The 57,671-nt window shown below is 35.5% G+C and carries 58 protein-coding genes, 1 tRNA gene, 1 pseudogene and 1 other annotated feature (1 of these 61 running past the window's edge); of the genes and pseudogenes, 26 read left to right on the top strand and 34 right to left on the bottom strand.

What is annotated here, in order from left to right; all coding sequences use genetic code 11:
* From ACFSTA_RS17060 to ACFSTA_RS17020, 9 genes are all read right to left on the bottom strand, one after another.
* Nucleotides 1-1,088: the 5' portion of a DUF2254 domain-containing protein gene (locus tag ACFSTA_RS17060; protein WP_377558037.1), read on the bottom strand. The gene continues 208 nt to the left of window position 1, outside the view; 1,088 of the gene's 1,296 nt are visible here — the first part of the coding sequence; its start codon is at nucleotides 1,086-1,088; its stop codon lies off the left edge, out of view.
* Nucleotides 1,089-1,228: 140 nt separating this feature from the next.
* Nucleotides 1,229-2,407: a peptidase gene (locus ACFSTA_RS17055; RefSeq protein WP_377558036.1), complete on the bottom strand. Its 1,179-nt coding sequence runs from the start codon at nucleotides 2,405-2,407 to the stop codon at nucleotides 1,229-1,231.
* Between the two features lie 156 nt (nucleotides 2,408-2,563).
* Nucleotides 2,564-3,712: an HD-GYP domain-containing protein gene (locus ACFSTA_RS17050; protein WP_377558035.1), complete on the bottom strand. Its 1,149-nt coding sequence runs from the start codon at nucleotides 3,710-3,712 to the stop codon at nucleotides 2,564-2,566.
* Between the two features lie 198 nt (nucleotides 3,713-3,910).
* Nucleotides 3,911-4,711 carry a pyrroline-5-carboxylate reductase gene (gene proC / locus ACFSTA_RS17045; RefSeq protein WP_377558034.1) on the bottom strand — a complete coding sequence of 267 codons (801 nt, stop codon included), beginning with the start codon at nucleotides 4,709-4,711 and terminating at the stop codon, nucleotides 3,911-3,913.
* Nucleotides 4,712-4,845: 134 nt separating this feature from the next.
* Entirely contained in the window at nucleotides 4,846-6,789 is a 1,944-nt protein-coding gene (locus tag ACFSTA_RS17040) for a TRAP transporter permease (RefSeq protein WP_377558033.1), read from the bottom strand.
* Nucleotides 6,790-6,848: 59 nt separating this feature from the next.
* Nucleotides 6,849-7,880 (bottom strand): TAXI family TRAP transporter solute-binding subunit, encoded by a 1,032-nt coding sequence (locus ACFSTA_RS17035; protein ID WP_377558032.1) that lies wholly within the window; start codon nucleotides 7,878-7,880, stop codon nucleotides 6,849-6,851.
* Complete coding sequence (gene nadC / locus ACFSTA_RS17030; RefSeq protein ID WP_377558031.1) at nucleotides 7,877-8,722, bottom strand: carboxylating nicotinate-nucleotide diphosphorylase; 846 nt, start codon at nucleotides 8,720-8,722, stop codon at nucleotides 7,877-7,879. Before nadC ends, ACFSTA_RS17035 begins: the two co-directional genes overlap by 4 nt.
* A 379-nt stretch (nucleotides 8,723-9,101) precedes the next feature.
* Nucleotides 9,102-9,614 carry a YkvA family protein gene (locus ACFSTA_RS17025; RefSeq protein ID WP_377558030.1) on the bottom strand — a complete coding sequence of 171 codons (513 nt, stop codon included), beginning with the start codon at nucleotides 9,612-9,614 and terminating at the stop codon, nucleotides 9,102-9,104.
* A 116-nt stretch (nucleotides 9,615-9,730) separates the two neighbouring features.
* Nucleotides 9,731-10,477, bottom strand: coding sequence for a ZIP family metal transporter (locus ACFSTA_RS17020; protein ID WP_377558029.1), 747 nt, complete (start codon nucleotides 10,475-10,477; stop codon nucleotides 9,731-9,733).
* Nucleotides 10,478-10,830: 353 nt separating this feature from the next.
* On the opposite strand from ACFSTA_RS17020, the gene ACFSTA_RS17015 reads away from it, so the two are divergent.
* The gene (locus tag ACFSTA_RS17015; protein WP_377558028.1) at nucleotides 10,831-10,971 is read left to right on the top strand and encodes a YpzI family protein; all 141 of its coding nucleotides are present in this window, start codon (nucleotides 10,831-10,833) and stop codon (nucleotides 10,969-10,971) included.
* Between the two features lie 4 nt (nucleotides 10,972-10,975).
* Complete coding sequence (locus tag ACFSTA_RS17010; RefSeq protein WP_377558027.1) at nucleotides 10,976-11,200, top strand: hypothetical protein; 225 nt, start codon at nucleotides 10,976-10,978, stop codon at nucleotides 11,198-11,200.
* Nucleotides 11,201-11,318: 118 nt separating this feature from the next.
* Here the strand turns inward: ACFSTA_RS17010 and ACFSTA_RS17005 are convergent, their stop codons facing one another.
* Nucleotides 11,319-12,116: a hypothetical protein gene (locus ACFSTA_RS17005; RefSeq protein ID WP_377558026.1), complete on the bottom strand. Its 798-nt coding sequence runs from the start codon at nucleotides 12,114-12,116 to the stop codon at nucleotides 11,319-11,321.
* 482 nt (nucleotides 12,117-12,598) lie between these two features.
* Here ACFSTA_RS17005 and ACFSTA_RS17000 point away from each other — a divergent pair, with 482 nt between their 5' ends.
* A complete protein-coding gene (locus ACFSTA_RS17000) occupies nucleotides 12,599-13,402 on the top strand; it encodes a LysM peptidoglycan-binding domain-containing protein (protein ID WP_377558025.1) in 804 nt (267 codons plus the stop codon).
* Between the two features lie 248 nt (nucleotides 13,403-13,650).
* Here the strand turns inward: ACFSTA_RS17000 and ACFSTA_RS16995 are convergent, their stop codons facing one another.
* The gene (locus tag ACFSTA_RS16995) at nucleotides 13,651-14,184 is read right to left on the bottom strand and encodes an ABC transporter permease (RefSeq protein WP_377558184.1); all 534 of its coding nucleotides are present in this window, start codon (nucleotides 14,182-14,184) and stop codon (nucleotides 13,651-13,653) included.
* A 554-nt stretch (nucleotides 14,185-14,738) separates the two neighbouring features.
* On the opposite strand from ACFSTA_RS16995, the gene ACFSTA_RS16990 reads away from it, so the two are divergent.
* Nucleotides 14,739-15,713 (top strand): phosphotransferase family protein, encoded by a 975-nt coding sequence (locus ACFSTA_RS16990; RefSeq protein ID WP_377558024.1) that lies wholly within the window; start codon nucleotides 14,739-14,741, stop codon nucleotides 15,711-15,713.
* Between the two features lie 462 nt (nucleotides 15,714-16,175).
* Here ACFSTA_RS16990 and ACFSTA_RS16985 read toward each other — a convergent pair.
* Together ACFSTA_RS16985 and ACFSTA_RS16980 are read right to left on the bottom strand one after the other, a co-directional pair.
* A tRNA-Val gene (locus ACFSTA_RS16985) sits at nucleotides 16,176-16,248 on the bottom strand.
* 211 nt (nucleotides 16,249-16,459) lie between these two features.
* Nucleotides 16,460-16,936 (bottom strand): hypothetical protein, encoded by a 477-nt coding sequence (locus tag ACFSTA_RS16980; protein ID WP_377558023.1) that lies wholly within the window; start codon nucleotides 16,934-16,936, stop codon nucleotides 16,460-16,462.
* Nucleotides 16,937-17,111: 175 nt separating this feature from the next.
* On the opposite strand from ACFSTA_RS16980, the gene ACFSTA_RS16975 reads away from it, so the two are divergent.
* On the top strand, nucleotides 17,112-18,242 hold the full coding sequence (locus ACFSTA_RS16975) for a CAP domain-containing protein (RefSeq protein ID WP_377558022.1): 1,131 nt from the start codon (nucleotides 17,112-17,114) through the stop codon (nucleotides 18,240-18,242).
* Between the two features lie 9 nt (nucleotides 18,243-18,251).
* Here the strand turns inward: ACFSTA_RS16975 and ACFSTA_RS16970 are convergent, their stop codons facing one another.
* A complete protein-coding gene (locus tag ACFSTA_RS16970) occupies nucleotides 18,252-19,721 on the bottom strand; it encodes a protein adenylyltransferase SelO (RefSeq protein ID WP_377558021.1) in 1,470 nt (489 codons plus the stop codon).
* 242 nt (nucleotides 19,722-19,963) lie between these two features.
* On the opposite strand from ACFSTA_RS16970, the gene ACFSTA_RS16965 reads away from it, so the two are divergent.
* A complete protein-coding gene (locus ACFSTA_RS16965) occupies nucleotides 19,964-20,830 on the top strand; it encodes an ABC transporter permease subunit (protein WP_377558020.1) in 867 nt (288 codons plus the stop codon).
* Entirely contained in the window at nucleotides 20,823-21,740 is a 918-nt protein-coding gene (locus tag ACFSTA_RS16960; protein WP_377558019.1) for an ABC transporter permease, read from the top strand. The genes ACFSTA_RS16965 and ACFSTA_RS16960 overlap by 8 nt, the downstream gene beginning before the upstream one ends.
* 124 nt (nucleotides 21,741-21,864) lie before the next feature.
* Here ACFSTA_RS16960 and ACFSTA_RS16955 read toward each other — a convergent pair.
* A pseudogene (locus tag ACFSTA_RS16955) lies at nucleotides 21,865-22,044 on the bottom strand (ATP-binding protein); the annotation flags it as partial.
* Nucleotides 22,045-22,333: 289 nt separating this feature from the next.
* On the opposite strand from ACFSTA_RS16955, the gene ACFSTA_RS16950 reads away from it, so the two are divergent.
* The 6 genes from ACFSTA_RS16950 (at nucleotide 22,334) to ACFSTA_RS16925 (ending at nucleotide 28,625) form a co-directional block, all read left to right on the top strand.
* The gene (locus tag ACFSTA_RS16950) at nucleotides 22,334-24,064 is read left to right on the top strand and encodes an ABC transporter ATP-binding protein (RefSeq protein WP_377558018.1); all 1,731 of its coding nucleotides are present in this window, start codon (nucleotides 22,334-22,336) and stop codon (nucleotides 24,062-24,064) included.
* The gene (locus ACFSTA_RS16945) at nucleotides 24,054-25,883 is read left to right on the top strand and encodes an ABC transporter ATP-binding protein (RefSeq protein ID WP_377558017.1); all 1,830 of its coding nucleotides are present in this window, start codon (nucleotides 24,054-24,056) and stop codon (nucleotides 25,881-25,883) included. Before ACFSTA_RS16950 ends, ACFSTA_RS16945 begins: the two co-directional genes overlap by 11 nt.
* Nucleotides 25,884-25,940: 57 nt before the next feature.
* A complete protein-coding gene (locus tag ACFSTA_RS16940) occupies nucleotides 25,941-26,666 on the top strand; it encodes an alpha/beta hydrolase (RefSeq protein ID WP_377558016.1) in 726 nt (241 codons plus the stop codon).
* A gap of 113 nt (nucleotides 26,667-26,779) precedes the next feature.
* Nucleotides 26,780-27,298: a YjcG family protein gene (locus tag ACFSTA_RS16935; protein WP_377558015.1), complete on the top strand. Its 519-nt coding sequence runs from the start codon at nucleotides 26,780-26,782 to the stop codon at nucleotides 27,296-27,298.
* On the top strand, nucleotides 27,295-27,720 hold the full coding sequence (locus ACFSTA_RS16930; protein WP_377558014.1) for a GNAT family N-acetyltransferase: 426 nt from the start codon (nucleotides 27,295-27,297) through the stop codon (nucleotides 27,718-27,720). Before ACFSTA_RS16935 ends, ACFSTA_RS16930 begins: the two co-directional genes overlap by 4 nt.
* Before the next feature lie 227 nt (nucleotides 27,721-27,947).
* On the top strand, nucleotides 27,948-28,625 hold the full coding sequence (locus ACFSTA_RS16925; RefSeq protein WP_377558013.1) for a DUF421 domain-containing protein: 678 nt from the start codon (nucleotides 27,948-27,950) through the stop codon (nucleotides 28,623-28,625).
* A 332-nt stretch (nucleotides 28,626-28,957) separates the two neighbouring features.
* Here the strand turns inward: ACFSTA_RS16925 and ACFSTA_RS16920 are convergent, their stop codons facing one another.
* The 3 genes from ACFSTA_RS16920 to ACFSTA_RS16910 form a co-directional block, all read right to left on the bottom strand.
* Complete coding sequence (locus tag ACFSTA_RS16920; protein ID WP_377558012.1) at nucleotides 28,958-29,215, bottom strand: hypothetical protein; 258 nt, start codon at nucleotides 29,213-29,215, stop codon at nucleotides 28,958-28,960.
* A gap of 95 nt (nucleotides 29,216-29,310) precedes the next feature.
* Nucleotides 29,311-29,514 (bottom strand): hypothetical protein, encoded by a 204-nt coding sequence (locus ACFSTA_RS16915; protein ID WP_377558011.1) that lies wholly within the window; start codon nucleotides 29,512-29,514, stop codon nucleotides 29,311-29,313.
* A gap of 83 nt (nucleotides 29,515-29,597) precedes the next feature.
* Nucleotides 29,598-29,855 carry a hypothetical protein gene (locus ACFSTA_RS16910; protein WP_377558010.1) on the bottom strand — a complete coding sequence of 86 codons (258 nt, stop codon included), beginning with the start codon at nucleotides 29,853-29,855 and terminating at the stop codon, nucleotides 29,598-29,600.
* A gap of 240 nt (nucleotides 29,856-30,095) precedes the next feature.
* Between ACFSTA_RS16910 and ACFSTA_RS16905 the strand changes: the two genes are divergently transcribed.
* Nucleotides 30,096-30,584, top strand: coding sequence for a CotY/CotZ family spore coat protein (locus ACFSTA_RS16905; protein ID WP_377558009.1), 489 nt, complete (start codon nucleotides 30,096-30,098; stop codon nucleotides 30,582-30,584).
* A gap of 53 nt (nucleotides 30,585-30,637) precedes the next feature.
* Here ACFSTA_RS16905 and ACFSTA_RS16900 read toward each other — a convergent pair whose 3' ends face one another.
* Nucleotides 30,638-31,162, bottom strand: coding sequence for a CotO family spore coat protein (locus ACFSTA_RS16900; protein ID WP_377558008.1), 525 nt, complete (start codon nucleotides 31,160-31,162; stop codon nucleotides 30,638-30,640).
* A 161-nt stretch (nucleotides 31,163-31,323) separates the two neighbouring features.
* Nucleotides 31,324-32,682, bottom strand: coding sequence for a magnesium transporter (gene mgtE / locus ACFSTA_RS16895; protein WP_377558007.1), 1,359 nt, complete (start codon nucleotides 32,680-32,682; stop codon nucleotides 31,324-31,326).
* Between the two features lie 176 nt (nucleotides 32,683-32,858).
* Here mgtE and ACFSTA_RS16890 point away from each other — a divergent pair, with 176 nt between their 5' ends.
* On the top strand, nucleotides 32,859-34,028 hold the full coding sequence (locus tag ACFSTA_RS16890; RefSeq protein ID WP_377558006.1) for an FtsW/RodA/SpoVE family cell cycle protein: 1,170 nt from the start codon (nucleotides 32,859-32,861) through the stop codon (nucleotides 34,026-34,028).
* A gap of 637 nt (nucleotides 34,029-34,665) precedes the next feature.
* Nucleotides 34,666-35,412 (top strand): bis(5'-nucleosyl)-tetraphosphatase PrpE, encoded by a 747-nt coding sequence (gene prpE, locus ACFSTA_RS16885; protein WP_377558183.1) that lies wholly within the window; start codon nucleotides 34,666-34,668, stop codon nucleotides 35,410-35,412.
* Here prpE and ACFSTA_RS16880 read toward each other — a convergent pair.
* The 3 genes from ACFSTA_RS16880 to ACFSTA_RS16870 are packed head-to-tail and all read right to left on the bottom strand — an operon-like array spanning nucleotide 35,409 to nucleotide 37,781.
* On the bottom strand, nucleotides 35,409-36,278 hold the full coding sequence (locus ACFSTA_RS16880) for an RluA family pseudouridine synthase (protein ID WP_377558005.1): 870 nt from the start codon (nucleotides 36,276-36,278) through the stop codon (nucleotides 35,409-35,411). The genes prpE and ACFSTA_RS16880 overlap by 4 nt on opposite strands.
* A 33-nt stretch (nucleotides 36,279-36,311) precedes the next feature.
* A complete protein-coding gene (locus tag ACFSTA_RS16875; RefSeq protein WP_377558004.1) occupies nucleotides 36,312-37,127 on the bottom strand; it encodes an NAD kinase in 816 nt (271 codons plus the stop codon).
* Nucleotides 37,128-37,172: 45 nt separating this feature from the next.
* Complete coding sequence (locus tag ACFSTA_RS16870; protein ID WP_377558003.1) at nucleotides 37,173-37,781, bottom strand: GTP pyrophosphokinase; 609 nt, start codon at nucleotides 37,779-37,781, stop codon at nucleotides 37,173-37,175.
* 140 nt (nucleotides 37,782-37,921) lie between these two features.
* Here ACFSTA_RS16870 and ACFSTA_RS16865 point away from each other — a divergent pair, with 140 nt between their 5' ends.
* The 3 genes from ACFSTA_RS16865 to ACFSTA_RS16855 all read left to right on the top strand — a co-directional run bounded on the left by ACFSTA_RS16865 (nucleotide 37,922) and on the right by ACFSTA_RS16855 (nucleotide 39,933).
* Nucleotides 37,922-38,491, top strand: a complete 570-nt coding sequence (locus ACFSTA_RS16865; RefSeq protein WP_377558002.1) for a CYTH domain-containing protein — start codon at nucleotides 37,922-37,924, stop codon at nucleotides 38,489-38,491.
* A gap of 156 nt (nucleotides 38,492-38,647) precedes the next feature.
* Nucleotides 38,648-39,031 (top strand): globin domain-containing protein, encoded by a 384-nt coding sequence (locus ACFSTA_RS16860; protein ID WP_377558001.1) that lies wholly within the window; start codon nucleotides 38,648-38,650, stop codon nucleotides 39,029-39,031.
* Nucleotides 39,032-39,045: 14 nt separating this feature from the next.
* Nucleotides 39,046-39,933, top strand: a complete 888-nt coding sequence (locus tag ACFSTA_RS16855; RefSeq protein WP_377558000.1) for a ClpXP adapter SpxH family protein — start codon at nucleotides 39,046-39,048, stop codon at nucleotides 39,931-39,933.
* A gap of 582 nt (nucleotides 39,934-40,515) precedes the next feature.
* Here the strand turns inward: ACFSTA_RS16855 and pepF are convergent.
* The 4 genes from pepF to spxA all read right to left on the bottom strand — a co-directional run bounded on the left by pepF (nucleotide 40,516) and on the right by spxA (nucleotide 45,207).
* Nucleotides 40,516-42,327 (bottom strand): oligoendopeptidase F, encoded by a 1,812-nt coding sequence (pepF, locus tag ACFSTA_RS16850; protein WP_377557999.1) that lies wholly within the window; start codon nucleotides 42,325-42,327, stop codon nucleotides 40,516-40,518.
* A 128-nt stretch (nucleotides 42,328-42,455) separates the two neighbouring features.
* Nucleotides 42,456-43,619, bottom strand: coding sequence for a competence protein CoiA (locus ACFSTA_RS16845; protein ID WP_377557998.1), 1,164 nt, complete (start codon nucleotides 43,617-43,619; stop codon nucleotides 42,456-42,458).
* 89 nt (nucleotides 43,620-43,708) lie between these two features.
* Entirely contained in the window at nucleotides 43,709-44,398 is a 690-nt protein-coding gene (gene mecA, locus ACFSTA_RS16840; RefSeq protein ID WP_377557997.1) for an adaptor protein MecA, read from the bottom strand.
* 413 nt (nucleotides 44,399-44,811) lie between these two features.
* A complete protein-coding gene (gene spxA, locus ACFSTA_RS16835) occupies nucleotides 44,812-45,207 on the bottom strand; it encodes a transcriptional regulator SpxA (protein ID WP_377557996.1) in 396 nt (131 codons plus the stop codon).
* 451 nt (nucleotides 45,208-45,658) lie between these two features.
* Between spxA and ACFSTA_RS16830 the strand changes: the two genes are divergently transcribed.
* Together ACFSTA_RS16830 and ACFSTA_RS16825 are read left to right on the top strand one after the other, a co-directional pair.
* Nucleotides 45,659-46,000 carry a P-II family nitrogen regulator gene (locus ACFSTA_RS16830; RefSeq protein WP_377557995.1) on the top strand — a complete coding sequence of 114 codons (342 nt, stop codon included), beginning with the start codon at nucleotides 45,659-45,661 and terminating at the stop codon, nucleotides 45,998-46,000.
* 39 nt (nucleotides 46,001-46,039) lie between these two features.
* On the top strand, nucleotides 46,040-47,407 hold the full coding sequence (locus ACFSTA_RS16825; RefSeq protein ID WP_377557994.1) for an ammonium transporter: 1,368 nt from the start codon (nucleotides 46,040-46,042) through the stop codon (nucleotides 47,405-47,407).
* 44 nt (nucleotides 47,408-47,451) lie between these two features.
* Here ACFSTA_RS16825 and ACFSTA_RS16820 read toward each other — a convergent pair whose 3' ends face one another.
* From ACFSTA_RS16820 to ACFSTA_RS16810, 3 genes are all read right to left on the bottom strand, one after another.
* On the bottom strand, nucleotides 47,452-48,048 hold the full coding sequence (locus ACFSTA_RS16820) for a GNAT family N-acetyltransferase (RefSeq protein WP_377557993.1): 597 nt from the start codon (nucleotides 48,046-48,048) through the stop codon (nucleotides 47,452-47,454).
* 191 nt (nucleotides 48,049-48,239) lie between these two features.
* Complete coding sequence (locus ACFSTA_RS16815) at nucleotides 48,240-49,466, bottom strand: putative glycoside hydrolase (RefSeq protein ID WP_377557992.1); 1,227 nt, start codon at nucleotides 49,464-49,466, stop codon at nucleotides 48,240-48,242.
* 206 nt (nucleotides 49,467-49,672) lie between these two features.
* Nucleotides 49,673-49,963, bottom strand: coding sequence for a HesB/YadR/YfhF family protein (locus ACFSTA_RS16810; protein WP_377557991.1), 291 nt, complete (start codon nucleotides 49,961-49,963; stop codon nucleotides 49,673-49,675).
* Between the two features lie 198 nt (nucleotides 49,964-50,161).
* Here ACFSTA_RS16810 and panB point away from each other — a divergent pair, with 198 nt between their 5' ends.
* From panB to panD, 3 genes are read left to right on the top strand one after another with little or no spacing between them, the layout of a single operon-like run.
* Entirely contained in the window at nucleotides 50,162-50,992 is an 831-nt protein-coding gene (gene panB, locus ACFSTA_RS16805) for a 3-methyl-2-oxobutanoate hydroxymethyltransferase (RefSeq protein ID WP_377557990.1), read from the top strand.
* A 13-nt stretch (nucleotides 50,993-51,005) separates the two neighbouring features.
* A complete protein-coding gene (panC, locus tag ACFSTA_RS16800; protein ID WP_377557989.1) occupies nucleotides 51,006-51,878 on the top strand; it encodes a pantoate--beta-alanine ligase in 873 nt (290 codons plus the stop codon).
* Between the two features lie 12 nt (nucleotides 51,879-51,890).
* The gene (gene panD / locus ACFSTA_RS16795) at nucleotides 51,891-52,280 is read left to right on the top strand and encodes an aspartate 1-decarboxylase (protein ID WP_377557988.1); all 390 of its coding nucleotides are present in this window, start codon (nucleotides 51,891-51,893) and stop codon (nucleotides 52,278-52,280) included.
* A gap of 54 nt (nucleotides 52,281-52,334) precedes the next feature.
* Here the strand turns inward: panD and ACFSTA_RS16790 are convergent, their stop codons facing one another.
* The 3 genes from ACFSTA_RS16790 to ACFSTA_RS16780 all read right to left on the bottom strand — a co-directional run bounded on the left by ACFSTA_RS16790 (nucleotide 52,335) and on the right by ACFSTA_RS16780 (nucleotide 54,716).
* Complete coding sequence (locus ACFSTA_RS16790) at nucleotides 52,335-53,276, bottom strand: ketopantoate reductase family protein (RefSeq protein ID WP_377557987.1); 942 nt, start codon at nucleotides 53,274-53,276, stop codon at nucleotides 52,335-52,337.
* 161 nt (nucleotides 53,277-53,437) lie between these two features.
* Nucleotides 53,438-54,466, bottom strand: a complete 1,029-nt coding sequence (gene splB, locus ACFSTA_RS16785; RefSeq protein WP_377557986.1) for a spore photoproduct lyase — start codon at nucleotides 54,464-54,466, stop codon at nucleotides 53,438-53,440.
* Nucleotides 54,459-54,716, bottom strand: coding sequence for a transcriptional regulator SplA domain-containing protein (locus ACFSTA_RS16780; RefSeq protein WP_377557985.1), 258 nt, complete (start codon nucleotides 54,714-54,716; stop codon nucleotides 54,459-54,461). The genes splB and ACFSTA_RS16780 overlap by 8 nt, the downstream gene beginning before the upstream one ends.
* A 325-nt stretch (nucleotides 54,717-55,041) precedes the next feature.
* Between ACFSTA_RS16780 and ACFSTA_RS16775 the strand changes: the two genes are divergently transcribed.
* Nucleotides 55,042-55,362, top strand: a complete 321-nt coding sequence (locus ACFSTA_RS16775; RefSeq protein ID WP_377557984.1) for a DUF378 domain-containing protein — start codon at nucleotides 55,042-55,044, stop codon at nucleotides 55,360-55,362.
* A gap of 535 nt (nucleotides 55,363-55,897) precedes the next feature.
* Nucleotides 55,898-56,087: a binding site (T-box leader), on the top strand.
* A 61-nt stretch (nucleotides 56,088-56,148) separates the two neighbouring features.
* A complete protein-coding gene (trpS, locus tag ACFSTA_RS16770) occupies nucleotides 56,149-57,147 on the top strand; it encodes a tryptophan--tRNA ligase (protein ID WP_377557983.1) in 999 nt (332 codons plus the stop codon).
* A gap of 101 nt (nucleotides 57,148-57,248) precedes the next feature.
* Here the strand turns inward: trpS and ACFSTA_RS16765 are convergent, their stop codons facing one another.
* A complete protein-coding gene (locus tag ACFSTA_RS16765; protein WP_377559081.1) occupies nucleotides 57,249-57,530 on the bottom strand; it encodes a hypothetical protein in 282 nt (93 codons plus the stop codon).
* Between the last annotated feature and the right edge of the window lie 141 nt (nucleotides 57,531-57,671).

Below are 57,671 nucleotides of genomic sequence, written 5' to 3'. Positions count from 1 at the left end.
CCGTAAAACAAAATCTGATAGAAGCTTTTATATAAATAATCTTCATATGATTTTGGTTGCTTCATTAAGCGTAGATCATTCTTATTATCTGTCAAAAAAGGAATCTCTCTAAATCCATTTCCTAAATCAGTCAATACGGAACCGATCCTGTTAATACAGTCGATTGCTGTATCCGGATCATTTATGGATGGTGACACCGCCTTCACTGCAATTTCAACCAATTTTTGAATGTTAAATTCTATATCCTCTAAATCAGTTCGCTCATTCCCAATAATGATAAACTTTTTCACACTATTAAAATCTTCTGAATGATAAACCGAATAAATACATAGAATTGGCAAATTCTTTGTCACATATGCACCAATTTGTTGCCTTAATTCAATAACGCAATCATTATCTTTAGCCCATTTCACCAAAGCATTCCATTCAATTTTTTGGATGTAACCAGCACTATCGGCAAGAAGATGATATTGTGACTGTTTCTTAATTCGTTTAATTTCAGCTTCATCCCAAAATGGAAACTCTCCAAAATCCTTTTTATCAAACCTATGTTTAATGACCCGTGAACTATCGAAATGTATAAATTCAATCAGGCTACTAACTTGCAGCCATTTTGCAGCATGATGAATAAAATAGATAAAAAAGGCTAAACAAACAATAGAGATGAACACCATTAAAATCGGACCGATAATTGTTTCATGCGTACCCATCAAGACAAGATTAATAAGTGCAAAAATAAAGCCAAAACAAAATACTCCCAGTACATGGTGAGTCATTTTACTTTGCATAAAATCCTGTAATGTCCTTGGTGAAAATTGGGAGGAGTACGTCGTTAGAACAACCATGATTACCGAAAAGCTAATGGTTGTCATCGTCAAAATAGCAGTTACGAGTGAAGTATATAATCCTCTTGCAATGTCATCACTTATTAGTAGAATGTCAGGTAATTGATTTTTCCGATCCGCCAACAACCATTCATCCAAGTAATGAAAAACAACTACTAAAATTAATGCGATAATACTATATAATGTTGGCGTAAACCAAAAGCTATCTCTGATTCTTAACATCCAAACTTTCGTCCGATCCACAACAAAACCACCCTTTATTACGGCTAGATAGATATCCTTATCAAAATGAATACGTATTTCAAAGTATCGGTTTTTACACAAGAGGTTATTCGCTTTCCATTAAAAAAAGCATACTAAACAAATTAGCATGCAACTTCTAATCAAATATCTCTTCGATTTTTCAACCAAGCATAAAGGAATAAACCAATCATAAGTACCGTTTGCCCTAAAAAGGCTATCGCATCCCAAAAATAAGGGTTTCCTACTGAATCAAATAAATGTGAAAACGTACGAGCATATGCATAGTAAGCTAGAGGCAAGAAATAAAATACGCATAACAAACAGGTAATTATCATTCCACTTACATAAAACAGACTATATAGACGAATGATATATTCTTCGCCTTTAAACACTTCTGTCGTAGCATCTTTTTTAATAAATGGTAACCATTTGCTTAAATAGTGCTTCCCATTCTCCATAAGATTGTAGCAACCTGTTACATTTTCGAGAATATAGTACATATCAGTTTTCATATAAAAACAACATTGATATACTGTTTTAATAAAAATATCAATGATTACAATTCCTAATATCCCCGTCAGGATTGAATTCCCACCCGAAAAAAATAGGATCAAACTAAATGCGATAAAGATCATCACTTGTTCAAATGCCATACCAGCAAAATAAAGGACATTTCGTTGCTTTGGCTTCAGCTTCCATACCGTGGACATGTCTGTTTCAAACACAACAAAAAATAGACGATGACCGACTTCTAATTTCGTAGGTAAATTATGCGAGCGTACAGCCAAAATATGACCAAATTCATGAATAAGTAGTAAACACAATGATACTGCCATATATGTAATCATATTTATCATCATCGAATCAAAAATAAATATATCTCGATAATTTGGAAACAGTTCAGGATGGAATAGCACAATTAATATATTTAAAAATAAAAGAACAAAATAGATCTTGTTCATGAATTTATTAAAAAATAATTTTCCTATGCGAGGTGAAATCCATGTAAATCCCTTTGGTGATTGCTTTTCCTTAGACCGAAGTACTGCTTCCCCGTTAATTTCTTTCACTAAGCCAAACTCCATTAACTGTTCGGCAAAAGAAATGATATCTACCTCTTCATCTGAGTACTTTATTGTGAGTTCTCGTTCCACTTCTCTTAACAATTTTCCACTATTGATCAACGATATTGCATCAATACAAATTTCGGGCATTTCATAAAACTCACCTGAAAAGGTGTCTTCTATGATGTAATTTTTTTTATCTTGTCGTATCGTTACCGGATAAAGAATTAGATGAGATTGTAGTGATAGATTCATGGATTACACTCCTTATAAAACGAGATAGGATGCTAGCTTACTAGCATCCTACAGTTTATCTAGGTGTTAAGAAACACCACCAGCAAGTTACTTTGTTTTTCTTTAGCTTACGAATTTTCATTTGATTTCACCTCCTTTAATCATATTCGCCTATACTTATTTGGAATAGTAATTTTTATGATATTTAATCCAAGTTGGGTATACTACTTTAAATACTTCAACCAAATTAGGATCAAATTGGCTTCCTTTCCCTTCTATGATACGCTTATGTGCTTCCTTAAAAGGTAACGCCGAACGATAAGATCGTGAAGAAGTAATTGCGTCAAATGCATCAGCTATTGCGGTAATTCGTGCTAGTAAAGGAGTATCCTCACCCTCTAATCCATCTGGATATCCCTTTCCATCCCATCGTTCGTGATGATGATAAATAACATCAATATTGTCCGCTATCCCATTAACCTCTTCAACAGCCTTTGCACCAATAACAGGATGTGTTTTTACTATTTCATACTCCTCAGCAGTCAATTTGCCTTGTTTAGTCAATATAGAATCTGGAATATTCATTTTTCCAATATCATGTAATAGACAGGCATAATAGAAGGATTGTAATTCATCATCGTTAAATTTCCCGGTTTCCTTTGCTAAGCTACTCGCATACTTTGCAACACGCTCACTATGTCCCCTGGTATAAGGGTCTTTAAGCTCCAATGTAGCAATAATACCTTTTACAATGCCCTCTAATTGTTCATCATACGAACTCTTAACCGCCTTCACATAATTAAGGAAACGATACAGCAGTATATAAGCGACAATACTTTGAACAACTATTATAAGAATAGGGAATAGTACAATAGAATCTTGTATAAATAATCCTACAATGGCAAACTTCGAGATCGTTCCAAAAGAAACCAAATAAAAGAATCTTTTATTAATAAATATTGGTGAAAATAATACCATGACTAATTCTACAAGATTTCCTGTACTGAAGGAATTATCACTCCCCCAATAGAACCATATATCAGTGATAACGTTCATCAGTGTATAGGTCAGAAATAATATGTATTTAATAGATTCTGGCTTGTCTTTTTTTATTATATAGATAAATATAGGTAAAAGCAGAATAATAACTGTATACTTCCAATAATCCAAGCTAGAGTTTTCCTCCGCATTAAACCACGGGAATTCAGGTAGTAAATAATAATAAGCTATATCATATATAAAGAAAATCGTATAAAATAGCCACAGAAATAGTATTGCAGCCCGCTTCTCCTCATATAATAAAGAATTTTGAAGAATTTTCTTCATGTTGTAATCCCTTTCTGTCCAACATTGCTATCTCTATGATAATAGGTTTTCATCCATATGTCGATATACTAGTTTACCAAAATCTTCTTTTTTCGACAAAAAAACCACTTACTTCCGTAAAGTGGTTAAAAATACTCTATTATTTAGTTCCTTCTTACGTTTCTAATCTTCAATTAATCGGTTCTCATTTATATGAGTCTATTTCTCCCCTAATTTTCTCATATTTGCTCGTACAGCTTGAATCACTGCAGAACGAAATCCGCTCTCTTCTAAGCTTGCTACCGATTGAATAGTAGTACCACCAGGCGAACAAACATCATCTTTTAATTTTCCTGGGTGAAGTCCTGTTTCTAACACCATTTTGGCAGAACCAAGCACCGATTGTGCAGCAATACGATATGCTTGCTCTCTTGGCATTCCATATAAAACAGCTGCATCAGCAAGAGCTTCTATATACATATACATAAAGGCAGGAGATGATCCTCCAACAGCACTCGCTGTATCCATTAATCTCTCGTCCAGAATTTCCGCTTTCCCAAAACTCTCAAATAATGCTTTAATTTCTTCCTTCTCTTCATCCGTTACAAACTGATTAAAGCTAATACTTGTCAAACCCTCGCCAACAAGCACAGGAGTATTTGGCATCGCTTTTACGATCTTTAATTTTTTCTGGAAACGTTCTTCATTTTGAACGATGGACTGTCCACCCGCAATAAGGATCACAATTGTATCATCTTTAATGGAGCCTTTTATCTCTTCAATAACGGATGGATACATGTCAGGGGTAACAGAAAGGAACACAATATCACAGTTTTGTGCTACATCCATATTGCTTTCAGCAATGCTAATCCCATAAGTTACTTTCAAATCATATAATTTTGGCATCGTACGATTAGATGCATATACATATTCCGGATCAGCAAACCCCGAATCTACAATTCCGCCTATAATTGCTTCTGCCATTTTCCCGCTTCCAATAAAACCTATTTTTCTATTCATGTAAAAATCCTTTCGGTGTGTAAATCACAATTATCAATTTTAATATAGTCGGGAATTTATAGCAAATGTCAGTTTAGCAAGAAATAACAGCGTCTACTTAGGAATGACTCCCCAATAAGAAACGTTTTAATGGATTATTTATGAGACATTTTCTGAGATACTCTTCTTGACATCCTTGGTATCCAAATTATCGATCGCTTTTGAAGAAATAAAACTAGCAAAACACCTGCTACTCCAACTCCATCTGATAACATACCTGGATACAAAGACATCATTCCACTTCCAATTAGCAAAATCCGTTCAAATATGGATGTTCTCGTTCGTAGCCATCCAATTAATCCAGCTGCCAGCACAATAACACCAATTACTGATGTGAAAAATGAAAGCAAGATTTGATCAAAAGAACCATTCATAAGTAATGCAGGTTCAAATACAAACATAAATGGAACAATAAAACCAACTAAACCTAATCGAATAGCCTCAAATCCTACTCGGTTCAGATTAACATCAGCTATCCCTGCCGCAGCAAATGCGGCCACAGCAACTGGAGGAGTAATTGCAGAAAAAATGGAAAAATACACGATAAACATATGAGCTGCCAAAACGGAAACACCCAACTCAATTAATGCAGGGGCAGCTAACATGGCGGTTAAAATATAGGCAGCAGCTACTGGCATCCCCATTCCTAAAATGATGCAAATAAGCATAACTAATAGCAACGTAGGAATAAGCATCCCTTCTGTAAAGCTTAGTACAATACTAGTTAACTTTCCTCCAAGTCCAGTGGACATTATACTAGCAATAACTAGCCCAGCCGCTGCACATGCGGTTGTAATCGGAATAGAAGATTTTGCACCTGCTACCATGGCATCAACAATCTCTCTGATCCCCATTCGCGTATTTTTACGAAACCAGCTAACTACAATGATGGAAAGAATTCCATAAAAACCAGTCCTTGAAGCACTATACCCTTGCATTAGAAAAAAGATTAAAACAAAAATGGGAATAACATAATACCATCCTTCTTTCCAAACTTCCTTTAAACGAGGGATATCCTCCTTAGCTGCACGTGGCAAATCTAAACGCAATGCTTCAAAGTGTACTAGCGTTAATAAGGACAAATAATACAGGATTCCTGGAATGATGGCAGCAATGACAATTGCACCATATGATAATTCGGTTACTGCTGCCATTAAGAAAGCGGATGATCCCATAATTGGAGGTAATATACTACCACCAGTTGAGGCAGCCGCTTCTACCGCAGCAGCAAAGGATGACTTATAACCAGTTTTTTTACTCACTGGAATCGTAAATGCTCCAGTTGTAACAACGTTCGCTGTCGGACTGCCTGAAATAGAGCCAAAAAACGCACTAGCAAGAACAGCTACTTTAGCTGCTCCACCTTTTGACCTGCCCGCAAGTGCCGTTGACAATTTAAAGAAAAACTCTCCTGCACCGACTTTTTGTAAAAAGACACCAAACAGAAGAAACATAAATACGAAGGAAGCTGCCACTGCTATCGGTGAACCCCAAAGACCATTATAGCTATAGGCTAATTCATCCAAAAATTCAATCGGTAATAATTCCCGATGATTCCATTGGCCATGCAGGAGATGCCCCCATAAAGCATAACTAACACCTACTATAATAATCATTATAATAGGAAATCCAATTGTCCTCCGTGCCGCCTCTATACTCAATAACACGAATACTAATCCAAAAAAGATATCTAGATAAGTCAATGAGTCTAAAATTGGTATTCGGGTAGCAATACGTTCTGCATGAAGCGTAAAATATATACCCGCTCCAAAAGCAAGAATAGTAAAAAAATAATCTATTATCGAAGGAACATGACTTGATAGCTTTTTCGAATAACCATATAGCAAAAAGGTAACTACCAAAATGAATGACACATGCACAGCCATTTGATTTATTGGATCTAATTTACCCCATACAACAGACCAAATTTGAAAAAGAGATAAAGAGAATGCTGCAACAGCAACAACTTTACTATGATTCCCTGATAAATCTCGTTTATTCCCTTCTTTAAACCAACTTGCTACTCTATTGATCTTCATGTCCCATCACTCCTTTAGAAATAACAATGCTGATATACTTTCCTATGATTGAGACAACCCTAATCCAATAATCCCATTTCCTTGAAAAATTTCTCAGCACCAGGGTGAAGGGGAACACTGCCAACATCTGTTATATTTTCATCTGTTAAGTTTTTAAATTCTTCATGGACGGATCCTAAGTAATCCAGGTTTTCATATATAGATTTCGTCACTTGATAAACTTCATCCACGGATACATCCTTATGCACTAGTAAAATTGATGGCGTATTGACAGTATCAATATCTTGTTCTAAAAAATTATAACTTCCCGCTCTAATTTTTCCCGCTTCCAAGCCTAACTTGTCTGACACCGTTTGAATAATTTCCTGATTCAGCGAAAAAAGTTTAAGGTCCATTGTGGTTGCAGCTTCAATAATATCACTTGAAGGTACTGACACCGCATCTCCAGTAGCATCCATTCGGTTATCAGCCATTAATTCAAATGTTTTTGTTCCACCTAAATGGTCAACAGAACCACCCCAGGAAATAATATCCTCATACGTAACGCCATATGCTTGTAATATATTCCTAGTTATAATCTCTCCTGCAGATCCTTTTTGGTCTACAGCCAATCGAAATGGAATCTGTTTTTCTATCATTTCATCCAATGAGTCATATGCTGCATCTGCCCTTACTATAAATTGATAGTAGTTAGCCGGAATCACGACACTTACAGCTCGAATATCCTCATAGGCTTGATCATATGGTTCTTCACCTTTATACGCAGCATAAGCTGTCATCGTATAACTTAATCCATAAGGGATTTTATTTGTCCCAACAGTAGGTGGGTTTTCTACGATTCCACCTGGTTCAACCGTAATAACTGCATGTTCATTTTCCCTGCGAATCGATTCTGCTATTCCTTCCGTAAACACTGACCACGCACCACCAGTACGTCCCCCAATGATGGTTGTTTGTAATGACGTATCATCTTTTGCTTTTGAATCATCATCAGATTCGCTACAAGCAACTAATCCTACTAATCCAATTGCGATGATAAGGATGAATAACACGTAGTGAATATCTTGTTGGATTCTATCTAGAACTCTCATTTTTTATTCCCCTCTTTAACTTGTAAACTAATATCAAGTGCTTTAACAGAATGTGTTAAAAAACCTAAAGAAATATAATTGACTCCTGTACCTGCATAAGTAGGTAAACTGTCGAGATCAATTCCCCCAGATGCCTCAGTAACAATAGAATCTGGGACAAGCTCCTGAAACTCCTTAATCTCTTCTGGACTACGATTGTCAAACATAATGACATCTGCACCTGCTTCAACTGCTTCTAAAACTTCTTCCTTTGTCTCCGTTTCCACTTCCACTTTTACCATATGTCCAATATTACTATGAATGTTTTGCACGGCTTTGGTTATGGATCCACAAAATGAAATATGATTATCCTTAATCATTACCCCATCATACAAGCCATGCCGATGGTTTTTCCCTCCACCTGTGACAACAGCATATTTATCTAGCATTCGTAATCCCGGTGCCGTTTTTCGGGTATCACAAATTTGAATCGATGGATCATTTAGTTGCTCCACGCATCGATTGGTCATTGTTGCAATCCCACTCATTCTTTGGATGATATTCAGTATCACTCGTTCCCCTGTGAGTAAATGAGCAATAGGACCAAAAACTTCTCCAATCACATCCCCAGAACTAATTCGGCTCCCATCAGTATAATGAACATTAATCTCTATTTGGGGGTCAAGTAAATGATAAGCCTCTTTAATTATTTCAACACCACAAAAAATACCGTCTTCTTTTGCAATCAATAATCCTTTTCCGACTTCATCAAGTGGAAAAATGGCGTTACTAGTTATATCTTGCTCGCCAATATCCTCTAGTAAAAAGGATTGTAGCATCTTCCGTAATTTTATTTGATTCATAGCTTTAACTCCTTATCATTGTTTTTCCAAAAACCATTTGTGAAATCATTCACATAAAACACCTACTTCGCCTACTTCTGATTATAAATTTATTATTAAGTAATTACATGTGTCTTTACACATATATTTACACAAGATGGTTATAATAGCAAGAGATTATTTTAAAAAATGGATGGAATATGTAGTATACCATGCTTAGATTATTGGTGAATTAAATAAAAAAATAAACAAGCCCAATTATACAAATTATAGAAACTTGTATAACAGGGCTTCTCCGTTATTAATAGCTCTCGTTTTTATTAGTATCTCTTTATACGAACCATTTAGGTTACTACCTAAATGGTACTTTACTTGTCCCAAGGTTGTATGGCTCTCTAAATCAAATTTTTATTTTTTCATCTATTTCAGAGGTATCGATATTTTCTCCAAACCAATCTTTCATCTTATCCTTTGCCTGCTTTTTGATACCCTCATCAATATGGATTGCTACTTGAAATAAGGCTGCAGTGATTACACCTAAATCATCAATATACCCTACACCTAAAGCAACATCTGGAATTAAGTCTATTGGAAGTATAAAGTAACCTAATGCACCTGCAATGGTAGCTTTCACTTTCAATGGTATTTCTGGCTTTTGCAATGTGAAGTACAGAATTAAAACAGCATATATCACTGATGAACCAGCTTTCTTCGCACTTTTATGTAATTTTTTCCATAATCTTTCATCAGAAAAATGCTGTTCATGCTGTCGAATAGTTGATTCTTCCATATTTTCAGCTTCTGTTTTTAATTCTTCTACATGTATTTCATCTATATTTAACTCTTCTACATTTACATCTTCTCGTACGAATTCGATATCACTTTGCCTCTTTTTTCGAAACTTTTTTAACAAACCGTACCCCCTCTATTATATTTGTAACTAATTATACAATATAAAGTAAAACTTCAATCAGCAGGGGTTTACTTGCTCGTTATATTCAGGTTAAAGTTACCGGCTCATCCACATCATTACAAATGATGCAAAAACAAAGATATAAATAAACCAATTGCGGTGATAAATCCGACAGTCGGCCCACCTTCTTTATAAGCCTCTGGCATCATGGTGGAGGCGACCATTGCTATTATTGCACCACCGGCAAATGCACTCATAATCGCTTTGATGCTATCAGATGCTGATTCAAGTAACGCTCCTCCCCAGGAACTCAATGCAGAGAAGAAGACAACTAAAGCCCATAGGAAAATTATCTTTTTCTTGGAATATCCACTCTTTTGTAATCCTACCGTACTTGATATTCCTTCTGGCAAATTACTAATAAAAATTGATATTACTAAAGCCAAACTTACGCTCCCGCCACTAAATAAACTCATTCCAATCATTGCTGATTCCGGTAATGTATCCATTACTGTGCCAATAAAAATACCTAATCCAGAACCTGATTTATCTTCTTTATTGGATGAATTGTCGTTACCACGCTCCGATCTTTTTCGTTTATGCCCACCAGTACGAGTAACAACGATATCCAAAATAGTGAAAATTAAAGCTCCACCTAGGAATCCAATGGCAATTTCTCGAAATCCACTAAATTTCACCGCATCCTCCAACAATTCATATGTTGTTGCCCCAATTAATGCACCTGTACCAAGAGCCATAATGAAGGCTATGACTCGTTTTGGTATAGCGAATTTCAAAACAAGTAATGCACCTAGTAATGTTGCCGACGCCGCGATAGTTCCCCACATGATTGCATACCACATTTAACGTCCCCCCATATATGATTATCCTTATTATTAAGCCTCTTCTAATCAATGAAACATTATACAAGAAAAAAGAGCTTGAAAACCAATCTCTATGTATTAACTATGTAGTAGAGCTACCATTTCTTCTAAAATTTCCACAGCCTTTGTTTCTTATTTTTCAGCTTGATTGACTAGCGTTGAATAGTGCATTTGCTGCTGAAGTATTGCATAAATTGTAGTCTCCACATGTTATTTTTGTTTGATTACTCAAGAATACGAAAACTTTTTTATTCAGTTGTTTTTTGTAGAATCGTTACGTATGAATAAATCTTTGTAAAAAACTCATGTTAACAATAGGAGGTGCTGAATAGATGGGAAAAGATCGTCAAGAAAAAAAGTTACGAGAAAGTGGTCGAGTAGAATCAGACCGTGATGTGGGCCTTCGTTATAAAGGGTCAACGAAGATGTCTAGTCCAGAAGAAGCCAGAAGATTAAATGATGGAGATAAGTGATAAGATGAGGAACTTAAAACGTGAACAAGCAATCGAATTATTAAATGATTTATTTGGAGAAAATGTGAAAGAAAAATTTGAAGAACAAGTAAAAAATGCAGGTGAACATGGTAACCCTAGCTTTGTAATCAATAACGCTGAAGGTAAAATGGTTGAAGTTAAGGTTGATTGGGACAAAGAAGCAGACGTATTATCGTATTCCATAAATGAGGATTATACATCTGACTAAAAAGATTTTTCACAAAAGACGTCCAGAATCCATTGAGGATTTGAATCATTTAACAGAATAACAAAAAGATTAACCGATAGCCCATACCATTTAAAAATAGTATGGGCTATCGTCATGTTTAACCACGAGAATCAATTGTACTATTCAAAAACCATTTATTATCTTTGTTTACAAATTTATGTTTAGATTTTATTTTATCTCCGTCAAAATGTAAAACGATACCTTCATTTTGTTTAAAAAGGAAGATGGAAATAATATCTCCTTCTTTTATAGAAGAATTTATTTTTTTCCAGTAACTTACCGGAATCTCTGCAAATTTGTCAATTCTATTTAGATCATCCATATAGTATAAATTGTATTCCTGAAGATCATTTATACCTGCTTGTTTTAATGTTTGGTGTATATTTTTAAAAAATTCTTCATTAGAATTTCTAACAATCTTACCTTCTCCATTTTCTATATCTAAAAATAATAACTGATTCCCTCTTGAATTAAATATGTTTCCTTTCATTTTTATATCATGGTTTTCACTTAATTTCACTTTGTAAGTTCCATCTGGAATCTTAAACTTCACTACTTGTTTCTTCATTCCACCTTTTTTATCTATTCTTATTTTATCGTAATCGAACTTTTTAGCGATAACGGCTTTTCCGGCTTGGTTAAACATTGTTATGTTATTAAATTCTGAATTTTTTAGTATTAAAGGTTCATTGCCGTCATAATTAATGGTTTGTTCTAAAATAAACTCATTTGTTCCATTTTGAGATATAAGCTTTAGATTCAAGAATTTTTCATTCTGGAATAAATTTGTTTTTAGTTCTGTTATTGTTCGACTCTCTGCGTTGACTGTATTAATTGTTCCTACGGATAACATAATACTAAAAAAGATAGCGAAGCTTTTAAATACGATTTTCATATATTCACCTCTCAATTTTTTATACTTAATTAAAGGTTAACCCTTAATATACTAATATATTGCAATTTAAATGTGTGCAAGAAGTAGCATCTATTTTAGGATTATCAAAAAAATTAATATTATTTATATTAACTTTCTTATTTTTCATAACAACCAACTTAGTTACGCAAGAATTTTATTAATTGTCTATCGTATCACTTGTATTAGTAGACATCCTAGTTCGTACTATTGTTTGATTTAATTATCCACCAAATAATCCGATTTATAGCCCAACTGCTACTAAACTATTAAATAGCAATCCCACTTAATATTCCAAAGACCCGATAAATATTAATAATTCCTGTCACGCACCGGAAAACCTTTCCGCACACGTATATATTTTTTTATCTCATAGTCTTGTTACAATATTATCTTATCAGAAAGTACATTTACCCATTAGTTGCATATTATAAAATTAAAATTCATTTTTGGAGAGGATATTGTTGAGTATTTCGACCGATTCTCACGTTATTTATACGGTTCAACCAGGGGATAACTTGCATTCTATTGCTTCCATGTTTTCAAGTGACATTCAGGCTATTATTCACAGCAATTACTTGAAGCCCCCTGTTACCGATCCTAATCTGCTTTCCCCTGGACAGATATTAGTTGTTCCTACAAACACAACTTCAATTACGAGTACATTTTATGTAGTGGCACCAGGTGATACATTATATACTATTGCACAGCGCTTTTCTGCTCATACAGACTTGGTTGCTGGTATTAATCAGTTAGGGAATTTTAACCTTATTATTGCAGGGCAACGATTACAGGTACCTGCATTTATTTACAATGTAGAGCCAGAAGATACACTAAACGAAGTAGCCAGCCGTTTTGGGGTTTCATTGCATGCAATATTAAGTGCTAACTGGAGGAGGCTGGGATTTGCTCCCGACACGATATGGCCAAACTTTTCCTTAATCATACCACTACCAAGCTCGCAAAATATTGCTATAGCTTCTCCACTACCAGGAACTGTTGTATGGGGTGGGCTTCGTTTGGCAGGATGGGGACGTGCCTTCGAGGGTGTTGTTCTTTATCAAGTGCGAGATTCAACTGGTTTTGTCGTCACAAATGAGCGAGCAATCTCCACAAATGCAAGTGCACCAGCATATGGTTGGTTTGTCACACCCTTGCAGGTTGACCGACAACCTACATCCAACCTAGGTGAAATATGGTTATATACGAGAAGTGCAGCAAACAATGAAATTCAGGATTTAGTAAAAAGTAGAGTGTATTTTGGATAAATTTGAAGAAACAATCTTTTAACACTGGGTAACAACAAGTGGACATTAGCCTATTACAAGATAAATAAATCCTCAATTCGTTTTATAACTGGATTGAGGATTTTACTTTGGATGATTCCGATTGGACTCGAACCAACGACCTCCACCCTAAAATTCTCTAGAGCAAGTTAATAGTTATTGAACTCTCTGTAAATTTTAACAATGTTATTCGATGCAACTAATAATCAGTAGGGAAGTACCTATCCCCACTAATTGTAATTCCGCTTTATCCTAAGTATAGAAACAACGATTAATAACAATGTCACTAATAAAGTAACTGGAATACCTTGATAGAACAGTTGGTTATTTTGATATAGGATTGCTTCTTTGGGGATAGTGTATTGAAACGGATTAATCCAAGAAAATGGTATCCAATTAGTCAAATTTCCCAATTGATATCCACCTATAAGGGTAGCAACTATTGCTAACAATGCACCGAGTAAATGTTTGAATACTAAACTATAAAACATATATAATGCAATGACAAAAAGTAAATAGTGCACAGTGGACATATAATAGAAATGTCCATCTTTCTCAATCAGAACTGGATAAGCAAAGGTTCCTTCTGCCCCGAACAATTTTCCGATAAGCAATCCTACAGCTATTATGAAGATAAACGTGAAAATTGAAATAGTAAGCGCACTAAAATACTTACTCCAAATTAATTTTGTCCGATTTAATGGTAATGTAAATAATAGATTAATTGACCTATTCTCAAATTCTCTTGTTATTATTTCTCCAATTAGCAGTAAGACGTATAATAATTATTAGCTTTTTTATGATGCTCACCTCTTTTGTGAAGGGTAGATATTTGTATTGAAAAGTTCTAAATTGATAGATCAAGAATGCTTGGATTGAAATTAATTAAGCAAGCATCCTTGATCTTTCAAACTTCATTAATTTTGTTCCTTAGCTATATCTATTATTCTATATTTTATTATAAAAACCTTTTATTTTTTGTATTTTTACATTTTTGCGTAAATTATAAATGTAGCATTAGCACAACATAAGAAACACATTAAGAAGTGATAATAATGTACTAGAGATTCGGAGAGGATGAATTGTGGAGTATGAAACAAACTAATTTTTTTCTGTTCAATTTAATCTAGAAGTATTAAGATTTATATAGAGTACTTGATCTTTAATAAGGGATTTTGCCCTTTGAGTTAACATACTTACTAGTAAGTCAAGCCATAAATTTGTTTAAATTCATGTTACAGCTTCAACCAATACAGAACAACATCTAAGGGGAAAATCTCAAAGCTATAAAAACTATGAATAGAAATGGAGGAAAATAATGAAAGAGAATTGGGAAAGAACAAAGCCTCTTTATACATTGAGTAAGAAAGAGATTGAGGAGTTACTGCAATCTTTTATGTCTAATAAAAAGCTAGAATCTGCTGAATTATTAGGGGGTGGGTTAGTCAATTCAAATTATAAATTGCAAATCGAATCCTTAGAAAACCCCTTGGTTTTAAGGATCAGTAACGAGAAAAATTGTAAGCTGGAAAACAGTTTGCACAGAAAATTACATAAACATTTGCCTGTACCTGAAATCTATTATAGTGAGATTCAAGGTAATCAATCCTTTTCAATTATGGAATGGAGAGAAGGTATTCAGCTTAAAAAGATCATGTACAGTAATGATATTAATGCAATAAAACAATCAGCATTTTCAGTCGGTTCATGGCTTTCAGAAATAAGAAAGAATACGTTCAAAGAATCAGGCTTTTTCAATGAAGATTTAGAAGTTAATGATCCATTAAAAATAACTCCGAATTCTTTTCTTTCGTTCATGGAGGGATTTTTATTTGATGGACACACTAGTCACTGGCTTGGAAAAGAGTTAACGAGTGAATTATGGGAATTCGCACTTAAGAACAATCACTATTTATACAATATCGATGAATCTCCTGCTCTTGTACATAGTGACTACAATGGGTTAAATATTTTGATTTCTGAAAATAAAGAGCAATGCAAAGTAACCGGCATTATTGACTGGGAATTTGCATTTGCCGGTCCGGTACATGTAGATATTGGCAATATGTTACGCTATGAGAATTTCCCTCATATCGATGTGTTTGAGCATGCTTTTATTGAAGGTTTACAATCGGGCGGAGTAATATTGCAACAAGAATGGAAAAGAATTTCCAAGTTAGTTGATCTAGTTTCTTTGTGTGACTTACTTAATAATAGCTATATTGGAGCAAATCGTGTGAAAGACATTAAACAATTAATTTCTCAAACTATTAGTAATTGGAAGGATTATTGAAAAGCATAAACCATTGCATACTAAATTTCATCTTGCCCTTTCGTATGCATTTATTCTAATTTAACCAAATAAAAACCTTCTAATGTTAACTATAATATCCTTTAGGGTCCGGTAAGAAAAAAATGATATATAATAATAGCACTAACCACTACGTTATAAATACTGTAAATTGGGTTTTAAATTTCGAATAGACCACCTGTAATACCATTTCTCTTTTTTAATTCCTGTAACCTTTAAGTACATCTTGTCTCAATATCTATTTACATACTTCATTTTCCATCATTGATATTCGTATTTAATAAGTACGAATCTTGATATAAAAATTTCTATAATAAGCACTTTGACATACTAATGGGTTACAAAATGTGAACAACAAGCTTCTATCATTAGATTAGTTTTATTAAAAGAAACAAAATAGCCCCAATCCCTTTTAAATAAAGGATTGAGGCTTCTTTCATTGGATGATTCCGATTGGGCTCGAACCAACGACCTCCACCCTGTCAAGGTGGCGCTCTCCCAGCTGAGCTACGGAATCATGATATGAAATTGCTGACTTCATTATATGTAAACTAGTAATTCCTGTCAATAAGAAAAAAGAGAGTAGCATACTGCAGATCCGTTCATAAACTCAAATATATTCGTTCACAACTGAAATTTCACCTCTCTCCGCTCCACAATTCCACAAAAAAAGGCAGAATCTCCACCCTTTAATGTTAAACTATAATTAGTTAACCTAAAACTCTTCATTAATAATTGTATTCACCATTCTGCTGTTCATTGCCATTCAATGAAACTCCCATGGTTTGTATGGATTCTTTTGCTTGAGATAAATATGCTTCGGCTTGCCCTTGCCATTGGATAATCATGTTAATAAATGGTTTATATTCAGAACTTGCGTTTTCCTCCATTGTATTTAATCCAGCACGAACTTCTGTATCTTGATTTTCAGCATTATTTATACATGCTACCAGTGTTTCTACAATAGAAGATCGTTGCTCACCATTTACAAGTCTCTGTGAAGAACCGACAGCTGTCACACGGTGATATGAGGCTGGAACAAGATGGTCGTGCATTTCTCTATTCCCTTCTAGATCTTGCGTTTCTGGAATATGAAAAAGTTCCGAACTCATCGCACATACCATTTCCTCAGCATATAAGCTTTGGCGTAATAAACTTAAAACCTGTTCCCACCCGTTAACGCGATAAAAATAATATGGATACAAAGAAACAACTCCTTTTCTTGAAAATCTGTACACTCATACCCATAATTATGATTACGGTTAGAAACTTGTGTCAATTAATGATAGTACAGAACTTTCTATTGTTTATTTGTTCAACACTATGAAACTTGCTACAATTATCGAATATTAATAGGTAAGATAAGTCAGGAGTGAAAACATGCCGAAGTTACGAAATATAATTTTTTTAATACTCATTGTAGGAGCACTTTGGCATTTTTATGGAGGAGCATTCGAACGATCTGGATTTACGGGTGTTTATGAAGAAATTCACTCCGATGTAATTGCGATAAAAGAAAATCCAATCGTAATGGATACAGTAGAGGCAATAAATCAAAAGCTTCAACAATTACTAGGTAAACTAGATGAAACTCAACAGGATAACGCCCAACAAAATCAGCCTGTAGCCGAGAAGCCAAAATTAAACACGCCAACTGAACAATCCTTTTCCATTCATAATGTGGAACTGGGCGATGAACGATCCAAAGTGGAACAACAAGTAGGTGAACCGCAGCGGACTTCTTTAAATGAATATGGGGTCGATTGGGTTACCTACCACGAAAACTACCAAAACTTTTTCATGGCTGCTTATGATGATCAAAATAGAGTGGTAGGGTTATACACCAATCAAGACCTACTAACTTCTACACATGAAATCACGTTTGAAAGTTCAAGGGATTCTGTCCTGGCTACGTTTGATGAACCACTTAACAGCATCCGCAAGGGATTCATCAACTACCAGATTCAAGATAATGGAAAATATCATACATTCCTGATCGATCAAAATTATGTAACGATATTTTATGATAAACATGAAAACAATAAGGTTACAGCCATTCAAATTATAAGTGAAGAACTCGAACAGCAAAAGGAAGCATTTTTTGGCGAACCAAGTGAGGAATTAAAAGAAGGCTTCGAATACCAATTATTCGATCTAACTAATGCAGCACGAGTAAACCATGGCCTACCCATATTAACTTGGGATGAATCTGTTAGAAAAACTGCTCGCGACCACAGTAGTGACATGGCAGATAATAACTATTTTAGCCATACAAATTTGGAAGGACAATCACCTTTTGACCGAATGACAGAAGATGAAATTGCCTTCCAAATGGCTGGTGAGAATCTTGCAGCAGGTCAATCAAGCAGTATTTTTGCCCATGAAGGTCTAATGAATTCTCTTGGCCATCGAGAAAATATATTACATTCTGATTTTCGATCACTCGCTGTTGGTGTTGCATTCAACGAAGAATCACAACCATATTATACGGAAAACTTTTTAACCAAATAAGGTCGAAAATCAAGTACCACAGTAAGTTTGGTAAGGAACGTTAGATGGATCAGGTAACTCACAATACTCCTCCTGCTCTGAAGAATATGCGTATGGCTTTGAAAGTACATCAAGAAGCCGTTCCATGACAGAGTAATCCTCTTGTTCTACAGCGGCTTCAAGCGCTTCTTCAACTCGATGATTACGTGGGATTACTGCAGGGTTGCTCTTACGCATTAATTGCTCTGAGGAAGTTTTCATTTCTTCCTGCCTGTCTAACCTTTCTTGCCATTTCATATGCCATTGTTTAAATTCATCCGTACCAAATAAGTCATCGCCTTCCAGCCTATCTAATGTTATCGAGCGGAAGGTATTTGTATAGTCTGAACGATATTTCTTCATCAATCCTAACAGGTCTGCGATAAGGGTTTCATCTTGTTCCTCTTTGTTAAAGATCCCTAGTTTTGCTCTCATTCCTGTGATCCAATTACGATGATAAACCTCAGCGTACTTTGAAAGTGCATCTTGTGCCATTTTTATCGCCTGCTCCTGATCATCATGTAAGAGCGGCAATAAGGTTTCTGCAAAACGGGCGAGATTCCATTGCCCAATACCTGGCTGATTACCATAAGCATACCGTCCTCCCCTATCGATTGAACTGAATACCGTTTCGGGATCATATTCATCCATAAATGCGCATGGCCCATAATCAATCGTCTCTCCACTAATCGTCATATTGTCGGTGTTCATCACTCCATGAATAAAACCTACAAGCTGCCATTTCGTTAACAGTTCAGCCTGACGCTTAATGACTTCATGAAGTAGCGATAAATACTTGTTTTCTTCCGCTTCCAAATCAGAGAAATGGCGGTTTATCGTATAATCAGCTAGCGTTTGAAGTTCTTCCTCTGTACCCCAGTTGGCAACATATTCAAATGTCCCAACTCGAAGATGACTGGCAGCAACCCGAGTTAGAATAGCACCAGGTAGTTCCGTTTCACGTAGCACAGGCTCCCCAGTTGTCACTACTGCTAAACTACGAGTTGTAGGAATCCCAAGTGCATGCATTGCTTCACTAATAATGTATTCCCGTAGCATGGGACCAAGCGTTGCTCTTCCATCCCCTCCGCGGGAATATGGCGTTCTGCCTGCCCCTTTAAGTTGAATATCAAATCGTTCACCAGAGGGAGTAATTTGTTCACCAATCAATACAGCCCTGCCATCCCCTAGCATTGTAAAATGCCCGAATTGGTGTCCCGCATAAGCTTGAGCAAGAGGTTCAGCACCTTCTGGTATGAGGTTACCTGCAAACATTGCTACACCATCATGGTTTTGAAGATTTTGTAAGTTCAACCCTAAAGAGGTTGCCAAAGATTTATTGAAAACACACAGCTTTGGTGATTGTACAGGTGTTGGTTTTTGATTAGCAAAAAATGTTTCCGGTAAGTGAGCATAACTATTGACTAAGTTCCAACCTGTTTCATTCGTTTCGTTTGTCATTGTATCTCCTTTACTTTTTCACTATTTTTTGATCCACAAGTATTTTCCACTTAAGATCACTTATTATGCTATTTTACACTAATTACTTAATTCGAAACATCCCATTATAATTTAACTATCACTCGAATTCTTATCGAAAAAAATAAAATTTTATACATTTTATTTAGTATATTTCATCTTGAACTAATTTTCAGTAAATGATAGTATTTATTCGAAATGTCGAATGTTAAGGATGAAAAATTATGCGAATTACTTTTTCTCTCGTTTGCCTCTTTGTAGGTATTTTTTTATTAGCCGCTTTACCGATTTCACTTCAAGTTACTGATGGTGAACTGACAATCAATACCCAATCTATGATAGAATTTGCAAAAAATTATGTGGTTGGATTGTTTCATGGAGAATCGTTCATTTACGAAGAGGGAAAAGGTCGTTCTTATAACATACTTAAAGATCTACCAGATTACTTTTTAACTTCATTCCAATATCTATTAATTGCAGGCATGTTGACAGTATCTATTGGTATTGTTTTTTCTACTTGGCTCAGTAAATCAAAAAAAGATTGGATAAAGGATATAATCGGTTTCCTAGGTACGATACCTGATTTTATCCTTGTATTAATTTTGCAACTTAGTGTAGTATCTATCAATCAAGCAATTGGATTCACTCTGATCAGTGTTGCTTCACTTTCCACGGAAAGTAAAGCTTTTTTATTACCATTGATTACGATGACCCTTGTACCAGCAATCTACTTGATCCGAACGTTATCTGAAAGAACATATGACGTACTGTCAGAGGAGTACATTTTAACAGCAAAAGCAAAAGGACTTAAGAAACGATATATTTATATCCACCATGTTATTAGAAATGTTATTCCATACTTAAAAGCCGATTTACATAAAGTTACCTCGATTATGATGAGTAATCTATTTATTGTGGAATATCTATTCAATATTAGAGGTGTCACCCGTATCCTATTTGGTAGTGACACAGCTTACCAATATAACCTTGCTGTAAATACATTAGTTTCATTGGTTTTACTATATTTGCTTATCTATTGGTGTATTCGCTTCATGATCATGGTTTTAGAAAGGGTGTTTACTCATGAGTAATTGGCGCTTATGGATTGGGGTCATTTCTATTAGTTTTATTCTATTCATTACACTATTTGGTCCATTCCTTGCTCCTTATGAGAAAGATTATGTTGAGGATACCGAATATTACTATAATAGTTCGGATGATTTCGGGGTTCTTTCTCCCCCACTTCCTCCATCACGTGAACATCTTTTTGGGACCGACCAATGGGGCTATGATATATTAACTTTGCTACTATATGGTGCGAAATATACGGTTTTTGTGGGAATTGGAGTGGCTTTACTCAGAATAATTATTGGTGGAGCACTTGGCATATGGTTTGGATTATCCAATCGCCAGCATAAAGGCACTAGTCCCTCTCTCGGATTACTAGGCAGTATACCAGCTTTTTTAATCATTTACTTTTTACTGATAGGTATCACTATTAATCCTTCATTGTCTGTTCTAGAACTGGTTTTTCTACAATCAAGCTTGATGGTTCTTGTTGGCTTTCCTGGAGTGTATTCTGCTGTTTTTAGCAAAACAAATGAAATAAAAAAAGAATTATATATTATGGCAACTAAAGCATTAGGGGCTGGAAAACTGCGCATTCTTTGGAAACACATTTTACCTCATCTGAAAGGTACATTACTTGTCATGTTCGTAAAAGAAATCATTCTAGTATTAACGCTTATTGGGCAACTTGGTATCTTTAATATCTTGCTTGGTGGAACCATACTACGATTAGGTGGTCCTCCCGTATATATTTCTAGAAGTATGGATTGGGCTGGACTAATTGGGCAATGGAGATCGTTCATTTATGACTATCAATGGATTCTTTATTTTCCATTATTGGCATTTATCTTCTTATTATTTTCATTTTATATGCTATCTAGAGGAATTGAAATAAAACAAAAATCAAGTCTCCGAAAATATCCATATATATAATGAATAGTTATTGCCCTATTTCCTTTAACCTTTACAACTGGTGGAAATCACACAAGGATGGCTACTCGTATGCAGCCATCCCTTCATGGTATTCCTATTCTATTTCTCTCTCGAATAAAGGATCCTAGCTTTTTTCCTCTTGTTCTTCTAATCGTACCGTAACCTTAAACAGATCACCATCGACAGCGATATCCATAAATCCCCCATGTAAGTCAATAATTGACTTAGCAATAGCTAGTCCAAGGCCAGAACCGTCTGTATGCCGTGATTCATCACCACGTTTAAATCGTTCAAATAGCTCATCCCAACGTTTTCATTTTGCTAACATGTATAAGTATAAGCAAGAATTCTTAACATAAAGGTAAGATAAAAATGAAGAATTTCTTAAGATTCTCTAAAAGTGAATGAAAAAGTAAAAAACAGACCCTCTCCCATCACCTTCTATGAACACATTTTACCATATCACCCACAAATTTTATTTCTATACTCGAAATAAATTCTTGGAAAAAAACTTGTTTTTACCTTATAATAAAGTGAAAATTATTTTTAATTATCTCATTTAAACAAAGAATTTTGACAACGGAGGTTTATTCGTGAAAACAGTCTTTTCATCGTTGAAGAACTACAAATTACCTGCTTTTGTTGCCTTAAGTCTCATGCTTGTAGAGCTTGCAGCAGAGCTATTACTTCCCTTTTTCCTTGGAAAAATGATTGATAACGGGGTTATGGCAAATGATATGAACAACATTATAATGTGGGGAAGCATTATGATTGGTCTTGCCTTATTTGCATTTATATCTGGAATTATAAATTCGTTTTTTTCTTCTCATGTAAGTTGGGGATTCGCACATGATATGCGGGAAAGATTATTTCGAAAAGTGCAGGCGTTTTCGTTCGCCAATTTAAATAAGTATCCAACCTCTGGTTTGATGACACGTTTTACAAATGATGTACGACAAATACAAAATACGATCTTTATGGCTCTTCGCATTATGGCAAAAGCGCCGTTGCTTGTTTTAGGTGGCGTGATCATGGCGTTTGTTGTAAACCCAAGATTAGCGGTTATTTTCCTAATAACAGTACCACTTCTAATTGTTTTTTTATTATGGGTGTTGAAAAAAGCAACAAAAATGTTTGATCGTGTACAACGAAGTGTCGATAATGTAAACCGGGTAATGCAGGAGAACTTAGCTGGAATGCGTTTAATAAAAGCTTTCTTCCGTCGTAATTATGAGGAAGACCGTTTTAAGAATGCTAATACGTTGTTGAAAACAAATACTCGGACGACATTTCGCTTTATCGAAGCTTCTATGCCTGTTTTATTATTCATTATGAACATCAGCATAATTGCCATTATTTGGTTTGGAAATGCCCAATCTATTGCAGGTACAACAGAAGTTGGGGATGTTGTGGCAATCGTGAACTATGCAATGCGCGTGGCCATGGCAATTTCGATGTTCTCGTTCATCATTATGGCTTTTTCTCGTACGAAAGCATCTTCGGATAGACTTAGTGCAGTACTCAATGAGGAAGTAGATTTAGCAGACAGTCATGATGCACAGCAGTCACATACCGTATCAAATGGGAAAATTGAGTTTCGTAATGTTTCATTCACTTATCCAACAACAGATGAATCTGTGTTAAATAATATCTCATTCACTGCCCATGCAGGTGAGAAACTTGCTATTATAGGTGCAACTGGCGCAGGAAAAACATCCTTATTCCAGTTAATTCCACGTTTGTATGACACAACAAATGGTGAAATTTTCATTGATGATAAACCAATTACATCCTATACATTGGAAACGTTAAGAAGAAGTATTGGTTATGTACCACAAAGCCCACTTTTATTTAGTGGACCGATTATTGATAATATTTCTTGGGGGAAAGATCATGCAACCCATGAAGAAATTCTACAAGCAGCACAAGATGCACAAATTCATGAAACGATCATGGACTTACCGAATCAATACCATACGAAAGTAGGTCAAAAAGGAGTTAACTTGTCTGGTGGACAAAAGCAACGTATATCGATTGCAAGAGCATTGATTCGTAAACCAAAAATCCTGATGCTAGATGATAGTACAAGTGCACTAGATTTAGCAACCGAGACACGTCTTCTCGAAGCGATTCAAGATGATGTAAATACGATGCTCATCATTACGCAAAAAATTTCTACAGCAATGAGAGCTGATCGAATTCTACTAATGGATTTCGGAAAAATTTTAGCCGTAGGAACCCACGACGAACTTGTTCAACAGTCTGACCTTTATCGTAAAATAGTTGAGTCACAATTTGGAAAGGAGTATCCTCATGTCGATTAAGCAGCTAAAAGAGCCTTTTCAATATAAAAAAATTCCGATTGAAAATATATCCGATGAAATAAAACAAAAGCGGGCTAAAAATACAGTCGGCACACTTAAGCGGATCTGGTCCTACTTAGCAAGGGAAAAAGCTAAACTATGGCTTGTTATTTTGATGGTTGTGTTAAGCTCTGGTTTAAGTCTTCTTGGCCCCTTCATGGTTGGGATGGCAATTGATGAATATATTGTTAAAAAAGAAGTGTCTGGGTTAGGAATGCTAGTAGTAGGTTTAATAATTGTATACCTATTCCATTCCCTCTCGATCTTTATGCAAAATTTTTGGATGGTAGGAGTAGCACAAAATACGGTTTATGACTTACGCTCAGATCTCTTCCATCAATTCCACCGTTTACCGATCTCTTATTTTGATAAACGACAGCATGGTGAATTGATGAGTAGAATTACCAATGATATCGATAATATCAATAACACGTTAAACCAGTCCGTTATTCAAATTTTTTCTAGTGTTTTAACGCTTCTCGGAACGATTGCTGTGATGATTTATTTAAGTCCGATTCTAACAGTTGTGACAATGACAATTATTCCGGTCATGTTCTTTGCAACACGCTGGATCACAAGACGAACTGGGCCATTATATAAGTTACAACAAAATGACTTAGGAGAATTAAATGGTTATGTAGAAGAAATCGTTTCCGGTCAACATGTCGTAAAAACATTTTCTCAAGAGGAACGAGTTATTGCTGAGTTTGAAGAGAAAAACAAAAAATTGAATCGTTCAGGATTTTGGGCATTGACGATTGCTGGATTTATTCCAAAAGTAATGAACATGCTTAACTTCTTAAGCTTTGGATTAATTGCACTTATTGGTGGGATTTTAGCGATTAATGGATCAGGTATTGTGACAGTTGGAATCATCGTAATATTTACTGAATATGCACGACAATTCACAAGACCACTTAATGAGTTATCGAACCAATTTAATATACTACTTTCAGCAGTTGCCGGTGCGGAACGTGTATTTCATGTCATTGATGAAGAGCAAGAAGAAACGGATGAGCAGACAGCTGTAGAATTACCAGAAACATATGGACATTTTAAATTTATTCATGTAACGTTTGGCTATGAAGATGAAACCATTTTACGTGACATTAGTTTTGAAGCGAAACCTGGTGAATCGATTGCTTTTGTAGGACATACTGGAGCAGGTAAAACAACAATTATTAATTTAATTTCACGATTTTACAATTATGATGGTGGAACAATCACCTTAGATGGAAAAGAACTGAAAAAAATTAAACGCTCTAGTCTTCGTTCCCATATGGCTTTTGTCTTACAGGATTCTTTCCTTTTCCATGATACGATCCGTGAAAATATCCGTTATGGTCGACTTGATGCCACAGATGAAGAGGTTATCGAGGCAGCTAAAAAAGCAAATGCTCATGAATTTATCATGCAACTACCTGACAATTATGACACAATCCTCGACCAAGAAGGTAGTGGCATTAGCCAAGGGCAAAAACAGCTTCTAACTATCGCACGTGCATTTATTGCTGAACCGTCTATCCTTGTGTTGGATGAGGCTACAAGTAATATTGATACAATCACAGAGTTAAAGATACAAGAGGCACTAAAAAAATTAATGGAGGGTAGAACGAGCTTTATAATTGCTCACCGCTTGAATACAATTCAAGAAGCCGATAAAATAATCTTATTGAAACGTGGAGAAATTATGGAGCAAGGTAGCCATGATGAATTACTACAATTGAGACGTAATTATTTTGATTTATATAAAGGACAGCTACAGGAAGTTGGTAGTTGATTCATTAGGAACATGATAAACTATTATCATTAGGATTATTGAAAGTGAGGGTTACCCTTGGGACGTAAAGGAAAAATGATTGAACAAGAAATAGACAGCAATTTTTTACATGAGAAAATGACTTTAAAAATATACCAACCAGAATCATTTTCCCCATTGTATAAATACCATATTTGCATCATGCAAGATGGAAATGATTACTTTCAATTAGGTCGAGTAGCCACACTTAGTGATAAGCTACACGAAGAATTTGAAATTGAAAATACAATTTTTGTTGGCATTCATTATCAAGATCGGCATGACCGCCTCAAAAAATATCATCCGAATGGTGAGCAACATGAGGCATATGTAAAGTTTTTAGTTAATGAGGTTGTACCGTTACTAGATGATTATTTACCAACCTATCATATGGGAGGATCACGTGCACTAATGGGGGATTCACTTGCTGGAACATTAGCCCTTGTTGTTGCAAGTAAATATCCGAATACTTTTGGTAAAGTGATCATGCAATCTCCACTCGTTGACGACACTGTATTAGAAGTTGTAGAAAACGCGAAAAACCTTCAAAGTACCGATATCTATCATACAATCGGTACAAATGAAACAAGTGTACAAACAACCCTCGACCCAGAGGTTGACTTTGTTACACCAAACCGTAAGTTGAAGGAACTATTAGAGCAAAAAGGAGCAACCTACTATTATAAGGAAATCCCAGAAGGCGAGCACACATGGAAATATTGGCAAAAAGATATGCAGAACGTCTTAACAACGATGTTTAGTTAATGAATTTTCAAAATAAATAACAAATAATTCTCTTCTTTCATTGCAATTTTTGATATAATGGAAGGAAGACTATCAATTAGTGCAAGGAACAATTTCGAATAGGAGGTTTTTATATGAAATATGGTATTGCGATATTCCCATCTAAGCAAGTACAAGATGAAGCAAACTCGTATAGAAAAAGATACGACCCTCATTACGCACTGATTCCACCACATATCACATTAAAAGAAGCTTTTGAAGCTGATGAAGATACACTTGAAGAGCTGGTAATGGAGTTAAAGTATATTGCAAATGAGACGGAGCCATTTACCATTCGAATTAATAAGGTTAGTTCATTTGTACCAGTAACTAATACCATTTATTTGAAGGTAGAACCACATGAAACATTAACAGCACTGTACGAAAAAATGCACGCTGGCAAATTCCCAGATAATAAACGATACAATTTTGTCCCACACATTACAATTGGTCAAAAGCTATTAGATGACGAGTATTCAGATGTATTTGGAAGTTTAAAAATGAAGGACTTCCAAATCGAAGATCCCGTAGACCGCTTCCAACTATTATATCAGTTAGATAATGGATCATGGACGGTATACGATTCATTTGTATTTGGGAAGGAATCCGTGTGAAGGTTAAAATCGTTGAAACAAACCTAGAAAAAGAACATGCTTTTCATGTACGCACCATTGTATTTGTGGAAGAACAAAACGTATCACCGGAAGAAGAATTAGATCAACATGATGCAGAAGCGATTCATTTTATAGGCTATGAAGAAAATCAGCCTATTGCAGCAAGCCGACTTCGCTTGGTTGATGGCTACGGAAAATTAGAACGTATTTGTGTGCTAAAGGAATATCGAGGAAAATCATTCGGTAAACAGATAATCAAGTCAATGGAAGATGTTATTTCCGAAAAAGGATATACAAAAGTCAAATTGAACGCACAAACCCATGCAGAAGAATTCTATAAACGTCTCGGCTATCAAACAGTATCTGGAGAGTTTATGGACGCAGGTATCCCGCATGTCACGATGATAAAAGAATTAGATTAGATCGCTATTATAGCGGTCTTTTTTATTTATGGGGGATTCTCTCACTCATGTAACCGATGTTCCCGCTCATGCGTAAGATGTTCTCGCTCATGCTCTCCCACCTCAGTATAATGAACTCGTACCTAGGTCTATTCCCCTACACATCCTTTTTAATATGCAATTATGCATGTCTTTTAACTTCTCGGACATATTAAGAAGGTAATTTTCTAAATAGGGGGACTTCTAAATTGGATCAATTTTCACCTATGTTTCTAGAAACACTTTTTGGGTTTGTATGTTTATTTGCAATTACAAAAATACTTGGAAAAACTTCCATCAACCAAATCACTCCATTTGATTTTGTTTCAGCATTAATATTGGGTGAGTTAGTTGGTAATGCTTTATTTGATAAAAATGCAGGTATTCTTGATATAGGCTTTGTAATTATTCTTTGGGGTGGATTGTTATTAATTGTCGAAATCATAACACAAAAGTTCAAAGGATCACGAGGATTTCTAGAAGGAAAACCTGCCATTGTTATACAGAACGGGCAACTTGTACGTGAAGTCATGAAAAAAAATAGACTAGATGTAAATCAGCTTCAACATTTATTACGGGAAAAAAATGTATTTACGATGAAAGAAGTGCAATTCGCCATACTCGAAACAAATGGTACTGTTTCGGTACTTAAAAAGTCAGACTATCAAACACCGACAAGACAAGATATAAATTTAGCTCCTCAAGAAGTAAAATTGGCCACGACTTTAATAAATGATGGAGAAATAATCTATGATAACCTTCAAGAATTAGATCTAACGGAAGAGTGGTTGTTAGAAGAAATGGTGAAACAAGGTTATACTCATGTGAAGGATGTTTTTTATGCAGAATATACGAAAGGGAATAAATTATTTCTCCTCCCATTTTGAACAATAAGAACAATATCTTAATTTTAAATTCCTATTCCTTAAGAAATAAGTTGGTTCATAACCTTTGACCAGTGCTGGATATAAACACCTACCCATGTTTTTTCGAGTTCTTTTACACGAAGATAAAACTAGTTTTAACAGAGCGATCTCGGAGTTTTCTGTCTGTGGCACTGATACGTATCCCATTTATGGAAGCATGATAAAAAATGTGAAGCAAAATATGATTTACTGAGAATTTTAAAAGTTGGGGGAGCAAAAAGATTGAGCACTCTACCTAGAATGCTCAATCTTTTTTTCGTGGAGATAAAACCACCAATTATAAGTCATGTTGTTTATAATATATGATTCACATATTTACCTTTACCAGTCACCTTTGCATACTGCAGGTTTACCTTGGGTTCGGACATTGTTTTAGAAGCATCTGCTGCTTTATCCTTTGCATAACCATTTTTTTTACTAATTTCCTCATATTGTGTTTCCAATACGACTTTAAAAGGCTTCTCAATCACATACGGATTACGCCTTACCTTTGCAACTCGCTTTTGATAATCATTATATTCATGTTGTTGGATCGGTAAAATGTATCCCACAATAACCATCCCCTAACATATTTATTATATTATTTCGAGTCTAAAGCTTGCTTTATGACCGTTTATTTATTTATATTACCCTTTTTTTCAGAAAATTACTCCATCTTTTTTTCTAATTCTTTAATCCAGTCCTCGATTGTTTGCATATTACTTAGAAAGGAGTCATTCCATTTATCCATATCCTTTTCATAATCCTGCATTTTCTTTTCCGGCCGTTGAAACCATTTTTCATTTTTATCTAGATGCTTATCTATTGCTGCAAAATGTTTTAGCCATGGAATCTCTTTTCTTCTCCCCATTTCCACCCTCCTCTGATACAAGTAAAAAAAGAAATGCAGCCGAGTTAAAGCTGCATTACATACTTAAAAAAAGTTATTTCATATTAAATCCAAGAAAAAGGTCTTCTGTCATCCTTACGATCATCTCGATCATCACGGTCAGCCCCAACAAAATCTTTACTGCTGGATTCTAACACCTTATTATCTGATTCAAAATCCTCCACATCGTCACGAAGGTCACGTTCACGACCTAATCCCCCAAAAAACGGATCTCGCTCTCGACGTTTCTGTGGTTCTATATATACATTGTCTGCCTTAATGACTAAATCTTTCACACGTATTACTTTTTTATTTTCAGACATTGAATAGTCACTCTCCCTATAGAATTTTAGTCGATATTAGTCTATGCCTTAATTTTTATACGGTATAGACAGGTGTCTATATTCTGGCTCAAAAGTACGATGTTTTTCTTATTTAATTATGTTAAAACCCTATTTAGTAAAAGGCTAAAAAACCAAACACATGCCCACACCATAAAGCCATTCGTACATATTCTATTAAGGACAATACGTCAATAAGGATATAGAAAGGAGAAATATTTCATGGGTTGTGGATGCAGAAAAGAAGGTGCAGCTGGTACTGGTAACTGCGTATGTGATATTTTACGTGAAATCGTAGACGCTCAAAGCGATGTGGTGGAAAATTGCTGTGATACTAGTTGTGAACAATCTATTAATGAATTGCTAGGGGAGACTGATCCAGGTAACGGATTGGATACAGTACCAGTAATCTTGTACTGTAAGGATAGTTGCAAGCCATTTAAAGGATTTGGTGCGAATCGAGATAATGGAATTGGCACAATAGGTGAACTAAAAGCAAGCTTTGTTTTCCGTGTTAAGCGCGTAGACGAAGATTGCTGTGCAGTTTTAGAATTGTTAAGAACGCCTGGAGATCCTTGCACTTGTGATCACTTAAAAGATCCTTGTGACCAAGACTTAAGCGAGCTAGAGAACACTGGAATTTGTATTACAGTAGACCTAGACTGCTTCTGTCACGTAACATGTTTACCAGCAATTTCTGTAATTGATTAATCCTTTTAAAAACACCATTGGAAATTTTCCAATGGTGTTATTTCTGTCTTGAGCTAAAACCCTAACATCCGAACATCTTTTATATGTTCCAATGGAATGGAAACATTTCTCCTACCTGACCTCATCAATACAATATCCTCTGAAAATTTAACAACAATTCCCCGATGTGAACGTTCATCCGTTTTAATTTCACATCTTTTTTTGGGCGTATGCCTCGGTGTTTCTGCAAAGTATTCTATTTTTTCCTTTATGGACATGTCTTTAAATTTAGGTTTTTCCCCTTGTTCATCTTCCTCCTGTTCAGACAGAAATTCTTCTAATTCTTCATTTTTATTTTCTGTAATTGTGTTCTTCGTTGGTTTTGGCTTTTTATCACTAAGCTGCTCTATAAATTTATTTCCTATTGATCGTTTAGGTATTGGTTTTGTCAGACGTTTTTTAACATCTTGTTCTTGTGTTGCAGCTTCTGCATTTTTATTATATGTGGAATACTGTGATTGCATTTTTGCGCCAGAACGCTTGAGTGTAGGCTGATCAATATACATTAACGGGGCATTTGCATATTTCTTTTTACCCATTAGACATCTCTCCTTTATATACATTTATTCAACTCATTATATGAACCCAGAAATTGAAACGTGTTAAGGGGAGATGGATTGCTGCTATGTTTTTAGTGCTAAGACTTTATCTCTTCAAATTACCCAAAACAAAAAGCCTCTCCAAGAGAAGCTTTTCGTACTTAAGTTAATAAATTCATAAATGCAGTTGCAATTCCAAAGTATATTAAGATAGATATAATGTCATTGATTGTTGTAATGAATGGTCCTGACGCTACAGCTGGATCGATTTTCAACCTATCCATAAGGAGAGGAACTAGTGAACCAGCAAGCGTAGCTACAACTAATGCTGCCATAATCGATATTCCAACAAGTAATCCTAAATAAAAATTGTCGTACCAAAGAAAAATCACAACTGTTATGACTATTCCACAGACAGTACCTGTAATGAGACCAGTCCCCGCTTCTCGTAGAATTAAGCTTAACTTCCCACTATTACCATACTCTCCTGTAGCCAACCCTCTTACTGCCACAGCAAGCGCCTGAGTACCAGTGTTTCCTGCCATTCCGGCGATTAGAGGAATAAAGATTGCTAAATAGCCTACTTCATTTAGTGTATTTTCGAACTGTCCAATCAGGCTTGCTGTTAACATCCCTAAGAATAAGAGAATAATTAGCCATGGTAGTCTTTTCTTTGCTGCTGTAAATGAGTTCCCATCTGGTCGATCTACATCGGCTATCCCTGCCAATTTGGAATAATCATCACTCGCTTCCTCATCGATAACATCTAAAATATCATCGACGGTAATAATTCCAAGTAGGTGTTTTTGAAAATCAACTACGGGAACGGCTAGAAAATCATAATCACGTATCATATGTGCTACATCCTCTTGATCGTCAGCAACGGATACATGTACAATTTTTTCATTCATAATATCCTCAATTAACGTATCGAAATCAGAAATGATTAAGTCACGTAAGGAGACAACACCAACAAGTCGCTTATCTTCATCAACAACATACATATAATATATTGTTTCTGCATCTGGTCCTTCTTTTTTTAGTTGATCCATAGTTTGTTTTACAGTTTGTGTTTTATAAACCGAGATAAATTCGGTTGTCATAATACTACCAGCTGTTTTTTCTTCATAATGTAATAGCTGCTTTATCTCATCTGCAGCTTCTTTTTCCATTATCGTTAAAAAACTGGCAACTTTGTCTTTTTCCATCTCATTTAATATATCTACTGCATCATCAGTTGCCATATCTGAGAAAACCATCGCAGCAAAGCTCGGATCCATCTCCGTAAAAAATGCTTCAATATCCTCTAGGTCGATATGTTCCATAAGGTCAGAAATTTCCTCAGGAGACAGGTACGTATAAACCTTAAACCGATCTTCTGGTTCTATTTCCGTAAAAAATTGTGCCTGTTCATATGGATGCAAATCTAAAAAAGAATTACGAAATTCTTCTATTCTTTCTTTCTCAAGCGCATGTTGGAGTGCTTGGATTAGTTTATCTTGTGTATTGTTCTGTTCCATCAGTTATATCCCTCCCCAAAATCACTCTAATAGTTATAACATATGTCTAAAAAATATTATACTAATAAGATATATTCTATTTTCCACTTAAAAAAAGTAAAGAAATCGTGTAAAATTGATATGAACTACTTTTTACCTTTGGAACGACCTAGATTAACAGAAAGTAAGGTTACAAAATGAATAACTTAAAAAATAATATTGATTATACATTACTATTTATTGTATTTCTTATCGGCCTTGTCAGCTTATTTACGCTATATACCATTACGCCAAGTCTACCAGCAAAATATGACAGTTCAAATTTCCTTTTTCAACAATTAGTTTGGTACGTAGCCGGCGGTTTTGTTATTACCCTTATTATGCTGATCGATTATGATAGATTTAGACAATTGACCTGGATTATTTATGGTGTAGGTATGACCATGTTACTTATGCTTTTCTTTCGTTTTCCAGCAGCAATCGTTCATGAAGCCAATAATGCTGTAAGTTGGTTTAAAATTCCTGTGATGGGTACATTACAACCTGCTGAATTTATGAAAGTGATCCTTGTATTAACGATCGCACATGTTATATATATCCATAATGAAAAAAATGTAAACCGAACAATCAAAAGTGATTTATTGCTATTAGCCAAGATTTCAGCTGTTTCTCTTCCTCCGATGGGACTGATAGCCGTCCAACCTGATTTAGGCGGCCTGTTAGTTTTAGCTGCAATAGCCGTATTCATGACACTGGTCTCAGGGATTAAATGGCGAATTATTTTATCCATTGTCCTACTTGGTATAGCTGCAGTTGCTTTAATTATTGTAGCATATTATATGTTCCCAGATTCGATTGCAACTTTTTTAGAAGAGTCTGTGTTCAAACATGTGTCCAGTCGTTTTTATGGATGGATCAGCCCAGAGCAATATTCTGACTCAGGTTATCAACTAATTCTAGCTATGCTTGCGATAGGATCAGGTCAATTGTTTGGCAAAGGTATGCAAACAATGGAAGTATATGTACCTGAACGTCATACAGATATGATATTTACTGCGATTGCAGAACAATTTGGTTTTATCGGTGCCAGTATAGTAATAGCCTTATTCTTCTTTCTTATTTATCGTCTCATCCATATCGCTATTCTTAGTAATGATAGTTATGGCAGCTATTTAGTTACAGGAATGATCGGAATGTTTGCCTATCAAATATTCCAAAACATAGGTATGTCTATCCAATTACTTCCTATTACTGGGTTACCACTTCCATTTCTTAGCTATGGTGGAAGTTCAACCCTAACATACCTCATTGCTATCGGTATTGTCTTGAACGTTCATTCTCGAACAAAAAAATATATGTTTGAATGAGGTGAGGATAGGTAAAACTATTCTCATCTTTTTCATAAGCTGATTTTTGAAGATTGTTTTTTTTATTAGTAATGAATATAAATCATAATTTATATAAAATGCGACATAACTTTTGCGTAGATTTACTTTCACAGTCTAATTCAATAGTGTGCTACAAAACCGCTCCGTCAGAATACTTCGCTTTCCGTGGGCACGGCCTCAGCCTCCTCAGAAGAAAACCACTTCTTCCGGGGTCTTCGGACACGTGCTGTTCCCACAGGAGTCTTCGTATTCTGCCTCCGCTGATGGTGATTTCTTGTTTAAAGAATAGTCTTACTACTTCACTAGCGTAGGAAATACACGAAGACTCCTTGAAAAAGAAAAGCGCTTTTTCTGCGTGCGATGTGTCGCTGACGTAGCGTTCCATGTCCTGCGGGAGAATAGGCATCGGTGAGACCCACAGTGCGTAGCACGAGGAGGATCACCAGCCGCCCGCGGAAAGCGAAGTGTATTTCCGAAGCGGTGTTGCGAGCGTTATATTAATTCACAATTTGTAGTCAGAGCAATTTTTGATATGTTCCTGCACATTTTACATCAAAATAGCAGCACAAGACGAAATATAACTTTTCATATTACATTAAGAATGGAGTGATAAATGATGAAAATTGATGTGATCGGTGATGTTCATGGATGTTATGATGAATTATGTTCACTTTTTCATGAACTAGGCTATCAACAGGAAAATAATATATATTCCCATCCCGACATCCGCCTTCCCATTTTTGTTGGCGATATAACAGATCGTGGACCCGCTTCTATCCAAACCATTCGGCTAGTCTATGAAATGGTTGTGGAACAAAAAAAGGCGAAATACGTACCAGGTAATCATTGTAATAAGCTGTATCGTTTCTTTCTAGGAAATAATGTTCAACAAAAACATGGTCTTGAAACAACAGTTGCTGAATTCAAAAGCTTGGATACCAAGATGCAAGAGAAAGTGCGTAATCAATTTATAACACTTTATGAACAAGCCGAATTATATTTAACTATCCCCGAAGCAGATTTAATTGTTGCCCACGCAGGGATAAAGGAATCCTATATAGGTCGTTACGATAAAAAAGTAAAGACTTTTGTATTGTATGGTGATACTTCTGGGGAATTTGATGATGATGGGCGTCCCATTCGACGGGATTGGGCAATGCAATACAATGGAGATCGTTGGATCGTATACGGGCATACACCAGTTCAATCCCCTCGTATCATTAATAAAACGATTAATATCGATACAGGCTGTGTATTTGGCAATACACTTACTGCATTTCGACTTCCCGAAGAAAAAACGGTCTCAGTTCCTTCTAACCAACCATTTATAAAAGAGAAATTCCGCTCATTCCCTGAGGATTAAAGGTTCATTAACCTGTGCATATCCTCTGGAATAGCGGATGTAAATGTCATACATTCTTTAGTTGTAGGATGTTCAAATGTTAATTGAGAACAATGCAATGCCTGGCGGTTTAACTCGGTCTTCCTTCCACCATATAAATCATCTCCAGCTAGCGGGTGACCAGCGTGTGAAAAATGGACTCGGATTTGATGGGTTCTTCCGGTTTCCAACTCAATTTCTACCAAAGAATGGGATTTGTATTCCTTCTTAACTGTGTAGTGGGTTATAGCTCTCTGCCCTTCTGCACTGACTACACGTTCAATGATAGACCCTTCTTTTCTTCCAATATTCCATTTCATAGTCCCTTTTTTCCGGTCCATTATCCCTTCCACAATCGCAAAGTAACTTCGCTTTACAAGTCCTTGCTTTTGAGAATCTGATAAAATAGAATGGCTATATCTGTGCTTGGCTATTAATAGTAATCCTGAGGTATCTCGATCTAATCTTGTCACTACATGGACGGTATATGGAACATCATGCTTTTGATAATGAGCCAATACCCCATTTGCTATCGTTCCAACTCGATGATGCGGTGATGGAATGGTCGCAACTCCAGCCTGTTTTTGGATTACTAAAACAGCCTCATCCTCATAAACGATGTCTATAGGGACATTCTCCGGAACCATATTTATACCCTTTTGTTCTTTTGGAAATCGTACAGTCAATCTATCTCCAAGTTGTAACTGGTATCTTACAGTTTTCGGTGCATCATTCACAAGAATCTGTCCCCCATCATGAATGATTGCTTTTAATATCCTTTTGGAAAAATCCTGTTCTTTCCTTAAAAAGTCTCGTATCAGGATCCCATCATACGTTTTTGTGATCATCCATTCCACCATGTATCACCTACGATATTTCTTTTATTTTTTTTCTGATCGATTTTCTTCCGACACAAAGGAGTCACGGACCCTATTCCAAAATGGAAACGGACGAAACCTGGCAAACCTGATTTTTTCCTTAGCTACTCGACACTGAATTGATTTTACATTCGTATAGTTTTTCGTGACATGATCAATTGTTATTAAAAAACTACGATCCACGATGGGCTTTAATAAGCATGTATGATGTTTTGGCAAAATTAGTGGAGAACCAATTGTTCGGAATACACGATTGTTAATCGAAGCCATTTCAGTCAATTGGATTGCTTCAAGTGTTGGATGAATAATTCCCCCTCCAAGCGCCTTATTATAAGCAGTACTTCCAGATGGTGTAGAGATACATAAGCCATCACCACGGAATGTTTCAAAGCGTTCCCCTTTAATTTCAACATCAAAAACAACTGATCCATCTGGGGTTTTAATGGTAGCCTCATTTAAAGCTAGAAAGCGATCCTCATTACCACCTGATTTCGCTCGTATAATTACTTCCAAAAGGGGATATTCAACAACTTGATATGGTGTTTTTGCAATTTCAATTATTAGCTTTTCTAATTCATCTGGTACCCAATCTGCATAAAACCCCAAATGCCCGGTATGGACCCCGATAAACGCCGTTTTGTCCAATCGATGAACATAGCGATGGAAGGCTTCTAAGAATGTCCCATCTCCACCTACTGAAATAACAAGGTCTGGTTCCTTGCGGTCATATTCTAAATCGAATTCTGTTAAGTAATTTTTCATTGTTGATTTGATTCTTTCTGATCGTTCGTCACCTTTTGATACAATTTTAAACTTCATCAGTACAATCCCCCTTTTGAGTAACTTTTTTTATGTATGAACCGCCTAGATACGGCGAAAAACTCGTTGAGCTTCACGAACTTCACTCTTTATTTTAGACATTTCTTCATCTAATTTGAAGGCTGCTTCTGCAGCTCTTTGTAAACGATTTTTTATTTCTTCCGGAATCGCCCCGTCATATTTATAATTTAAAGAATGCTCATTGATTGCCCAAAAATTCATCGCAAGCGTACGAATTTGAATTTCTGCTAAAATAATCTTCATTCCGCTAATCGTTTCTACGGGATATTCAATAATCATATGATAAGAACGATACCCACTTATTTTTTTCCTCGCAATATAATCCTTTTCCTCCACGATTGTTAAATCATTTCGTGAACGGATCATTTCTACGACAGTGTAAATATCATCAACGAATTGACAAACAACCCGTACTCCAGCAATATCCTGTATTTCCTGATCAATTTCATCTAATGGTATAGCTTTCTTCTCAGCCTTTTCAATTATACTAGGTACTGGCTTAACTCTACCTACTACGAACTCAATTGGTGAATGCTTTGATTCGTATTCAAACTGAGCACGCATTCCCTTTAGTTTAACTTTTAATTCTTTTACAACTTGTGAATAAGGTGCAAGTATAGCTTCCCAATTCATTTTTTAACACCACCTGAACATCTTACATTCGATATTTTTATTTTACCATACTATATGCAAATGGATAATCTTTGCATAAATCCATTTCATTCGCCATAATCAATTAATAATCAATTTATTAATAGTTGGAGGATTACATCATGCAGGAGATAGAAATTGAATTTAAAAATTTATTAACCAAAGCTGAGTTCGACCGCTTATTATATCGTCTCCCTTTTCCGGAAAAAGTTGATAAACAAACAAACTTTTACTTCGAAACGAAGGATTTTGCACTAAAACAACAACATGCAGCATTACGAATCCGCGAAAAAAATGGCGAATATCGTTTAACTTTGAAAGAACCACACCCAAACGGACTGCTTGAAACACATGATGTATTAACAAAATCAGAAGCCAGTGAGTGGCTAAACGGAAACTGTGTTGCAAAAGAATATACAGCTAACCAATTAAGCAAGTTAAACATCTCACACAATGGCCTCAAATATTATGGAAGCTTGACCACAGAACGCAGAGAATATAAAAAGGATCAATTATTGTATGTTTTAGACTACAGTACTTATAATAACCAAGAAGATTACGAATTGGAAATAGAAGCCACTGATGAAAAAAATGGACTTCAAGCTTTCCATACATTGTTACAGGAATTAGACATTCCAAAACGAAAAACACCGAATAAGATTCGAAGATTTTTTGCAACATTAAAAAAATAAGGAATATTAAAATCTCATTTAATCAGATAATTTGCTCAATGCTAGTTTCGTTGCTACAATGTAAACAACTATTTTTTAATCTGAATAGATGGAACAATAGATAGAGATAACGATAAAGGTAGACTGATTCCTTACTTTCGTTGAAGGAGAAATTTTATGACATCACCAGGAACGATATTTGAAGCAATTGGTGGCTTTGAAACCGTAGAACGATTAGTAACTGCATTTTATAAGAGAGTTGGCAAACATCCGAAATTAACACCAATATTTCCCGATGATTTAACCGAAACCACTAGAAAACAGAGTTTGTTTCTAACACAATTTTTCGGTGGTCCACAACTCTATTCAGAAGAATTTGGTCACCCAATGTTGCGGAGACGCCATTTACCTTTTGAAATTACGCCATCGAGAAAAGATGCTTGGTTAGCGTGTATGGATGCTGCATTAGATGAAGCAAACATTGAAGAACCATATCGTACAGCTATATTTGAGAAGTTAACAATGACAGCCCACCATATGATGAATACACCAGAAAAGTAGAAAGGAGAATCGATGTGAGCTGGAACCATGCCGAGCTAGAAAGCTCCAATCAGACAAACACATCGCCTAAATATAGCTACGTTGTCAATAAACCGATTGAAATTTATGTTTTCATTGATCCTTTATGTCCAGAATGCTGGTCATTAGAGCCGTATTTAAAGAAACTTTCTATGGAATTCGGTCGTTTTTTTACAATCTATCCTATCGTAGGTGGTTATTTAAATCCACTGACAAAAGATAAATTTGATCAACCAAAAAAACTAAAGGATATTTGGGAAAAAACAGCGAAGCGAACAGGTATGAGCTGTGATGGAGATCTATGGATTGAAAATCCTATTAACTCTCCAAAGATCGCTTTTTTAGCTATCAAAGCTGCAGAGCTTCAAGGAAAGCGAGCAGGAAGAGTATTTTTGCGTAAGATTCAAGAGAGTGTATTTCTTAATAAACAAGATATATCAAGCGAAAAGGTATTAATGCAATGTGCAAACCAGGCTGATCTTGATTTAAATGAATTCAAAAATGATCTCTACTCGCCTTCAGCAAAAAAAGCTTTGCAATGCGACTTAAAGCTTACGAACGAAATGGAAGTAGATTACACACCTACCATTGTATTTTTCAATCAAAATGCAGAGGAGCAAGGATTAAAGATTTCTGGACTTTATCCATATGATATTTACGTACGTGTTTTAAGTGAAATGTTGCAAAAGAACCCTATTCCTTCAGAAAAACCATCATTAGAAGATTTCATTACCTACTATGACGTTGTAGGAAGTAAGGAAATCGCCGTTGTTTATAACTGGTCAATAACAAAAGCTGAACGGGAAATGAAGAAACTACAGTTACGACAAAAAGTAGAAAAGATACCTGCAAAGTATGGTTCATTTTGGAAAAGAAATAAATAGCAATTATACTAATTAAATGCAAAAAAAAAAGATATACGGGGCAGCGTATATCTTTTACTTTTCTCTCTTCTTTGTATAAAAACAAAGGGGGATGGGAGAAAGTTTCAAGATCAAACAAAGGGGTTTTGTTTTGTATTGTGAGTCATCTCACACGTATAATATATCAACATTCAAGAGCTTACGCAATATTTTTGTGCATCTTTTCACAAAAACGTCACTTCTAATTCATATTTTCGAAACATATACTATGAATACTAGAGTTGAATCATATTTAGTTAGGAGGAGATCGTGTGAAAGAAGTACTTCCCTTTTTATTCCTTGTGCTAACCATTTTTGCATTTTTTTTAAATTTACTAGGTCTGATGCAGTTAATTCCACTTTATTTCACATTACCACTCTTCTTCTTTTCCATTTATTTCACTATATTTTCGTTCACGCACAGGGATGCATACCGCGGGAGAATGCGATAGTTATGTTGTAGCATTCAGATTATATCTGTGGATTTTCAATTTGAAACGAAATCACAAACCAAAAAAACCACCAACTCCAGTGCATTTGTACACAGAGTTGGTGGTTCCTTCTTTATTTCAACAGCATTTTTTCCATTTCTTCTAGTTTTTCTTCGAAGACGGCAAGCGCATCTAGAATTGGTTGTTTTGATGTCATGTCAACACCAGCAGTTTTCAATACTTCTATAGGATAGTCACTGCTACCTGCTTTTAAGAAGTCTAGATAGCGGTCTACAGCACCTTCTTCACCTTCTAGTATTTTACTAGCTAATGCAGTTGCTGCAGAATATCCAGTAGCATACTGATATACATAGTAATTCATATAGAAATGAGGAATTCGCGCCCATTCCAGGCCAATTTCTTCATCAGAAACAACATCATCCCCAAAGTATTTCTTATTCAAGTTGTAGTAAATTTCCGTTAATTTATCTGCTGTCAATGCTTCTCCTTCTTGAGCACGTTGATGTATCTCGTGTTCAAATTCAGCAAACATTGTTTGACGGAATACAGTTCCACGGAACCCTTCTAAAAAGTGGTTTAGAATATATAGCTTTTGTTTTTCATCATCTAGGTTAGTTAATAGGTAATCATTTAGAATTGCCTCATTACATGTAGAAGCAACCTCAGCAACAAATATAGAATAGTTACCATAACGATATGGCTGATTTTTTCTTGTATGATAACTGTGTACGGAATGGCCAAATTCGTGAACAAGCGTAAACAGATTGTTTACATTGTCTTGCCAGTTCATTAGAATATAAGGATTTGTACCATAAGTACCAGAGGAATATGCTCCACTGCGCTTTCCTTTATTTTCTTCTACGTCAACCCAGCGATTTTCAAAGCCTTCTTTAAGTATATTTACATACTCTTCTCCAAGTGGCTTTAAGCTTTCTAGCGTATATTCTTGTGCTTGTTCGTAAGAAATCTTCATCTCCACATCTTTTACTAACGGCGTATACATGTCGTACATATGCAGTTCATCTACACCTAAAACCTTTTTACGTAATTTCGCATAGCGATGTAGAAGTGGTAATTTCTCATTTACAGCCTCTACTAGATTATCATATACCTGCTCGGGAATATTATTATTATCTAGAGCTGACTGTCTTGCGGAATCGTAATTACGAACTTTCGCATTAAAATTATGCGTTTTAACTACTCCACTAAGTGTTGATGCAAATGTGTTTTTAAATTCACCATACCTAGCGTACATTGTTTTGAAAGCCTCTTCACGTACACGGCGGTCTTTTGATTCTAGGAACCCAACATAACGCCCGTGTGTTAGATCTACCTCTTCTCCTTCTTCATTCTTTACAGAAGGAAAAGTTAAATCAGCATTATTTAACATACTAAATGTTTTTGAAGCAGCTGACATCGGATCAGAAGCTTCCGCTAGTAACTCCTCTTCACGTTCACTTAACACATGATCTCGTTGTCTTGTGATTTCATTTAACGTATGCTCATACACTTTTAATTCTTCTTTTTCTTCTAAGAAGCTTTTAAGTTTAGATTCATCTATCGCTAAAATCTCAGGCACAAGATAACTCATGGAGCTTGATGCTATAGTTAATACATTCTCTGCTTTTGAATTTAACGCTTGATAAAATGAATTCGTCGTATCCTGGTCATAACGCATATGCGCATATGTATACAATTTTCCCAAACGTTCTGATATTTCATCTTGTAATCTTAATACTTCATACAATGTATCCGCTGAGCTATCCAATTTTCCTTGGTAAGTAGTAACCTTTGGAATATCATTTTTTAAGTTTTTTAATTCCGTTTCCCATGCCTCATCTGTTTCGAAAATATCTTCGAGTCTCCACGTATTTTCTATAGGTACTTCACTTCTTTTTTGAAGTTCTTTTGCAGATTTTGCCATCGTAACTCCTCCTTTTTCTTTCTATACTATGTTAATTCGACATGTATAAAAATATTCCTTTAAAAAAGACTACATTATTTAGTATAACGAAATAGTTGGGAATCATGCTTCTATTTTGCTCAAAATGTTTAGATTAATTGATACAATAATTGCTTGTCCCCTTTTATCGCTTCCTCAAGATGATTGTAAAAATGTATTTCTCGTACTTTTTGATACTGTAAATTAGAAACGGGTTTTATTAGGTTTAAGTGACATAATAGTTGAAGGTACTGATTAATAGGGCTTTCAATGCTGTGGAATAACGGATAATTGATTCGTGGAAAATAATGATTTTTTAACAGGTGGGAGCAATTCCCGATTGAAAATTGTTTGCCGGTAGAAAGTGGCTCCAAGATCTCCATGACTAGTCTGCTTTGCCAATCCCATGGCTGCGACTTCATTAGGAATTGGGAGGCTACTGGAAGATATATAATAGATGGTAAGTTATCAATATATTGCCCCTTAGCGTATAACCATTGATACCACGCTAACTCCTTTCCTCTAGGGCGTATTCGACGTTGCACACGAAACCTCTTTTTTTCATTCTCCCAATGGCTCATCAATTCTACCCTTGTAAATGCATCATATTGAAATATGTTACGGAAACGTATTTGATCTAGCTTTAAAAAGCGAAAATTTGAAAGAACTTTACTTTTTCTGGTTTCATACATATCTTGGGCGGTGATTAGTAGATTTGTAGTGGGGTCAAAATAATAGAGGTAACGCTGATGAGTACTGTTAAATTGATGTAAAAACTGAAGAGTAAATTGATCGACCTGTAGATGTTTTTTTCCATTTCGTTGAAAACGATTAGCACCAATTATCCACAAAGGAGAAATATTCGCTTTTCGATAGCCCTCATTTCGCTTATGAACCTGATCAATTGGTATTCGTGCACATTGAAATTCAATTGCAATTTTCTTCGCATTTATCATTAGTAATATATCCGGCCGTTGATTAATACTAGAAATGTATGGCTCTAATAAAACGTTGTACCCTTGCTTATTCAACCAATGATAAAGCAAGAGTTTCCCCTTCTCATGATATGCTCCCTCGCCTCCTTCATTTGCTGGACAATTTACTTTTGAACGATGTGCAAAATGTGGCATGATTTGAGTACCAGCTTTAATAATTACTTCCTCATTACAAGTCGGACAATAAAATCGCTTCGTTTTTTTCAGTTCTTGAATCTCACTACGTGAAAGCGTGTAAAGCATTGTCACGATTCCTAATTGTGATTTTGCTTGTAGCAAATGTAACACCTCCTACGTTTACTATTCGCTTTCGTTGATCATTTTCCTGCAAAAAAGCAAAAAAAAAGACACCTTCATGATCAAGGTATCTATACTTCAGGCGGGAAATATTCTCTAACCTGAGAGAAAGTATTTGCAGCAAATATCTTTTTACCATATTCCTCTAAGAAATATACCGTAACATCAGAGTCATCTGCAAACTCCAAAACTCTACTAATGATATCCTCTTGTTTACTTTCATCAGCATCTTCATTCGAGAATTCCATATATAAATAATATTTATTATTAAACGAGTATAACGCTTCCTCAATGCTACCTGTCTCTTCTTGAAAGGAGTGACTTAATTGTATAACATCTTCAAAATCCTGGAAGCTAACGATAATCCATAAATTAGAGTCATCTTCTTCATCTACAGAGTCTTCATCGGTAATACTTTTACCGAACTTTTCTTCTAACAGATTTTCAACTTTTTCATCAACAGGAATATCAATTGTATTTCCGTCATCAATTGGAAGCTCTAGATTTTCTCCATTTTTGGATAATTGAGCTTTCGTTACAATTATTTCTAACCCTTTATCTAATGCTTGAACTTGAATCCATAATGGACCTTCCACTTGAAAATCTTCTTTATAATTTAATTCATCCATCATTTGCCAAAATAATTGCTCGCTACGTTCACGGTTATACCAAATTTCTTCTCTCTGAAAACCACGATCTTCAATGTCCCCATAAGAAATATAAAATTTAACCGTATTTTCATTAATTCTCTCTATTTCCATATCTGCACTTCTCTCCCTTCATTTGTTGTTAGGTCGAAGAGGCTCATCTTCATCTATCCTGTAATCACGGTGTGATTATTATTCTTATTTATAATTGTATGATAGCATATTGCTTTTTGAAAATTAATATGCCTATAAATTGAAACACATTTTAGTGGTGAGGATTCCAACGCCACTAACATTTAGTTGAACCAATCAAAACTTTCTGGTTGTTGCTCCACGCATACTATCTACTTTTTAAGTAGTACGGTGTTTCTTACTACCAGTTACCTGCGAGTTAATACAATTATTTAAAGTTTAATTTTAACTTATTTAAGTCATTTTGTCATCAAAAAAGAGAAATAAAAGCGTAGACCTACAGAATGTGATCTACGCTTTTCATTTTTATTATGTTTGTATGTTGGTACAAATCATTAGTTAACCAATCGTTGGGCTTCGCGTAATTGAAATGTACGTACTGTCCGTGGTAAAAATCTACGGATCTCATCTTCGTTATATCCAACTTGCAGACGCTTTTCATCAAGAATAATTGGTCTTCTTAATAGTCCAGGGTTATTCTGAATTAGATTAAATAATTCTTTTAAAGGTAGCTGTTCAATGTTGACGTCTAATTTTTGGAATACCTTTGAGCGTGTTGATATAATCTCATCCGTTCCATCTTCAGTCATTCGTAATATTTCCTTTATCTCATCCAATGTTAAGGGATCGGAAAATATATTTCGCTCTTTGAATGGAATATCATGCTCTTCCAACCATGCTTTTGCTTTCCTGCAAGATGTACAACTTGGTGAGGTATAAAGTGTAACCATGAAACTTCACTCCTCAATCTAATGTTTATCATCATTTCATAAACATTTATTACTTATTAAATTAAAATAAGTTTAAATAACCTCTATGTATAAGTATACTATAATTGTCAAGCAAAAGGTAGAGGATTTCCAAGAAAAATTGGTTATTTTCTAGATGTTCACAAAATGTTTGCATTTAATTGTAACATACCCTAAATCCTTCTCAATTAAACATTTATTTGAAAAAATATTAGAAGTTTATAACCTGCCTCCCCACCTTCTTGTCCTTCACCCTATTCCTCTCATTTGTATCCGCTTACATGTTATGAAATCTAACATTACTCGCATTCACTTCTTGAAATAATTCAAATAATTCTCTAAAAACACTTGATTTTTCCTTGTTTTAATTTTATGATAATTTATATTACTTAATATGTTAGGTAATCTAACATAAAGAAAGGATGAGTTTTTAGTGAAGAAGATTGAAGCAATTATTCGCCCAGAAAAGTTTCAAACACTTCGAGACGAACTTTCTTCTGTCGGTATTGGTGGATTGACCATTACAGAAGCCGCAGGGACCGGGAAACAAAAAGGGCAAACAGGTGTTTTCAGAGGAAATACATTCCAAATACAACTACTTCCAAAATTAAAAGTGGAGATGGTTGTGGATGATAATCAGGTGGATGGAATTGTAGATATTATCATTGATAGCTGTAGAACGGGAAATATCGGAGACGGTAAAATCTTTATCCATCCGATTGAAGAAATTATACGTATCCGTACGAAAGAACGTGGAGCCGAAGCAGTTCTATAACTGCTATTAAATAAGGTAACTAACAAAGGAGGAATTAGATTGCTTAGGAAAAGCTTATTATTATTTACGATCGTGTTTTTAGTTGCATCACCGGTTTATGCAGCACCAACGGTAGAGTCACTTGAGTTATCTGTGAATCTTGTATGGGTAATGCTTGGGGCATTTTTAGTATTTTTTATGCATGCAGGATTTGCCATGGTGGAATCTGGTTTTACACGCTCTAAAAACGCTTTAAATATTCTTATGAAAAATTTTATTACAATCAGTGTCGCAGCAATTTTATTTTATGTTGTAGGCTATGGGCTCATGTTTGGTACTTCTGGTGGTTCACTTATAGGAGTTGACGGTTTTCTATTAAGTGGTGTGGAAGATATCGGATTCTTTGTCTTCCAAGCTATGTTTGTCGCAACATGTGCAACAATAATGTCTGGTGCTGTTGCTGAACGAATTAAATTAGGTAGCTATGTGTTGATTGTTGCAGCGATGACTGCAGTTATTTACCCAGTTGTCGGTCACTGGATCTGGCAAGGAGATGGATGGTTAACGTCATTAGGTTTTAGTGACTTTGCTGGCTCAACAGTTGTCCATTTAACCGGCGCAGTTGGAGCATTTATGGTTGTATTAATTCTTGGACCTCGTCTTGGAAAATATAAAGCTAATAAAGTAAATGTCATTCCCGGTCATAATATCCCACTTGGAGCGCTTGGAGTCTTTATTCTTTGGCTTGGTTGGTTTGGATTTAATGGAGGAAGCTCACTAGCCGCAGATCCCGAATTAGTTCCCATGGTAATTGGCACCACGCTATTATCCACCTCCGCAGCGCTTGTTGCATCTGTTGCATATACAAAGCTACGCTTTAAACGAGTGGATGCCTCCCTATCTCTGAACGGAGTACTTGCTGGTTTAGTAGGGATAACAGCAGGATGTGCAGAAATTTCTTTAGGAGGATCTATTGCTGTCGGACTTATTTCTGGCGTGCTTTTAGTTGAAGGTATTCGCTTCCTTGATGTTAAATGTAGAGTGGATGACCCAGTTGGCGCAATTGCTGTCCATGGAATTTGTGGTATTTGGGGAACCATTGCAATCGGTTTCTTCTCAACTAATTCTGGACTATTTTATGGTTTTGGACCAGCACAATTAGGGATACAAGCAATTGGAGTACTTGCTGTCATCGCCTGGGTTGCGGTAACTGTTGGCGGATTTACTTACGTTCTTAACCTTATTTCACCAATCCGTGTATCTGAAGAAGAGGAAATAGCAGGTCTTGATTTTGCAGAACACGGTTCAAATGCATATGACTTTAAAGATACATTACTAACTAATGATGATACAGATGCCTCAACAGGTCTTGCATTGGCCGATCGACTCAATAATATATCGGTTGGTAAAAACGTAAATACGGAATAATAATGAAAAACGAAGCCTTTAAATTAAAGGCTTCGTTTATTTCATTACATATTTTTCGTTGCATTTAAATTCCCTAAAATATCTTCTGATTCACGATCTTCATCATATGTTAACACTTCGTCAACCGGTTGATATGCTTGACCATATAGTTCTTCATCTTTGTATGTGTGAATATTCTCATACATCTTTCTCATTTGTTCATAAATCATTTCTTCTGATTCATCACTCGGTGACCAGTACAAAATTTCCATAGGGTTTTCTTCATTTGTAGCTAATGAGCGGCGGTTATAACCGATGGATTGCGCGTGGGTAAAACCTTCTCGTTTATAAAAGTGAAGCCGCTTTGCTGTATCCGTATCATCATAATCAACCGGCTCAACTTCTAAAATAATCGGTTTATTTTTCTTCTTTAACTTTTCAATTAGTTGATGACCTATTCCCTGACCTCTTGCTTCAGAGGATACCCAAACATAATCAATAAAGATAAACGTATCAAACTCTGCATACATCATGACATGCATCGGGGTTTCATCTTTGTGGTATACATCCGCTTTCTCCTTTAAAAGCAGCTCCATATGCTCTTTTGATTTCATTTCTTCTACAGGGAAGTATTCCTTAAGTTTTTCATACCAGTTTTTCATTGATCTACTCCTTTTTTGTAGTTCAGCTACTGCGCTACCCAGGGCGCTTTCGCTTTTGATCGTAGTCCCGTTTAATTATAAGTCATTGTTCAGTTTTTGTTAAATTAGCTTTTGCTATGCATTGTAAACGTATTCTCCGTATAACCTAAGAAAAGCGGAACTATGTTTAACAGTTCCGCTTTTTTAAGCTATTATGGGGTATAATCAACATTTTCTGTATAGGTGTTTCCTGCGTTCCAAATTAAATACTCATTAATGCCATTATCTTGGAGAGCTTTAATTTGTGCTTCCACTTCTGCTTTTCCATATTGCTGTGGAGCTACACCAGTACCTGAGTAGATCCATGGTGCTTCAAAATCTTGAATCCAAGGACGGGATACAGGTTTATTTTCAAGTGCACCTAGTACCTCATTTTCTACTTTTGCATACTCGTCTGTTAATCGGTAAGGTTCTTTATCTGGTATCGGAATGTCAAAATAATTATTCGTCCAATGACTCGGATAAATCATAGAAGAAATAACATCTACATTTGACGATATCTTAGAGAAATTTTGACCAATACCAGGTGCTTCTTCTATCGTTGCAGAATAACCGAAAATATCTACTGAAACATCAATATCATATGGCTCTAATTCTTTCTTGGCAAATGCGACAAAATCAGTTACTGCTTCAACGCGTCGCTTCACATTATCCAAATCAGAATCTGCATAATCTCCCATTGAATAATCTAGAGTTTCATCACGCAGTTCAAATCCTTCAGGAAAACGGACATAATCAAATTGTATTTCTTGAAATCCCATTTCTGCAGCCATTTTAGCTATTTCCACATTATATTCCCAAACTTCCTTTTGGAACGGACTAACAAAAGCCTCTTCACGACCATTAATCCATACTTCTCCATTTTCTGTAAAGGATAAGTCAGGTCTTTTTTTGGCAAGCGCAGTATCTTTAAACACTACTACTCTGGCAATTGGATATATCTCATTATCTTCTAAAATATTCATCATATTTTCCGTGTCATGAATATAATTTTGACCAATGTCTTCAAACGGAGAACCCTCTTCTGGTTTAAAAGTTAAATAGCCATGATCGTCCTTAATGTCAATGACCATTGCATTAAGATCGGAATTTCCAATTAAATCTAATAACGAATCAAAACGACTGCCACCTGCAGAATGTCCAGTAACATATACTCCTCTAACTGCATCAGGGTATTCAAACTGATATCCAGAATCAAATGTGAATCGTTTGTGATGTTTCTCAGCATCAATTGGTTGAACACTTGTTTGGCGATCTTGATGTAATTTACTCATTTTCTCTTCTTCTCCACTACTTTTTTCCGGAATTACAAACGGCAAGGCAATAATAATTAGGAGAATACTTACGAAGGATATTATTTTCAGTTGTTTAAGTTTCATACTATCAATCTCCTATTCTCGTATTTGATGCCAAGTTACTAGACAAACTTTAGCACACTCTTTGAATCTATTATAAAACACTACAGAGAATATATAAATGGAAAATGATAGAATTTGTCGATTTTTTTAGCATATTGTCAGTTAATATTTATGTTTTAAAAATAAAAATACCGTCTGTACAATCCAGACGGTATAAAAGAAGCAAATTAAAGTTCATTAAATATATAAGCAACTTCATCGTTTTTATGAACAACTTCCATTTCATACTGTTCCAATAACCAGGAATCTTCTTCATTAAAATAAAACGTAATTCCTTCTACCTCTGTGGAAATTTTTATATTCCCTACATTCCCATACGATATCCCAATAAAATAATTTGGATGGGCGGTAGGTATTCCACCATATATTTTCAAGAAAAACTGAACATGATCTCCACGCTCAAGATCCATTTCATCTATAAACCATTGTGCTGCTTCGGTACTTACTTTTAAAGTCATCGTAACACCTCTTCATTGGAAGCTATTTGTTAATTCCAAGTCTACGTACTCTAAGTACATTGTGCAAGTTATATGGGACGCAGGCCTGACCCCTCTTATCTTTTCTCACCCTTTATTGTATAATAAGCTTCAATAAATCATTTTGTTTTGTTATGACGATTTTGATACATATTTCATTACAAGGAGAGGAGATTCATTATGTTGAGTGTTTTGGATTTAAAGAAAATGAAAGCGAATAATGAAAGGATTAGTATGGTAACTGCATACGACTATCCATCAGCAAAGCAGGCTGAACAAGCCGGACTGGATATGATTCTAGTTGGTGATTCATTAGGAATGGTAGTACTTGGTTATGAGTCAACTGTAGAGGTAAAGGTGGAAGACATGATCCATCACGGAAAAGCAGTGAGACGCGGTGCACCAAATACATTTACAGTAGTCGATATGCCATTTATGTCTTATCATATTTCCTTAGAAGATTCATTGCGTAATGCTGCGAAGATTTTTCAGGAGACAAATGCCCAAAGCTTAAAGGTTGAAGGTGCATCTGAAGAGATTTTACATTTTATCAAACGGTTAACTGAATCTGGTATCCCGGTTGTTGCACATTTAGGTTTAACTCCACAATCCGTAAATGTATTAGGTGGCTATAAGGTTCAGGGTAAAGATAAAGCTGCAGCACGAAAGCTTCTAGAAGATGCCAAGAAAGTTGTTGAGAATGGGGCTGTTGCACTCGTATTAGAATGTGTTCCAAAAGAACTCGCCGAGGTGATAACGGAATCAATCAATATCCCAACAATTGGCATCGGCGCAGGCTCAGAATGTGATGGACAAGTGCTCGTTTACCACGATATTATGAAATATGGTGTGGATCGCCTTCCGAAGTTTGTTAAATCGTATGCGGATTTTAATAACTTGGGAATTGAAGCGCTAAAAGCGTATAATTCTGATGTAAAACAGAAAAGTTTTCCGACAGAAAGCCATTCATTTTTTATAAAAAGTAATGATATATTACCCGATAGTAAATAAGGTGGATAAATAGATGAAGGTTATACGATCGATTGATAATATGAAACAAACAGTAAGAGATTACCAGAACGAGAAGAAACAGATCGGTTTCGTTCCTACCATGGGATTTCTTCATGCTGGACATTTACAACTAATGAAGGAAGCAAAAAAAGAAAATGATGTAGTCGTTGCTAGTATATTCGTAAATCCTTTACAGTTCGGTCCGAATGAAGACTTTGAGAAGTATCCAAGAGATGAACAAAAAGATTCACTCCTTGCCGAAAATGTAGGTGTTGATGTATTATTTATACCGACAGCTGATGAAATGTATCCAAATCCCATGCTCATTCAAATGGCACTAAAAGAACGGGTTGATGTTTTATGTGGTCGTTCCCGTCCCGGTCACTTTGATGGGGTGCTTACAGTAGTAACGAAATTATTTCATATTATTCATCCAGATAAAGCATATTTTGGCTTAAAAGATGCACAGCAGGTTGCTGTTATTGATGCATTAATCCGTGATCTGAATTTTCCGATAGAATTAGTTGGATTACCGACAATTAGAGAAGTAGACGGATTAGCGAAAAGTAGTCGTAATGTCAATCTAACGGAGCAAGAAAGAAAAGAAGCTACTTGGATTTATCAAGGATTACAAACAGGACAACAACTTATTCGTAATGGGGAACAAAATCCAACGAAAATTATTAACGGAGTTACCAAAACACTGGAACAAAAAGTATCTGGAAAAATTGATTATGTTGAGTTACTAAGCTACCCGTCACTTGAGCCTGTGACATCAATTAATCAACAAGTTATTCTCGCCACTGCTGTATACTTTAAGCAGGCTAGATTAATCGACAATTTACTACTAGATGAAAACGGGAAAATTATTACCCGCTACAATTAGGAGGAAAAATCTATGTTTCGTACTATGATGAAAAGTAAAATTCATCGTGCACGTGTGACAGAAGCAAATTTAAATTATGTTGGCAGTGTGACCATCGATCAGGACATTTTGGATAAGGTAAATATCCTAGCCCATGAAAAGGTACAAATTGTCAATAATAACAATGGAGCACGGTTGGAAACATATGTGATTCTCGGTGAAAGAGGATCTGGTGTTGTATGTTTAAATGGAGCTGCTGCAAGACTCGTGCAAAAAGATGATGTTGTTATTATTGTTTCTTATGCACTTATTTCAAATGAAGAGTTAGAATCTCATAAACCAATCGTGGCAATCATGAATGAAAAGAATGAAATAACCGAACTAATGGAACAAGAGCCACCATTAACCGCAGTAAAATCCTAGCATACCCGTTTAAAAGTCTGATCCTATAAGGGAATCAGACTTTTTTGTCCTAGCTTAACGAACCATTTTCGCATAACTATTTTCAACGACTTTAATTAAATTAAATATCATTTCATTATATGGAGTAGCGATATCATGCGTACTTCCCTCTGCCATGACCGCACCATTGATCGCTTCAATCTCTGTTTTTCGCTCATGAAGAATATCTGCCAGCATCGAGGATGTATTCATTCCAATCTCTTCTTCCCCTAACCGTATACATTCAGTAACAGGATCTTCAAACAATAACGGAATTCCTTTCGCACCTGCTATCTGTACAGTCTCGTTAACTAGTTTTTCCACGATCTGTTTTCCTTCTTGTGTGACAATTGCATCCCCATTCTTCAGTCTCGTAATAGCAGTCAAGCCGTTATATGCTATATTGATGAGTAATTTACTCCAAATAATGGACTGCACATTATCCGACACCTGTGTTTCCAGTCCACTTTTAGTGAAGATGGATGCAATCCTACCCAGCAGATCATTTGCTCTATCGGATTCTACCGCTCCAATATACGTGCTTCCCCACGCACGATGTAAAATTGCACCAGGTTCTGCAACACTTGCTCCCGCCCATGTTCCACCTACAAAGACTTCACTATTCGGAGCTAACTCCTTAATCTTTTCCAAATTTCCAACCCCATTTTGCAAGGTTAAAATTGGTGTTTCATAATGTATCGACGGTAACACTTTTTCAAGTACAGTTTCAGTCGCAAACGTTTTAACCAAAACGAGGATAAGATCATACTTGTCTACAAATTCAGTAGGATTGGATATAATAGGAATCTGTACACTTACGTTTTCCCCTTCTTTATCTATTATCTTCAATCCATCTTTTTGTATTGCTTGAACATGGTTGTTTTCCCGATTGAATAACGTCACATCAACGCCATTTTGTTTTAGTTTTCCAGCAAACAAGCTCCCCATCGCTCCAGAGCCTAGGATTAATATTCTCATTTAAATAAACTCCTTTCATACCGTTTAGAATTAAATTCAGTTTACCATGTTTTCAATTGGAACGAGGTACGATTATATAAGGAATTTTAGGTGAAAATATTTTTTCATCTTTACGAATTAATCAAGTGGCTCTCATCTTATCTTCTGAGAAATGTAAACATTCATGTAAAATATTCTATCTTTGCCTTAGGAAAATACTGATGAATATACTTTCCTAAAGTATCTTTGATATCTTCTTGCTCTTCTGTTGTATATACATACTTACCAATACCATACCTTCCCCATTTCCACTTCCGTCTCGACTCATCTAATTCAAGCTTAGTCATTGGATAATTTTCTTGAATAACGCGCTTTGCTGGTCTAGTAAATCGGTGCTGAATCATTTCAAAAGTAAGATTTTCTTTCGCAAATTCTGGTAATGAAGCCTCTAACTTTTCAAACATTTCATAGTAGCCACTTTTCCAACCTTCATGTAAATAAATTGGAGCAATAATGAATCCTAAAGGGTAGCCTGCTTCAGCAACTTTGATAGCTGCATTGATCCGTTCATTTAGCCTTGAGGTTCCTGGTTCAAAATATTTAATAATATAATTGTTGTTAATACTAAATCGAAATCGTGTCCTGCCATTGTGTTCTGCATCCAGAAGGTGATCAACATGCTCAAATTTAGTCACGAAACGTAGCTTACCATATTTGCTTCTGCCAAAGAACTCAATTGCTTTTTTTAGTGTGTGTGTTAAATGGTCCACCCCTACAATGTCAGAGGTACAAGAAGCTTCAAATCTTGTAAATTCGGGAGCACGCTCTTGCATATATGCTTCTGCGGCGTCGAAGATTTCATCTGTATTTACATAGGTACGTATATACGGTTTACTCCCCATAGTTGTTTGCAGATAGCAATAATGACAATGCCCCATACAGCCTGTTGCAAAAGGGATTGCGTACTCCGCTGAAGGTTTCGATGTATCAAATTTCAACGATTTACGAATACCAATAACTAGTGTTGATTTCGCATTCCGATACTTTTGAAAATGATTCTCCCCTGGTAAATTTCTAATTTGGTTATGTGAAGTAGTTTCTCTTATTTCAATACCCAAATTATCAAATTTGTTAATAAGTTCTTTTCCAAGTGGATACTCTAACGCACGGGGTTCTACATAAATCAATTGGGGTACGAAGGGTTTAACCATAGAAACCACCTTCCTCAGGCGAACCAAATGCTTCATAAAATACTTGTTCTGCTTCCGACTCTGTTTTAAAAACAGCAAACTCATCTGTGAAGGGAAAATAATTCTCATGTGCAAAAAGTGCTAGTTCAGTGGGATTTTCTGGATTTTTTACTACAGCTGCTTGCTGAACTTGAGCTACATCCTGAGCATGGGGATTGCGAATAATAATATATACTACATCACCCGGTGTAAATGTTTGATTAATATCCATTATTTCACCTAATTCCTAATAATTTTCCCTTCTATTATGCCGCTGTTTCATTAAATTATGTCGATATCCAGGTATGAATAAATCTTTAAAGTAGAAGATAAATATGACTAATTCTTATATGAGGTGTTGTTATGTAATTTCTTTGAGAGGGAATGATTCCAACAGTTAGGAACAGTGCTATAAACAATTTGCCCTTCATAACATCACTGGATTGATAATCGAATTAGGGTTAGCTCATGTTGAGTGAGGAGCAATGATTTAGTCGATAAATGCTAAGTTCATTGTAAACAAATCCTCTTAACAACTTTATTGGAGGTGAAAAAATATGGAAACATTAAAACGTATAGCTCTAGCACTTGTTATCATTGGTGCCATAAACTGGGGACTAATTGGATTTTTCCAGTTCGACTTAGTTGCAGCAATTTTTGGTGGGCAGGATAGTGCACTATCAAGATTTGTATATGCACTTGTCGGATTGAGTGGTTTATATTGTATAACATTATTATTTGAACCAATGGAGGAAAAAAATACTACAAGAGATCATTCTCAAACTGGAAGGTTAAATTATGGTACTGAGTTTGGAGAAGAAACAGATTTATCAAATCTAAATAATCTCGAACAAGAAACGCATAATAAAAATGAGTAACAAGGTTAGAGACAAAAGCCATACATTTTGTATGGCTTTAACTTTTTAGATTTATAAAACAGGAAACAACTAATTCTATATAGCACGACACTCGCACTCATCGTATTAAATACATTATCTCTCATTAGCGGTCCATAATTTTACAACATACATCATGTTGTGGATAACCGTATTATCGTTTGCTTGATTTAAATATCCTCATTATAAACAAAGCAGAAGAAACCCTAATACACATATTATCATAGTTTAAGAAGAGATGGTTTTGGTGATAGATATGTGTAGTATGAAGGAAAAGTTTAAATTATCAATACTGATAAATAGAGTAAAGTAGGTCTGAGATTAAATAATCCTAGTTATATTGTTTTAGAAATAAGAACAGTACTAATAAGTTTAATGAACAAAAAAGCGTTGCACCAAATAATGAAATTAAGATGGTAAACGAACTTGAGATCGGCTTACAATTTTTCTTTAGATATAAAAGCTATTTTCACTTGCACTTCAAAACAATGAGGTATATAATAATACAAAATAAATATCAATAGCAATGATAAAGTTAAGTACATTTACTTTTTGGCAGCAATAAGAGAACTTGTGATTGGTGTAAACAAGTGCAGGAGTAAATTGAAATTGGGCTTTGGAGTTATGAATGTCTTTTTTAAAATGAAGTGATCTCAATACAACTGACGAGATAATAAGGGTGGCACCGCGGTTCATTCGTCCCTTCTCATGAAGGAATGAATGGGCTTTTTTTATTTCATTAAAATTTTTGAAGGAGTGAATGGAACTATGAAAACAATTTTTTCCGGGATTCAACCAAGTGGAACATTAACAATTGGAAACTATTTGGGGGCTATTCAACAGTTTGTGAAATTACAGGATGATGAAGATTGCTATTTCTGTATAGTTGATGAACATGCTATCACTGTACCACAGGATCGATTGAAATTACGTCAGAATATCCGTTCCCTTGCAGCATTGTATCTAGCATCTGGAATTGATCCCAAAAAATCAACGCTGTTTGTTCAATCGGAAGTACCTGCGCATACCCAATTAGGTTGGATGCTACAATCACTCAGCTACATGGGTGAATTAGAACGTATGACACAGTTTAAGGATAAATCAGAAGGAAAAGAAGCCGTTTCTTCTGCTCTTTTCACCTATCCGTCTTTAATGGCCGCTGACATTCTTTTATACAATACAGACCTTGTACCTGTTGGCGAGGATCAAAAACAACATTTGGAATTATCACGTGACCTGGCACAACGATTCAATAACAGATTCAACGATATTTTCACTATACCAGAGGTCAGCATCCCTAAAGTAGGTGCACGTATTATGTCCTTACAAGAGCCAACAAAGAAAATGAGTAAATCCGATGAAAATGAAAAAGGATTTATTTCTATGTTGGATACACCAAAGAAAATTGAGAAGAAAATTAAAAGTGCTGTTACTGACTCTGAAGGTGTTGTAAAATACGATAAAGAAAATAAACCTGGCGTTTCAAACTTGCTTAACATTTATGCAAGCTGTGCTGGTGAGTCAATCGAATCTATTAAAGATAAGTATGCTGAGAAAGGCTACGGTGAATTCAAACAAGGTGTTGCTGATGCCGTGATTAGTGTGCTGAAGCCAATTCAGGATCGCTATAATGAGTTAATTAACTCTGAATTACTAGATGAAATACTAGATGAAGGTGCCGAAAAAGCATCATTCACAGCTAATAAAACATTAGCAAAAGCAAAAAAAGCGATGGGCTTGGGGCGCGTAAAGAAAAAAAATCAGTAAGAATAAAGCACTTTTAGTAGGGCGTTCTTGTTTGGGAATGCCCTTCTTGTTACTCTGCCTAGGTAAGAGCCGTACGCTCTCCTACCAGTTTAGTTTACATTCTAGATAGAAAAAGTTATTCTACTTTGCATGTCCTTATTATGCTCTTCAACATCACCAATCTTAACTACCTCATCTTTTACTAGTTTTATTGAGTATTTTAAATAACCTTCTGTTTTGACTTTAGTTTCCAAGTCAAATCCACTTCCGTTAAATAAAATAGATTCATATTCATATCCTTGTTGGTCCAAGACTGCCATCACCTTCTTAGTTGCTGATAAAAATTCTTCCTTTGTTTGGTCGGTTGAATCTAGTTGAACAAAAAACTCCACCGGTTTATCCAAAGCTAGATTTTTACGGCTCTATAATATTTGTTGGGGTTCAGATAAAATTCTGAAAAAAAATACACGCAAGCCCAAACATTCTTTATACTTGAATTGACTAGAAACAAGAAAAAAGAATGGGGATGCGTGTACTATGGATTT

The sequence above is a fragment of the Ornithinibacillus salinisoli genome (genome assembly GCF_042684965.1).
Classification (GTDB): Bacteria; Bacillota; Bacilli; order Bacillales; family Amphibacillaceae; genus Ornithinibacillus; species Ornithinibacillus salinisoli.
The sequence above is the reverse complement of the archived record's forward strand: the minus strand, read 5'-3'. Positions and strand labels throughout refer to the sequence as shown.

Excerpts from the sequence above, each read along its gene's own strand:
- ACFSTA_RS17055 (WP_377558036.1), bottom strand. The coding sequence starts at position 2,407 with ATGAATCTATCACTACAATCTCATCTAATTCTTTATCCGGTAACGATA.
- ACFSTA_RS17050 (WP_377558035.1), bottom strand. The coding sequence starts at position 3,712 with ATGAAGAAAATTCTTCAAAATTCTTTATTATATGAGGAGAAGCGGGCT.
- proC (WP_377558034.1), bottom strand. The coding sequence starts at position 4,711 with ATGAATAGAAAAATAGGTTTTATTGGAAGCGGGAAAATGGCAGAAGCA.
- ACFSTA_RS17040 (WP_377558033.1), bottom strand. The coding sequence starts at position 6,789 with ATGAAGATCAATAGAGTAGCAAGTTGGTTTAAAGAAGGGAATAAACGA.
- ACFSTA_RS17035 (WP_377558032.1), bottom strand. The coding sequence starts at position 7,880 with ATGAGAGTTCTAGATAGAATCCAACAAGATATTCACTACGTGTTATTC.
- nadC (WP_377558031.1), bottom strand. The coding sequence starts at position 8,722 with ATGAATCAAATAAAATTACGGAAGATGCTACAATCCTTTTTACTAGAG.
- ACFSTA_RS17020 (WP_377558029.1), bottom strand. The coding sequence starts at position 10,477 with ATGTGGTATGCAATCATGTGGGGAACTATCGCGGCGTCGGCAACATTA.
- ACFSTA_RS17015 (WP_377558028.1), top strand. The coding sequence starts at position 10,831 with ATGGGAAAAGATCGTCAAGAAAAAAAGTTACGAGAAAGTGGTCGAGTA.
- ACFSTA_RS17010 (WP_377558027.1), top strand. The coding sequence starts at position 10,976 with ATGAGGAACTTAAAACGTGAACAAGCAATCGAATTATTAAATGATTTA.
- ACFSTA_RS17005 (WP_377558026.1), bottom strand. The coding sequence starts at position 12,116 with ATGAAAATCGTATTTAAAAGCTTCGCTATCTTTTTTAGTATTATGTTA.
- ACFSTA_RS16990 (WP_377558024.1), top strand. The coding sequence starts at position 14,739 with ATGAAAGAGAATTGGGAAAGAACAAAGCCTCTTTATACATTGAGTAAG.
- ACFSTA_RS16975 (WP_377558022.1), top strand. The coding sequence starts at position 17,112 with ATGCCGAAGTTACGAAATATAATTTTTTTAATACTCATTGTAGGAGCA.
- ACFSTA_RS16970 (WP_377558021.1), bottom strand. The coding sequence starts at position 19,721 with ATGACAAACGAAACGAATGAAACAGGTTGGAACTTAGTCAATAGTTAT.
- ACFSTA_RS16965 (WP_377558020.1), top strand. The coding sequence starts at position 19,964 with ATGCGAATTACTTTTTCTCTCGTTTGCCTCTTTGTAGGTATTTTTTTA.
- ACFSTA_RS16960 (WP_377558019.1), top strand. The coding sequence starts at position 20,823 with ATGAGTAATTGGCGCTTATGGATTGGGGTCATTTCTATTAGTTTTATT.
- ACFSTA_RS16945 (WP_377558017.1), top strand. The coding sequence starts at position 24,054 with ATGTCGATTAAGCAGCTAAAAGAGCCTTTTCAATATAAAAAAATTCCG.
- ACFSTA_RS16935 (WP_377558015.1), top strand. The coding sequence starts at position 26,780 with ATGAAATATGGTATTGCGATATTCCCATCTAAGCAAGTACAAGATGAA.
- ACFSTA_RS16915 (WP_377558011.1), bottom strand. The coding sequence starts at position 29,514 with ATGGGGAGAAGAAAAGAGATTCCATGGCTAAAACATTTTGCAGCAATA.
- ACFSTA_RS16910 (WP_377558010.1), bottom strand. The coding sequence starts at position 29,855 with ATGTCTGAAAATAAAAAAGTAATACGTGTGAAAGATTTAGTCATTAAG.
- ACFSTA_RS16905 (WP_377558009.1), top strand. The coding sequence starts at position 30,096 with ATGGGTTGTGGATGCAGAAAAGAAGGTGCAGCTGGTACTGGTAACTGC.
- ACFSTA_RS16900 (WP_377558008.1), bottom strand. The coding sequence starts at position 31,162 with ATGGGTAAAAAGAAATATGCAAATGCCCCGTTAATGTATATTGATCAG.
- mgtE (WP_377558007.1), bottom strand. The coding sequence starts at position 32,682 with ATGGAACAGAACAATACACAAGATAAACTAATCCAAGCACTCCAACAT.
- ACFSTA_RS16890 (WP_377558006.1), top strand. The coding sequence starts at position 32,859 with ATGAATAACTTAAAAAATAATATTGATTATACATTACTATTTATTGTA.
- prpE (WP_377558183.1), top strand. The coding sequence starts at position 34,666 with ATGAAAATTGATGTGATCGGTGATGTTCATGGATGTTATGATGAATTA.
- ACFSTA_RS16880 (WP_377558005.1), bottom strand. The coding sequence starts at position 36,278 with ATGATCACAAAAACGTATGATGGGATCCTGATACGAGACTTTTTAAGG.
- ACFSTA_RS16875 (WP_377558004.1), bottom strand. The coding sequence starts at position 37,127 with ATGAAGTTTAAAATTGTATCAAAAGGTGACGAACGATCAGAAAGAATC.
- ACFSTA_RS16870 (WP_377558003.1), bottom strand. The coding sequence starts at position 37,781 with ATGAATTGGGAAGCTATACTTGCACCTTATTCACAAGTTGTAAAAGAA.
- ACFSTA_RS16865 (WP_377558002.1), top strand. The coding sequence starts at position 37,922 with ATGCAGGAGATAGAAATTGAATTTAAAAATTTATTAACCAAAGCTGAG.
- ACFSTA_RS16860 (WP_377558001.1), top strand. The coding sequence starts at position 38,648 with ATGACATCACCAGGAACGATATTTGAAGCAATTGGTGGCTTTGAAACC.
- pepF (WP_377557999.1), bottom strand. The coding sequence starts at position 42,327 with ATGGCAAAATCTGCAAAAGAACTTCAAAAAAGAAGTGAAGTACCTATA.
- mecA (WP_377557997.1), bottom strand. The coding sequence starts at position 44,398 with ATGGAAATAGAGAGAATTAATGAAAATACGGTTAAATTTTATATTTCT.
- spxA (WP_377557996.1), bottom strand. The coding sequence starts at position 45,207 with ATGGTTACACTTTATACCTCACCAAGTTGTACATCTTGCAGGAAAGCA.
- ACFSTA_RS16820 (WP_377557993.1), bottom strand. The coding sequence starts at position 48,048 with ATGAAAAACTGGTATGAAAAACTTAAGGAATACTTCCCTGTAGAAGAA.
- ACFSTA_RS16815 (WP_377557992.1), bottom strand. The coding sequence starts at position 49,466 with ATGAAACTTAAACAACTGAAAATAATATCCTTCGTAAGTATTCTCCTA.
- ACFSTA_RS16810 (WP_377557991.1), bottom strand. The coding sequence starts at position 49,963 with ATGACTTTAAAAGTAAGTACCGAAGCAGCACAATGGTTTATAGATGAA.
- panB (WP_377557990.1), top strand. The coding sequence starts at position 50,162 with ATGTTGAGTGTTTTGGATTTAAAGAAAATGAAAGCGAATAATGAAAGG.
- panC (WP_377557989.1), top strand. The coding sequence starts at position 51,006 with ATGAAGGTTATACGATCGATTGATAATATGAAACAAACAGTAAGAGAT.
- panD (WP_377557988.1), top strand. The coding sequence starts at position 51,891 with ATGTTTCGTACTATGATGAAAAGTAAAATTCATCGTGCACGTGTGACA.
- ACFSTA_RS16790 (WP_377557987.1), bottom strand. The coding sequence starts at position 53,276 with ATGAGAATATTAATCCTAGGCTCTGGAGCGATGGGGAGCTTGTTTGCT.
- splB (WP_377557986.1), bottom strand. The coding sequence starts at position 54,466 with ATGGTTAAACCCTTCGTACCCCAATTGATTTATGTAGAACCCCGTGCG.
- ACFSTA_RS16780 (WP_377557985.1), bottom strand. The coding sequence starts at position 54,716 with ATGGATATTAATCAAACATTTACACCGGGTGATGTAGTATATATTATT.
- ACFSTA_RS16775 (WP_377557984.1), top strand. The coding sequence starts at position 55,042 with ATGGAAACATTAAAACGTATAGCTCTAGCACTTGTTATCATTGGTGCC.
- trpS (WP_377557983.1), top strand. The coding sequence starts at position 56,149 with ATGAAAACAATTTTTTCCGGGATTCAACCAAGTGGAACATTAACAATT.